At 48.6% G+C, this 57671-nt stretch carries 59 protein-coding genes and 1 other RNA gene (2 of these 60 only partly in view); 22 read left to right on the top strand and 38 right to left on the bottom strand.

Annotated elements, in window-relative coordinates; genetic code table 11:
- From gltB to pilM, 9 genes are all read right to left on the bottom strand, one after another.
- A protein-coding gene (gene gltB, locus PCI15_RS03110; protein ID WP_271272908.1) for a glutamate synthase large subunit crosses the window boundary here: on the bottom strand, positions 1-814 show its 5' portion. The gene continues 3641 nt to the left of window position 1, outside the view; 814 of the gene's 4455 nt are visible here — the first part of the coding sequence; its start codon is at positions 812-814; its stop codon lies off the left edge, out of view.
- A gap of 732 nt (positions 815-1546) precedes the next feature.
- Entirely contained in the window at positions 1547-3334 is a 1788-nt protein-coding gene (locus PCI15_RS03105; RefSeq protein ID WP_271272907.1) for an AAA family ATPase, read from the bottom strand.
- Between the two features lie 21 nt (positions 3335-3355).
- Positions 3356-4441, bottom strand: coding sequence for a 3-dehydroquinate synthase (gene aroB, locus PCI15_RS03100; RefSeq protein WP_271272906.1), 1086 nt, complete (start codon positions 4439-4441; stop codon positions 3356-3358).
- A gap of 13 nt (positions 4442-4454) precedes the next feature.
- Complete coding sequence (gene aroK, locus PCI15_RS03095; RefSeq protein ID WP_271272905.1) at positions 4455-4973, bottom strand: shikimate kinase AroK; 519 nt, start codon at positions 4971-4973, stop codon at positions 4455-4457.
- 57 nt (positions 4974-5030) lie between these two features.
- Positions 5031-7079 (bottom strand): type IV pilus secretin PilQ, encoded by a 2049-nt coding sequence (locus tag PCI15_RS03090; RefSeq protein WP_271272904.1) that lies wholly within the window; start codon positions 7077-7079, stop codon positions 5031-5033.
- A gap of 68 nt (positions 7080-7147) precedes the next feature.
- On the bottom strand, positions 7148-7702 hold the full coding sequence (locus PCI15_RS03085; RefSeq protein WP_271272903.1) for a pilus assembly protein PilP: 555 nt from the start codon (positions 7700-7702) through the stop codon (positions 7148-7150).
- Entirely contained in the window at positions 7686-8288 is a 603-nt protein-coding gene (locus tag PCI15_RS03080; RefSeq protein ID WP_271272902.1) for a type IV pilus inner membrane component PilO, read from the bottom strand. Before PCI15_RS03080 ends, PCI15_RS03085 begins: the two co-directional genes overlap by 17 nt.
- 1 nt (position 8289) lies before the next feature.
- Positions 8290-8838 (bottom strand): PilN domain-containing protein, encoded by a 549-nt coding sequence (locus tag PCI15_RS03075; RefSeq protein ID WP_271272901.1) that lies wholly within the window; start codon positions 8836-8838, stop codon positions 8290-8292.
- A gap of 15 nt (positions 8839-8853) precedes the next feature.
- Entirely contained in the window at positions 8854-9915 is a 1062-nt protein-coding gene (gene pilM / locus PCI15_RS03070; RefSeq protein WP_271272900.1) for a type IV pilus assembly protein PilM, read from the bottom strand.
- A gap of 162 nt (positions 9916-10077) precedes the next feature.
- Between pilM and PCI15_RS03065 the strand changes: the two genes are divergently transcribed.
- Entirely contained in the window at positions 10078-12543 is a 2466-nt protein-coding gene (locus tag PCI15_RS03065) for a penicillin-binding protein 1A (protein ID WP_271272899.1), read from the top strand.
- Here the strand turns inward: PCI15_RS03065 and PCI15_RS03060 are convergent.
- From PCI15_RS03060 to PCI15_RS03045, 4 genes are all read right to left on the bottom strand, one after another.
- Positions 12522-13319 (bottom strand): metallophosphoesterase, encoded by a 798-nt coding sequence (locus PCI15_RS03060; RefSeq protein ID WP_271272898.1) that lies wholly within the window; start codon positions 13317-13319, stop codon positions 12522-12524. The genes PCI15_RS03065 and PCI15_RS03060 overlap by 22 nt on opposite strands.
- The gene (locus PCI15_RS03055) at positions 13312-13752 is read right to left on the bottom strand and encodes a DUF1249 domain-containing protein (RefSeq protein ID WP_271272897.1); all 441 of its coding nucleotides are present in this window, start codon (positions 13750-13752) and stop codon (positions 13312-13314) included. The genes PCI15_RS03060 and PCI15_RS03055 overlap by 8 nt, the downstream gene beginning before the upstream one ends.
- An 81-nt stretch (positions 13753-13833) precedes the next feature.
- Positions 13834-14448: an NUDIX domain-containing protein gene (locus PCI15_RS03050; RefSeq protein WP_271272896.1), complete on the bottom strand. Its 615-nt coding sequence runs from the start codon at positions 14446-14448 to the stop codon at positions 13834-13836.
- A gap of 74 nt (positions 14449-14522) precedes the next feature.
- On the bottom strand, positions 14523-16313 hold the full coding sequence (locus PCI15_RS03045; RefSeq protein WP_271272895.1) for an EAL domain-containing protein: 1791 nt from the start codon (positions 16311-16313) through the stop codon (positions 14523-14525).
- Between the two features lie 243 nt (positions 16314-16556).
- Between PCI15_RS03045 and PCI15_RS03040 the strand changes: the two genes are divergently transcribed.
- Positions 16557-18188 (top strand): methyl-accepting chemotaxis protein, encoded by a 1632-nt coding sequence (locus tag PCI15_RS03040; RefSeq protein ID WP_271272894.1) that lies wholly within the window; start codon positions 16557-16559, stop codon positions 18186-18188.
- Between the two features lie 40 nt (positions 18189-18228).
- Here the strand turns inward: PCI15_RS03040 and PCI15_RS03035 are convergent, their stop codons facing one another.
- From PCI15_RS03035 to xerD, 7 genes are all read right to left on the bottom strand, one after another.
- Positions 18229-18417, bottom strand: coding sequence for a hypothetical protein (locus tag PCI15_RS03035; protein ID WP_271272893.1), 189 nt, complete (start codon positions 18415-18417; stop codon positions 18229-18231).
- A gap of 31 nt (positions 18418-18448) precedes the next feature.
- Positions 18449-20182, bottom strand: coding sequence for a single-stranded-DNA-specific exonuclease RecJ (gene recJ, locus PCI15_RS03030; protein WP_271272892.1), 1734 nt, complete (start codon positions 20180-20182; stop codon positions 18449-18451).
- A gap of 5 nt (positions 20183-20187) precedes the next feature.
- The gene (locus PCI15_RS03025; RefSeq protein WP_271272891.1) at positions 20188-21009 is read right to left on the bottom strand and encodes a YdcF family protein; all 822 of its coding nucleotides are present in this window, start codon (positions 21007-21009) and stop codon (positions 20188-20190) included.
- 298 nt (positions 21010-21307) lie between these two features.
- Complete coding sequence (gene thrC / locus PCI15_RS03020; RefSeq protein WP_271272890.1) at positions 21308-22699, bottom strand: threonine synthase; 1392 nt, start codon at positions 22697-22699, stop codon at positions 21308-21310.
- A gap of 19 nt (positions 22700-22718) precedes the next feature.
- The gene (locus tag PCI15_RS03015) at positions 22719-24020 is read right to left on the bottom strand and encodes a homoserine dehydrogenase (protein ID WP_271272889.1); all 1302 of its coding nucleotides are present in this window, start codon (positions 24018-24020) and stop codon (positions 22719-22721) included.
- Between the two features lie 173 nt (positions 24021-24193).
- A complete protein-coding gene (locus tag PCI15_RS03010) occupies positions 24194-24937 on the bottom strand; it encodes a DsbC family protein (protein WP_271272888.1) in 744 nt (247 codons plus the stop codon).
- 112 nt (positions 24938-25049) lie between these two features.
- Complete coding sequence (xerD, locus tag PCI15_RS03005; RefSeq protein WP_271274574.1) at positions 25050-25967, bottom strand: site-specific tyrosine recombinase XerD; 918 nt, start codon at positions 25965-25967, stop codon at positions 25050-25052.
- Positions 25968-26046: 79 nt separating this feature from the next.
- Between xerD and PCI15_RS03000 the strand changes: the two genes are divergently transcribed.
- The gene (locus PCI15_RS03000; protein ID WP_271272887.1) at positions 26047-26706 is read left to right on the top strand and encodes a DUF1638 domain-containing protein; all 660 of its coding nucleotides are present in this window, start codon (positions 26047-26049) and stop codon (positions 26704-26706) included.
- Between the two features lie 59 nt (positions 26707-26765).
- Here PCI15_RS03000 and rplS read toward each other — a convergent pair whose 3' ends face one another.
- From rplS to ffh, 5 genes are all read right to left on the bottom strand, one after another.
- Positions 26766-27125, bottom strand: a complete 360-nt coding sequence (gene rplS / locus PCI15_RS02995) for a 50S ribosomal protein L19 (protein WP_205659251.1) — start codon at positions 27123-27125, stop codon at positions 26766-26768.
- A 15-nt stretch (positions 27126-27140) separates the two neighbouring features.
- Positions 27141-27896 carry a tRNA (guanosine(37)-N1)-methyltransferase TrmD gene (gene trmD / locus PCI15_RS02990; RefSeq protein WP_271272886.1) on the bottom strand — a complete coding sequence of 252 codons (756 nt, stop codon included), beginning with the start codon at positions 27894-27896 and terminating at the stop codon, positions 27141-27143.
- Positions 27897-27899: 3 nt separating this feature from the next.
- The gene (gene rimM, locus PCI15_RS02985) at positions 27900-28433 is read right to left on the bottom strand and encodes a ribosome maturation factor RimM (protein ID WP_271272885.1); all 534 of its coding nucleotides are present in this window, start codon (positions 28431-28433) and stop codon (positions 27900-27902) included.
- A 28-nt stretch (positions 28434-28461) separates the two neighbouring features.
- Complete coding sequence (gene rpsP / locus PCI15_RS02980; RefSeq protein WP_261843524.1) at positions 28462-28707, bottom strand: 30S ribosomal protein S16; 246 nt, start codon at positions 28705-28707, stop codon at positions 28462-28464.
- A 183-nt stretch (positions 28708-28890) separates the two neighbouring features.
- A complete protein-coding gene (gene ffh, locus PCI15_RS02975) occupies positions 28891-30306 on the bottom strand; it encodes a signal recognition particle protein (RefSeq protein WP_271272884.1) in 1416 nt (471 codons plus the stop codon).
- A gap of 281 nt (positions 30307-30587) precedes the next feature.
- Here ffh and PCI15_RS02970 point away from each other — a divergent pair, with 281 nt between their 5' ends.
- Positions 30588-31373 (top strand): cytochrome C assembly family protein, encoded by a 786-nt coding sequence (locus tag PCI15_RS02970; RefSeq protein WP_271272883.1) that lies wholly within the window; start codon positions 30588-30590, stop codon positions 31371-31373.
- Between the two features lie 91 nt (positions 31374-31464).
- Complete coding sequence (locus PCI15_RS02965) at positions 31465-32748, top strand: HlyC/CorC family transporter (protein ID WP_271272882.1); 1284 nt, start codon at positions 31465-31467, stop codon at positions 32746-32748.
- Positions 32749-32786: 38 nt separating this feature from the next.
- Here PCI15_RS02965 and PCI15_RS02960 read toward each other — a convergent pair whose 3' ends face one another.
- Positions 32787-32984 carry a DUF1289 domain-containing protein gene (locus PCI15_RS02960; RefSeq protein ID WP_271272881.1) on the bottom strand — a complete coding sequence of 66 codons (198 nt, stop codon included), beginning with the start codon at positions 32982-32984 and terminating at the stop codon, positions 32787-32789.
- Between the two features lie 40 nt (positions 32985-33024).
- Positions 33025-33609: a CoA pyrophosphatase gene (locus PCI15_RS02955; protein WP_271272880.1), complete on the bottom strand. Its 585-nt coding sequence runs from the start codon at positions 33607-33609 to the stop codon at positions 33025-33027.
- Between the two features lie 128 nt (positions 33610-33737).
- On the opposite strand from PCI15_RS02955, the gene PCI15_RS02950 reads away from it, so the two are divergent.
- Positions 33738-34301: an NUDIX hydrolase gene (locus tag PCI15_RS02950; protein ID WP_271272879.1), complete on the top strand. Its 564-nt coding sequence runs from the start codon at positions 33738-33740 to the stop codon at positions 34299-34301.
- Here the strand turns inward: PCI15_RS02950 and PCI15_RS02945 are convergent.
- The 7 genes from PCI15_RS02945 to grpE all read right to left on the bottom strand — a co-directional run bounded on the left by PCI15_RS02945 (position 34293) and on the right by grpE (position 41346).
- Positions 34293-34874, bottom strand: coding sequence for a rhomboid family intramembrane serine protease (locus PCI15_RS02945; RefSeq protein WP_271272878.1), 582 nt, complete (start codon positions 34872-34874; stop codon positions 34293-34295). The genes PCI15_RS02950 and PCI15_RS02945 overlap by 9 nt on opposite strands.
- A gap of 307 nt (positions 34875-35181) precedes the next feature.
- Complete coding sequence (locus PCI15_RS02940; protein ID WP_271272877.1) at positions 35182-35493, bottom strand: YqfO family protein; 312 nt, start codon at positions 35491-35493, stop codon at positions 35182-35184.
- Between the two features lie 79 nt (positions 35494-35572).
- Entirely contained in the window at positions 35573-36376 is an 804-nt protein-coding gene (gene dapB / locus PCI15_RS02935; protein ID WP_271272876.1) for a 4-hydroxy-tetrahydrodipicolinate reductase, read from the bottom strand.
- A gap of 65 nt (positions 36377-36441) precedes the next feature.
- Entirely contained in the window at positions 36442-37257 is an 816-nt protein-coding gene (cysE, locus tag PCI15_RS02930; RefSeq protein ID WP_271272875.1) for a serine O-acetyltransferase, read from the bottom strand.
- Between the two features lie 112 nt (positions 37258-37369).
- Positions 37370-38506 (bottom strand): molecular chaperone DnaJ, encoded by a 1137-nt coding sequence (gene dnaJ, locus PCI15_RS02925; RefSeq protein ID WP_271272874.1) that lies wholly within the window; start codon positions 38504-38506, stop codon positions 37370-37372.
- Positions 38507-38648: 142 nt separating this feature from the next.
- Positions 38649-40571, bottom strand: a complete 1923-nt coding sequence (dnaK, locus tag PCI15_RS02920) for a molecular chaperone DnaK (protein WP_271272873.1) — start codon at positions 40569-40571, stop codon at positions 38649-38651.
- A 163-nt stretch (positions 40572-40734) separates the two neighbouring features.
- On the bottom strand, positions 40735-41346 hold the full coding sequence (grpE, locus tag PCI15_RS02915) for a nucleotide exchange factor GrpE (RefSeq protein WP_271272872.1): 612 nt from the start codon (positions 41344-41346) through the stop codon (positions 40735-40737).
- A 342-nt stretch (positions 41347-41688) separates the two neighbouring features.
- On the opposite strand from grpE, the gene recN reads away from it, so the two are divergent.
- The gene (gene recN / locus PCI15_RS02910) at positions 41689-43365 is read left to right on the top strand and encodes a DNA repair protein RecN (protein ID WP_271272871.1); all 1677 of its coding nucleotides are present in this window, start codon (positions 41689-41691) and stop codon (positions 43363-43365) included.
- A 62-nt stretch (positions 43366-43427) separates the two neighbouring features.
- Here recN and fur read toward each other — a convergent pair whose 3' ends face one another.
- Positions 43428-43853 (bottom strand): ferric iron uptake transcriptional regulator, encoded by a 426-nt coding sequence (gene fur, locus PCI15_RS02905; RefSeq protein ID WP_271272870.1) that lies wholly within the window; start codon positions 43851-43853, stop codon positions 43428-43430.
- Positions 43854-44003: 150 nt separating this feature from the next.
- Here fur and PCI15_RS02900 point away from each other — a divergent pair, with 150 nt between their 5' ends.
- A complete protein-coding gene (locus PCI15_RS02900; RefSeq protein WP_271272869.1) occupies positions 44004-44351 on the top strand; it encodes an outer membrane protein assembly factor BamE in 348 nt (115 codons plus the stop codon).
- 75 nt (positions 44352-44426) lie between these two features.
- Here PCI15_RS02900 and PCI15_RS02895 read toward each other — a convergent pair whose 3' ends face one another.
- Entirely contained in the window at positions 44427-44726 is a 300-nt protein-coding gene (locus PCI15_RS02895) for an RnfH family protein (RefSeq protein ID WP_271272868.1), read from the bottom strand.
- 45 nt (positions 44727-44771) lie between these two features.
- Positions 44772-45203, bottom strand: a complete 432-nt coding sequence (locus PCI15_RS02890) for a type II toxin-antitoxin system RatA family toxin (protein ID WP_271272867.1) — start codon at positions 45201-45203, stop codon at positions 44772-44774.
- Positions 45204-45397: 194 nt separating this feature from the next.
- On the opposite strand from PCI15_RS02890, the gene smpB reads away from it, so the two are divergent.
- From smpB to PCI15_RS02850, 8 genes are all read left to right on the top strand, one after another.
- Entirely contained in the window at positions 45398-45871 is a 474-nt protein-coding gene (gene smpB / locus PCI15_RS02885) for an SsrA-binding protein SmpB (RefSeq protein ID WP_271272866.1), read from the top strand.
- A gap of 195 nt (positions 45872-46066) precedes the next feature.
- Positions 46067-46423, top strand: a transfer-messenger RNA (tmRNA) gene (gene ssrA, locus PCI15_RS02880).
- Positions 46424-46612: 189 nt separating this feature from the next.
- Complete coding sequence (locus PCI15_RS02875; RefSeq protein WP_271272865.1) at positions 46613-47836, top strand: tyrosine-type recombinase/integrase; 1224 nt, start codon at positions 46613-46615, stop codon at positions 47834-47836.
- Between the two features lie 92 nt (positions 47837-47928).
- Positions 47929-48885 (top strand): hypothetical protein, encoded by a 957-nt coding sequence (locus PCI15_RS02870; RefSeq protein ID WP_271272864.1) that lies wholly within the window; start codon positions 47929-47931, stop codon positions 48883-48885.
- A gap of 118 nt (positions 48886-49003) precedes the next feature.
- Positions 49004-49198: a helix-turn-helix transcriptional regulator gene (locus tag PCI15_RS02865; protein WP_271272863.1), complete on the top strand. Its 195-nt coding sequence runs from the start codon at positions 49004-49006 to the stop codon at positions 49196-49198.
- Positions 49199-49211: 13 nt separating this feature from the next.
- Entirely contained in the window at positions 49212-49577 is a 366-nt protein-coding gene (locus tag PCI15_RS02860; protein WP_271272862.1) for a hypothetical protein, read from the top strand.
- A 223-nt stretch (positions 49578-49800) separates the two neighbouring features.
- The gene (locus PCI15_RS02855; RefSeq protein ID WP_271272861.1) at positions 49801-50256 is read left to right on the top strand and encodes a hypothetical protein; all 456 of its coding nucleotides are present in this window, start codon (positions 49801-49803) and stop codon (positions 50254-50256) included.
- Positions 50253-50543, top strand: a complete 291-nt coding sequence (locus PCI15_RS02850; protein ID WP_271272860.1) for a hypothetical protein — start codon at positions 50253-50255, stop codon at positions 50541-50543. Before PCI15_RS02855 ends, PCI15_RS02850 begins: the two co-directional genes overlap by 4 nt.
- Before the next feature lie 563 nt (positions 50544-51106).
- Here the strand turns inward: PCI15_RS02850 and PCI15_RS02845 are convergent.
- The gene (locus tag PCI15_RS02845) at positions 51107-52534 is read right to left on the bottom strand and encodes a PIN-like domain-containing protein (RefSeq protein ID WP_271272859.1); all 1428 of its coding nucleotides are present in this window, start codon (positions 52532-52534) and stop codon (positions 51107-51109) included.
- A gap of 644 nt (positions 52535-53178) precedes the next feature.
- Here PCI15_RS02845 and PCI15_RS02840 point away from each other — a divergent pair.
- The 6 genes from PCI15_RS02840 to PCI15_RS02815 form a co-directional block, all read left to right on the top strand.
- Entirely contained in the window at positions 53179-53796 is a 618-nt protein-coding gene (locus PCI15_RS02840) for a hypothetical protein (RefSeq protein ID WP_271272858.1), read from the top strand.
- 58 nt (positions 53797-53854) lie between these two features.
- Complete coding sequence (locus PCI15_RS02835; RefSeq protein ID WP_271272857.1) at positions 53855-54412, top strand: hypothetical protein; 558 nt, start codon at positions 53855-53857, stop codon at positions 54410-54412.
- Positions 54413-54497: 85 nt separating this feature from the next.
- Complete coding sequence (locus PCI15_RS02830; protein ID WP_271272856.1) at positions 54498-54875, top strand: hypothetical protein; 378 nt, start codon at positions 54498-54500, stop codon at positions 54873-54875.
- The gene (locus PCI15_RS02825) at positions 54875-55267 is read left to right on the top strand and encodes a GNAT family N-acetyltransferase (protein WP_271272855.1); all 393 of its coding nucleotides are present in this window, start codon (positions 54875-54877) and stop codon (positions 55265-55267) included. The genes PCI15_RS02830 and PCI15_RS02825 overlap by 1 nt, the downstream gene beginning before the upstream one ends.
- A 209-nt stretch (positions 55268-55476) precedes the next feature.
- A complete protein-coding gene (locus PCI15_RS02820; protein ID WP_271272854.1) occupies positions 55477-56502 on the top strand; it encodes a DUF5677 domain-containing protein in 1026 nt (341 codons plus the stop codon).
- A 237-nt stretch (positions 56503-56739) separates the two neighbouring features.
- A protein-coding gene (locus PCI15_RS02815; RefSeq protein WP_271272853.1) for an nSTAND1 domain-containing NTPase crosses the window boundary here: on the top strand, positions 56740-57671 show its 5' portion. Its footprint extends 322 nt past the window's final position; only the first 932 of its 1254 coding nucleotides appear in the window; it begins with the start codon at positions 56740-56742; the stop codon falls past the right edge of the window.

The raw sequence follows: 57671 nt of genomic DNA, 5'->3' as shown, positions 1-57671 counted from the left end.
GTAATTCGCTGATGTTCGGTAACAGTTCGGTAGCGAACTTATCTGAACGGGCACGGGCCCAGTTACGGTTACCTTCAATGGTGTTGATTTCACCGTTATGTGCCAACAGGCGGAATGGCTGGGCCAGGGGCCAGCGCGGCGCGGTGTTGGTAGAGAAACGCTGATGGTAAGTACAGATAGCTGTCGCCAGCTCCGGATCGCCAAGGTCAGTATAAAACACCGGCAGATCCACCGGCATCATCAGACCTTTATAAGAAATAACTTTATCTGACAGGCTACAGATATAGAAATCTTCATCCGCGCTTAACGCAATTTCAGCTTTACGACGGGCAACGTACAGGCTAACCGCAAACTCACGCTGAGGCTTATCTGTGGTCACAAATACCTGTTCGATCTGAGGCAGGGTATCTTTGGCTATTGTTCCCAGACAGGCATCATCAGTTGGCACGATACGCCAGCCGGCAACACCAAGGCCCTGATCTTCCAGCGCCTTATTCATAATTTTTCGGGCGGCCTGTGCTTTTACCGGATCCCGGGAGAGAAAAATCATCCCGACGGCATACTCTTCAGTTAGCTCTGCTGATAATTCTTTGTGCGCCGCCGCACGTAAAAAGGCATCAGGTTTTTGCATCAGCAAACCACAACCGTCACCGGTCTTACCGTCTGCTGCAATGCCACCACGGTGTGTCATACAGGCAAGGGCCTCAATCGCCTTTTGCAGCAAGTCGTGGCTTGCCTCACCCTGCATGTGGGCCATAAGCCCGAACCCGCAGTTATCTTTAAATTCACCTGGGCGATATAGACTGTTGCTCATAAGTTATCCCACCAAAAATTCTTTCTTATCAATATATTATCGCCGTCCTTCGCACCCAAAAGGTGGCTTCATCCTCTTCAAAGGGAGGGCCATTCTACACACCAAGCCCCGGAAGGACAAATTATACACAATTCAGAGGATATTTTTGTTACAGGTATTTTTATAGATTTTTACTCTGCCATTGAGCATTAAATATACAAATACACTAAAAATACCCAAAAGTTTCCTTTAGGAAACAGGAAAATCTGTAAACCTGCTCAGTTCTGAAAAACACCCTTCAGATAGTGATAAAAAGCACACAAAAACGCACTTTTATCTTCTTTCGTGATGATTTTTCACCCTAAGCATTAGCAGATTTCACCAGTCAGCATAAAAGCATCAACAAAACACAAAAGCCCTCACTGCCTTTACATTTTGCAACCGTATTGTGCGAGCGCACAATACGACACTGGTCATACACGGGTTGAGAATAACAACATCAGTGAAGGCCGCTTTCCTCTTCGCGTCAGACTCGTGAGGATTACAGTTTAGATACGACTGATTTTTCAGTTTGATTTCAGAAGGCGGGGATATATTGGTATTGCAAGTGACCAAGGCCTGAAGTTTAGCAACAGTGATATTCACTGAGATTTCAGTTTACACGAAACACCGGCTAGCCCAGAACGAACGTCAGGCCACACGTCATTTCTCTCCTTGTTTGTCCTTTTCTTCAGGGCTTCACTCAGTGAAGCCCTATTTTTTTATTTCTGACTGAATACCCTGAATGGATCTGGCCCATGGCTGCAACTTACGCAGATCATCAGGAAGTGACTTACTGGCGGCAGATGCGGACTGACGACTCTTATACTGCCCATAGACAACCACATACCACGGATTTCCCTTATAAGTGGTCCGGAAAAGGTAAAACTTCTGTGGTTCTTTCTGGCCCCGGATAAAGTCATCAGCACTTTTCTTCAGGCCCGCCCCTAACACCTGCAGGGTATAGCCTGATGTCGGCCATTCAAGTAAAGCCTGCTCACTGACGGAAAGCCGCTGCACTGAGGATTTTTCAGCAGGCTTAGCTGCGGGCTTTATTGCAGGCTTAGCGACAGGCTTTTCTTTAACTGATGGTTTAGCAGCCGCCACGTTAACCGCAGGTTTAGCCGTTTCCTGAGCTTGTGCTTTCGCCACAGGTTTAGTCACAGCTTTTTCCGGTTTAGCGGTTACCGCAGCGGCTACTTCAGCAGGCTTTGCCGTTGCCGTTACAGCTGCCGGTTTTGGCACAGGTTTCTTTTCAGCAGTTTTCACCACCGCTACCTGAGTATTTTTAACCGCCTGAGACTCGGACTCCAGCTCTGCTTTAGTAACAGTTTTCAGCGACGTTTGTGGCTCAGGTTTTGCCGCAGCCGCCGGTGCTACGCTTTGCCCTTCATCTTTACTTTCGGTAGCTGGATCGTTCTTCGCTTCAGCAACTGCAACCGGTGTCACCGGCTTACTGCCTGAAGCAGCTTCTGCTTTGGCATTTGCTTCTTTCGCCTTTTCGGTCGCCAATTCAGGCTCCAGTGAAGGGATAGGCAATATTTTTCGGGTCGCCGGCTCTTCTGCAATTGCTATCGTCGCCGCTTCCTTCTCCGCCGGCGTCACCGGCAGTTCCAACTGGACCCGTTCACGCACATCATCACTCTGCTGTTCTTCCGGCCAGTACTGCCACAATGAAATTAACAGCACACCGATCAGAACTGCCGCAATACTGACCAGATGCACACGGGGCAGGCCACGGGAGACTTTCTCCTGACTGATTTCTCCGGCGCGAAACAGATTTTCCACCGCCTGATTCAGGCCACCGGGCAAACCGCCGGAAATAATGAATAGCTGACGTAACTGATCTTCAGAAAGCGACTGTGCGGCTTTATACCGCTGAATGATATAACTGCGTGCTTCGTCTTCAGTGAAAGGCTCCAGATTCTGATGATGAGTCTGACCGTCTAACTGATCAATACTGTGATCCTGCTGCAAGCGGGTCATCAGTTCCGGTAAGCCAAAAAGAATCACATGGGGTTTAGCAGATAATGCCGCTGTATCTGTTAACAGATGCAGCAGAAATTCCAGTGCATCTTTGCCCAGCTTTTCAGCATCATCAACCATCACCAGCCATTGCATCCCCTGCGCAGATAACACATTACAGGCTTCATAGATCAGCGCGAGAAGCTTGCGGTTATCTGCCTGTTCAGGAATGTCTACCGGCAGCTGCTTGGCCAGACTGCGCAGCAGCACTGAAACATTAACCGGCTGGTCGCAACGCAGGATACTGGCGCAAAGCGTGGTATCTGTTTCAGGTACTTTTAGCTGCTCCAGCAGCATTGATTTACCGGCGCCCGCTTCCCCCGTCACAACTAGTAAAAAATCACTGAAGCGACTGAGATGCTCAAGTTTATCAACCATTTGCACCCGGGAAGCCGGCTCAAAGTAAAATGACTTACGCTGCTGAGCAGAATCAAAAGCCGCAGCCAGTGCCTGTTGATTTATCGGAGTTTGCGCCATGATCGATGAATGAGCCTTTTATTAACAATAGGTATCGGCGGTTAACGTTTCTTGTAACAGCTCAGCGGGAAAATCTGCTGTTACCACTGCTTCACCCAGAGATTTAAGCAACACCAGGCGCAACTGCCCGTCCAGTACCTTTTTGTCTACCGACATCAGATCAATAAAATCAGCAGCAGACATATCCTGTGGCGGCTTAACCGGTAAGTTCGCAGCCACCAATATATTCTCAACACGCTTCACATCATCTTGGGTCAGCCACCCCATACGACAGGAAAGGTCTGCCGCCATCATTGTGCCGGCAGCCACGGCTTCACCATGTAGCCAGTTGCCGTATCCCTGCTTAGCTTCAATGGCATGACCAAAAGTGTGACCAAGGTTTAATATCGCACGGATACCGCCTTCACGCTCATCCTGTGCAACGACTTCAGCCTTAATCTCACATGAGCGATAAATTGCCTGGCTCAGCTTTGCGCTGTCCCGGGCAACCAGGTCCACCATGTTATCTTCCAACCAGCAAAGAAAGGCTTCATCATAGATAAATCCATACTTAACCACCTCCGCCAGACCGGCAGATAATTCCCGGTCAGGTAATGTTTCCAGTGCATCAACACTGGCTAAAACAACTTGCGGCTGATGGAAAGCACCAATCATGTTCTTGCCCATAGGGTGATTTACACCGGTTTTTCCGCCGACCGAAGAATCAACCTGAGAGAGCAGAGTTGTTGGCACCTGAATAAAATTAACCCCCCGCTGATAGGATGCCGCGGCATAGCCGGTCATATCACCCACAACACCGCCACCAAGCGCAATCAGCGTGGTCGTTCGGTTGTGCTTCTGCAGAAGCAACTCATCATAGATAGCATTCAGATGTGTCAGGCTTTTATATTCCTCACCATCCGGCAAAATCACTTCATTAATCTGAATATCCGGCAATGCCGCTTTCAGTGCTTTCAGATAAAGTGGCGCAACTGTCGTATTACTGACAATCAATACCTGATTGCCACGAATATACGGTTTCAGCATGTGCGGCTGAAATAAATCTTTGCCCACAAAAATCGGATACGAACGGTCACCTAAATCAACATTAAGTGTCTGCTGAGTCATATTTATACAATCACTATTTAAGAATTTTCTGTTGCTGCAAAAGCTCAACAATTTCAGTCACTACAGAGCGGGGATTACGTCGGTCAGTTACAACCGAAAAATCGGCAACCTGTGTATAAAGCGGGTGTCGCTGCGTCATCAGCTTCGTCAGAACGTCTTCCGGATCAGGCTGCTGCAACAGCGGACGGTTTTTATCCCGGGAAGTCCGTTCCAGTTGCTGTTCAATAGATGTCGTCAGGTAAACGACTGTCCCGCGCCCCTGAAGACAGGCCCGGTTCTCTTCTCGAAGAACTACGCCACCACCGGTAGCTAAAACCTGACCATCCTGAGTGGTGAGCTGGTCAATCACATTGACTTCACGCTGCCGAAAGCCTTCTTCACCTTCCACGTCAAAGATCCAGGGAATGTCTGCCCCGGCACGCTCTTCTATCACCCGATCTGAATCAACAAAATCTAACTTCAGTTCCTGAGAAAGCAGGCGACCAATCGTACTCTTACCTGCCCCCATGGGACCGACTAAAAAAATATTCAAATTAACCTATCCATTACAAAAAACACCGCAGTTTGATATCAAACTGCGGCATATATACTACCTGACTGATAAAGATTCCCGGACCAGCTTGGGCGTTATAAAGATCAATAACTCCTGCTTGGTATTTTTAGAATTCTTATTCCTGAACAAGGCACCTACTACCGGAAGGTCCCCTAACAACGGAGTTTTGTTAACCGTATTCTGCTTGGTATTCTCAAAAACACCGCCAAGCACTATCGTTTGCCCATCAGGTACAACCACTGAAGTTTCCAGTTCATTATTAACGATACTGATCTCACCGTTTGGAAGAAGATCACCGATTGAGTCTTTTTTGACGACTAAATCCATTGCAATCCGATCCCCCGGATTTATCCGCGGGGTGACTTCTAAGGATAATACAACATCTTTAAACTCAACCGATATATCACCGTCATCAACCGTCTGGAACGGTATTTCTGAACCGGATTCAATCAATGCCCTTTTTCCATTCGTAGTAACAATCTTTGGCTGCGAAATCACATCCACGCGCTCATCGGATTCCAGTGCAGACAGCTCTAACTGCAGCAAAGAACTTGATCCGGGTTTATATCCGATTGCGATGGTAGAAGCATTGGTCACATTTGCCCCCAGATCCACCAGCAAACCAGAAGGAACCGCGCCTCCCGGGCTGGCCACATCGGCAATGGTACTGCCCAGTGTAAAGTCAGAGCCATTACTGTAGCCTGCACCCCATTTAACACCCAGGTCTTTTGTCACATCAGTATTCGCGGTAACCAGCCGGGCTTCGATTAAGACCTGAGCAACCTCTATATCAAAACGGCTCAGGGTTTTACGCACCTCGGTCAAACCTTTACTGGTTTCACGAATCATCAGCGTATTGGTTTCATCATCCGCCAGAATAAATCCCCGCTCCGAAATCAGACGGGCATCTGTCAGTCTGGCGACCATATCAGACGCTTTACGGAAATCCACCTGAATAAACTCTGTCCGCAAAGGGGCCAGCTCTTCAACCTGCTTGCTACTTTCAAGCTCCAGCCGTTCCCGTTCAGCGATTTCAGCGGCTGTACCGATCAGCAGAACATTACCCAGTTCGCGCTTATCCAGCTTATTGGTACTCAAAATCAGGTCCAGTGCCTGATCCCAGGGCACATTCTTTAACCGCAACGTGATATTCCCTCCAACCTGATCGCTAACCACCAGATTTTTTTCCGCAACTTCAGCGAGAATTTGCAGCACCGAGCGGACTTCCACATTCTGAAAATCAAGGTCAATGCGCTCACCGGAGTATGGAAAACGTTCTTCACGCTCTTCCAGTGCTGCTGCGGTTAAGGGTTTCAGCTCGATCCATAAGTGGTTATTTGTCTGGTACGCCAGATAATCATAAGGCTCAGCGGAGGGTTTCACTAAGATACTGGTATTCTCACCGCTCGCCATAGAATCAATAAACATAACAGGCGTAGCAAAATCCTGAACATCAACCCGTTGTTGCAACGCCTGCGACAGAGCAACGCCCACCAGATTCACAACGATGTTATTGCCTTCTTCAACAATATCCACACCCGCAGTGTTATCAGAAAGGGTGATCACCACCCGGCCACCACCTTCCGGTGTTCGTTCAAAATCTACTCCCTGAACACGGGTACGCTGCTCTTTACTCGGATCAGTGTTACCGGAAGCATCCGTTTCTGTGACAGTACTTTTGCCGTTAGATGCCACTTTAGCATCCTGTTTACTCTGATCACCCACAACGACAAATAAACTGTTACCATCAGCGTAAGTATCGTAAGCAGTGGCTTCATAGAGATTCATCACTACCCTCAAACGCCCAGGCACCTGAGCAAAATTCACACTGCGTACCTTACCGTTCTCTATATCCAGGGTACGTATATCCTGACTGTTCTCCACTCCCCACAGATCCAGCACTAACCGGGCAGGGCTGTTCGTCAGATACGCTTTAGGGACGGCAGGTGGTACATCAAAATCAAACCGCATTTCCAGTTTATCATTTGGCAGGCTAACAAATGATGACTTTAATAACTGCGCATCAGCAGCCAGTGATAACTGCGTAACACATACAAAGAACAATGTACTGATAACTTTAGCCATATAGCAAAATACATTTTTCGAAGCATATAATGCGGCACTGAACCGATAAAACTGCTGCTGTAAAATCATCATTCTTCATCCATTACTATGCTGCGCTGTCGGGTCATCCATCCACCGCGGCCATTCGGCACGATCTCTTTCAGTTCAATAAACCCGTTACTCACTGTCATTACCTGACCGTAATCAAGCCCCATATAATCACCATTACTGACACGGTGGACTTCGCCTTCATTATCTTTAATCAGCGCCCAGCGTTTATTGCTCATACCGATCGTTCCCACCATCTTCAGAGAATCCAGGGAAAACTCTTCCAGATAGGATTTAGGGCGATCAGAATCAGGCCTTAAACCATTATCTACAATAGCAACGTCTTTTGACTCATGACTGGTGTCGTTTATCTGAACCAGACTCTGAAACGGATCACGCAGGCTTGCGCCTTCATATACAAAACTATGGTAAGGCTTAAACTCCGGTAAAGGCTTAATCGGCGGAGCCTTAGCCTGCCGAACCTGCTGAACAAACTGACGCAAATCATCCGGGTCTTCGACCCAGACACAGGCGGTCATCATAAACGTCAGCGCGATAATGAAAACGCCCTTTAAATACTTAATTACTGTCATCATAACGGTAAGTCTTTGCACTGATATTCATTGATAACGAACCATTGCCCGGAACAATTTTGTAATCATGTAAGGTTACGATTCGCGACAGTGCCGCGACACCACTCACGAACTGACCTAACTGGTGATAGGCCCCGGTTACCTGAATATTAATAGGTAATTCAATATAAAACTTACTCTTTTGCTCTGCCGCCAGCTGGATCACCTGTATATCCAGCCCGCTGGAACGGCCTATTTCAGAAATATCCTCAAGTAAGCCCGGCACTTCTTTCTCTGTAGGCAACTGCTTCAGAAGTTCAGTAAACTGCCCCTGAACATCCGCCATCTGTTTTCTCAGCGCAGCCAGATTCGCCACCTGCCCGGCTTTAGCCTGCACCTGCTGTTTCAAGCCTGTTTCAGCAGAAATCTCATTATTCAAACGTTTTTCCGCATCTGAAATATGCAGATAAACACCGCCGGCCACCACCGCAGAAAATACAAGCAGATAACAGATAACCTTGACACCAACCGGCCAGTTCCCCGCCTGACTGAAATCAAGGTTATCCGGATCAAAGCCTTTAAAACTGTTCGCCAGTTTATCCATACTCATATCAGTTCGCCTCACCCAGGGACGGTTTCAAAACAGGCACGGTCAGATTGAACTGTTTCATACTGTCCGCATTTGCAACCTTCGTCAGATTAGGTTCACCAAACCACACACTGGCATAAATCTGGCGCATCAGAGATGAAACATCGGCACTTTTCTGTGCTCTGCCATCAAGAGTAATCTCATCACCACGCCTCGTAAGAGACAAATACAACACACCATCTGGCTGAACTCTGACCAACTCATCAAAATTGCGGACAATCAGTGGTCGGCTGGACTGTAAATCCTGAATGGCTTTTAAACGGTCAGTCAGACGTGCCCGTTTGATATTCAGTTCTTTAATCTCAGCTAGCTGTACATCCAGCTGGGCAATTTCACTGTTCAGATAGTTATTTCTTATCCGTTGACGATCCGTCTGAAAATCAAAATAAAACCCTATCAGCAGCACAACCGCCACGGCCAGAAACGCACTCGACAACACATTCACCATGAACTGTTTCTGTCGCTGGGCAGCTTTTTCTTCCCGCCAGGCCCTGAGGTTTATTTTTGCCATTCGTCGTCCTATTAATCAGTGCTCGAAGCTTCGCAGCGACATACCACAGGCTTTTACCAGTGACGGCGCATCATACGCCAGCCTGGCAGGGTTTATTTTCGAGTCCACATCCATCCCGGCAAACGGATTGGCCAGTTCGGTCGGCACGCCAACCTCCTCTGCAACAATATCAGCCAAACCATCAATTGTTACACCGCCACCCTGTAAACATAGCTTAGTCAACTGGTTATGAGCGCCTGATGAATAAAAAAACTGCAACGCACGGGAAATTTGCTGGCTGATTGTGCTGCGGAACGGCAGCACAACCGTTTCCATCAGTTCATCACTTAACTCACCGTTACGTAACTGATGTTCTATATCCGCAGGTACAAGTCCTGTCTGTTGCTGCAGCAGATGATTCAAATCATTACCGCCAAAAGCCTGCTCCCGGTTATAAACAATCTGATTATTCCTGAACACATTCAGCGTCAGGGTTGCTGCACCAATATCAACAAGACCAACCAGTGCCTGATCATCGGCACCATCCAGTACCAGCAGAGGATACACCCGCTCAATACAGAAACTGTCAACATCAACAACCTGGCAATTCAGGTCAGCTCCGTTAATCGCATCTTCACGTTTTTCAACATCGTTACTTCGGCAGGCAACCAACAACACTTCGTTCAGGCCGGCATTGGAAGGCGACGGGCCCAGGACTTCAAAGTCCAGTGCCACTTCATCGAGGGGGTAAGGAATAAAACGGTCAGCCTCAATCTTAACCTGTTCTTCCAGGTCAAACTCTGTAAAGGAATCACTCAACTCAATGGTTTTAGAAATAACCGCTGAAGAAGGTACTGCAGTCACTGCCTGCTGAAGCGGCTTATTGCAGATTTTCAGGCCGCGTTCAATCACTTCTGAAACAAGGCCGACATCCTGAATACTGTTATCGATAACAGCGGTCGCAGGAAGGGGAGAAATTGCATACGCATCAACCCGCAGGTCGTCTCCCCGTTTAGACAGTGCAACCATTTTCACTGATGATGTCCCTATATCAACACCTACCCAGCCCTTTTCCTGCTTTTTCAGAAAGCTCAACACAATAAGTAATCCTTTAAAACAGCCAGCTTGAGATAAAATATAGTTCTGATCTTAAATATATATAAATTTCAACGTTGTTTCACTAGTGACCATTACTTAGATACAGATATAATAACTCGGCAGCAAGCGAACTTTCTTTAAAATCACAATAAAAAGATATTAATGAAACTTATATTAAAAATCGGCCTGACATTATCTCTTGTAGGAATGATCCTGGGTTTAGCAGTATTTGGCGGTGCCTACTACCATTACGCACCAAAATTGCCGGACGTACAGACCCTGAAAGACGTCAAACTGCAAACGCCGTTACGCATTTACTCGGCAGATGAAAAACTGATCGCTGAGTTTGGCGAAAAACGCCGTACCCCCATCAGTTTTGATCAGGTCCCGCAAACCTTCATAAATGCTCTGCTTGCTGCCGAGGACCGCAATTTCTTCAATCATTTCGGTATTGACGTGAAAGGACTTGCCCGTGCCGCTTACCAACTTGCCAGCAGCGGCAAGATAAAAAGTGGTGGCAGTACGATCACCATGCAGGTTGCCAAAAACTATTTCCTGACCCGGGAACGTTCCTTTGTCCGTAAATTCAATGAGATTCTCCTGTCGCTCCGGATTGAGCAGGAGCTAAGTAAAGAACAGATATTCGAGCTCTATATAAATAAAATCTATCTGGGACACCGGTCTTACGGGATCCAGGCTGCTGCGAATATTTACTACGGCAAAAACATTGATGAACTCAGTGTTGCCCAATACGCCATGATTGCCGGCTTACCCAAAGCCCCTTCAGCCTACAACCCCATTACTAATCCGACCCGGGCACTGGAGCGCCGCAACTGGATTCTGAAGCGCATGCACTCGCTGAGCTTTATCGATGACCAGGCCTATGAAGAAGCAGTTTCGGCTCCGGTCACCGCTGAATATCACGGCACTCAGATCGAACTCTACGCGCCATACGTGGCCGAAATGGTTCGTAACCGCCTGTATGAGCATTTCCAGGATGCACTGTATACCGATGGCCTGAAGGTCTACACAACTTTAGACAGCTCAATGCAGGTCGCCGCCAACAAAGCCCTTGAAAAAGGTCTGCTTGCTTACACTGAACGCCATGGGTATTTCGGACCGGAAGCAACCACCGAAGACCTTACTGAAGAAGGGCTGAAAGCATTCTTCAAGAAACAGACCGTATATGGCAGCCTTTTACCGGCAGTTATTACTGAAGTTGGTGAGCAAAGCGCGACTGCCCGTTTACGGTCCGGTGAAGATATTGCCCTGGACTGGGAAAACTTAAGCTGGGCAAAAGCCTATAAAGGGCCGAACCGAATGGGTGCGGCACCAAAGCAGGCCACCGACATTCTGACTGTTGGTGACATGGTGCGGGTAATACCGGGTGAAGAAGAAAACACCTGGCACCTGACTCAGATCCCCCATGTACAGGGAGCATTTGTAGCACTGGCACCGAAAGACGGTGCACTGAACGCACTGGTTGGCGGCTTTAACTTTGTGCATAACAAGTTTAACCGCGCAACCCAGGCATTACGCCAGCCTGGCTCTAACTTTAAACCGTTTATCTATGCTTCTGCGCTGGAGCAGGGCTTTACGCCCGCGACCACCATCAATGACGCCCCGGTTGTCCTGAACGATAATGACCTCGAAGCCAGCTGGCGTCCGGAAAATTACAGTAAAAAATTCTATGGTCCCACCCGCCTTCGTGAAGCCCTGTATCGCTCACGCAACCTGGTATCCATACGGATTTTACGTTCGATTGGTATCGATACAGCAACGGATTACCTGACCGGCTTCGGTTTTGATAAAACACGTATTCCACAAAACCTGTCTCTGTCACTGGGCAGCGCCGACGTGACTCCACTGGAACTGGTGACCGGTTACGCCGGCCTGGCAAATCAGGGGTACAAAATCACACCTTATTTCATAAACCGGATGGAAAATGCCGCCGGTAAAACCCTCTATCAGGCACAGCCTGCTACAGTCTGCCCGGGCTGCGAATATTCTCAGCCGTCCAGCAGCATTCCGAGCAGTATCGAAGCAATTGATCTGAGCACCGTTCAGGAAGCCGCAACCGCCGCCGGTGACGACACCGATAAGCTACAGCTTTCCGGGAGTAAAATCTCACAATTGCCGATTGCTGCGCAAATTATGGAGCCACAGGCTGCCTATATGATCTATGACATCATGCAGGATGTGATAACCCATGGTACCGGCCGCCGGGCCCTTAGCCTGAAGCGGACGGATCTTGCCGGCAAAACAGGCACCACTAACGATCAGAAAGACGCCTGGTTCTCTGGCTTTAATAAAGACGTAGTTGCCACCGCCTGGGTTGGCTTTGATCAGCCATCCACACTGGGACGCCGGGAGTTCGGTGGCAGTGCAGCACTGCCAATCTGGATCGATTTCATGGAAGTAGCCCTGGCAAACAGCCCTGACGAAGCCGTCACGAAACCGGACGGCATCATTTCCCGTCGCATCGATCCGGAGACAGGCTTACTTGCCTACCCGGGGCAGGAAAATGCGGTGTTTGAAATATTCCCGGCGGATAAAGTACCGACTGAAGTTGCAACCGGCCCTGGCCAGGCTGCAGGTGGTGAAAGTCAGACCGACGATATATTCTGATCATCAGCCAGGTTAAAGCGTTTAACCTGGCTGATAATTTCACCGCGTTCAGATAACTCTAGTAACCGGTAAGCAGGTGCCTGCAACGCGGGCATATCCTCCAGAGTCATCTCATCACAGCGCTTTTTGAACTGTACAGAAGACGCCGGGCAACTCATCACATCCACTCCCTGATACTGCCATCGCCACTCCTGATGGACATGGCCGCAGATGATACCCCGCACCTGCCTGTAATCTTTTAACAGCTCCCAGAACTGATCCGCATCCGCCAGCATTATCGGATCCTGCCAGCCACTCTCAACGGATACAGGATTATGATGCAGAACGATCAGACAGTGCTTATGACTGTATTCATCGAGCGTTTGCCGCAAAAAGGCCAGCTCTGTCTGTCCCAATGCTCCACTGCCCCGCCCATCCGGTTCCGAGGTACTGTTCAGCAGGATCAGACACCAGTCCCGGGCTTGTATTACCCGGCGGTTCAGACGTTCACCGCAGGCTTGCATCAAAGCAGTATCATCATGGTTCCCGGGAATCCAGGCAGTATCAAAAGGCACTGACTCCAGCTTAACCGTCAGACGCCGGTATGCATCAGCCCCACCATGGTGGACGATATCGCCCGTTAGCAACAACAGCGTTTCTTCCGGCAAGGTACTGTTAAGATGAGTAAGCAACTGATCTAACTGAGTTTCGACATCCTGGTGCCGATACAGTTGTGAGGGATCATTCTGCAAATGACAGTCCGTCACCTGCACCAGTTTTACGGTTGGATTAATCAAAAGAAAATACGGCTTCGGTTACATGACCATGATTCAGGCAGTGGTTAAGCCATTCACCAAGGTACTGATTTAATTGTGCTTTTTCATCAGGGTGGCGCATATCCATATTCGGATACTGATAAACACCACGCAACTGCTTCCCCCGGACAATACAGATAACTTCAGCCGCACGGGCGTCATGGTACATTCTTACCAGCAAACAGGGTGCTTTCAGCCAGTCATGCGCAAGCAAATGGCTGACCCGTACCGTGGTTGTATAGGTAAAGCGCTCTTCAACCTGTAAACGGACCGCGCTGTGCTGGTCCTGCCAGTGAATTTCAAACTCACGCTCATCGCAGTTATCAAAATCCGGCAGCAAACGCATGAGACGCACGTAGTTCGCCTCACAATCAGCCATCTGCTTTACAATATCCGGTATATAACGTCTGCGCATAAATTCGCTTATCTGATTGATTGTTCTTCACCGCCAGAAATATCTGACAACATCAGGCATAAAATGCTGAAAGCCACTAAATTACCGCCAGGTTTGCAGCACTTTATCTAAATTCAGCTGCAACCACTGCAATGCAATAATGGTTCCGGCATTATCGATTACCCCTCGCGCAACCAGAGCCCCTGCCTCTTCCAAGGGTATCACATGTACTTTAATATCTTCGCCTTCGTCTTCCAGCCCGTGCAAACCACCAAGCGTGGTAGCATCAACCCGGGCACAAAAGAGATCAACATATTCATCACACCCGCCAACACTCGGGGAGTAACGTGTTATCGGCAGCAGATCCTTGATAATAGCACCTGCTTCCTCAACTGCCTCCCGGATGGCCACATCCTGAGCAGTTTCACCCGGCTCGACCATCCCGGCCACTAACTCAAGCAGCCAGGGGCTGGGCGATTTATCCACCGCGCCGATCCGAAACTGCTCAATCAGCACCACTGCCTTCTGCAGAGGATCAAATAACAGCACACAAACCGCATCACCCCGGTGCAGCAACTCCCGCTGAATACTGATGTTCCCACCGGCAAACCGTGCATGACGGATCTGCAACTCAGATACCTTAAAAAAACCCCGGTATAGGGTTTTACTGGCGATGATTTCAACATCATCACGTGAAAAGCCTGGCTGCCAGGTCATAGGATCACCCCGAATAATTATCAGGAAGTTACTGTAACACAGGATGCCAAACCGATAAGTAAAACCACAATAAGCTAAACGCGGGCCAGCTCACCTTCAGCGCTGCTCAGTCTGCGACGGCGGGACACGAAAACATAACTGCCATCCGCTTTTTTTGCCTGTTTCTTCGCCTGTGCGGCCAACTCTGCAACCTCATGATAACTGAGACATGAGTAAGGATCAGGGTGTACAACACCGACAGACAAACTGAGAACAGGGAAAAAACTTGATTCACCGGACCGACCCTGAGACCAGACACCGCCCTGCTCCAGATCCTGCGGGCTATAGTATTCACGTACAGAAAGATCAAACTCAGCAATGATACTTTGGCAGCGGGACAGCCAGTCTTCACAGCGGAACACCACCACAAAATCATCGCCGCCCACATGCCCTGTAAAATTATCACCGCTGGCAAACCGGGTTAACAGGCTGCCCAGTTGCTGAATCAGCAAGTCACCTTTTACGTATCCGTAAGCATCATTAAACGGTTTGAAATAGTTAATATCAAAATACGCTACCCGAAAATCATCTGTACGCTTCAGCAAGCTGTCAATCTCCCTGCTGATCGGGACGTTACCCGGCAACAGGGTAAGCGGATTAGCATAACGGGCATTGCGGATTTTTAACTCAGTAATTTTTTTCAGCAGATCGCGGACATCTCCCAACCCCAGATATAACCCGTTCCGGGTAATTACCAACCCCTGATTCAGATACACCGCATCCTGCTCGGTGACCATCTGCGACACATTTTCCAGTGACATATCACTTTCAATGATCAACGCATCGTCCATCATAACGGACACTGGCTTCTGCTCGTACAGCGCCCGGCCATACTGTGTCGAAAACAGCTCCAGCAGCTTCGCGCGGGTAATAGTCCCCACAGGTCTGCCATCTTCCAAAACCGCCAAAGCATTATAGGCCGGGTTGTCCCTGAACAGACGGCTGGCCAGTTGTAATTCGTCACTTTGCGCCAGAGATGGTGCCGGCTGAACCAGCACAGAGGCAGTCTCAGCCATATCAGGGTCCAGATCCCCCCTTGGCCGTTTCGGCAACCAGGCATATTCCTGCGGAGCATCCACAGGACGTTGTGTGGGCCGCCCCAGATAAAACCCCTGCCCGATTGTTACACCCAGCTCCTTCAGCGTCAGCAATTCCGACTGGGTTTCAATTCCTTCGGCAATGATTGAGCAACCGATCCCGTTAGCGATGCCGCAGATAGATTTTACAAACTGGCGTTTGATCGGCTCACGGTCAACATTATGGACAAAATGTTTATCAATTTTGACGATATTCGGCTGCAGCTCAGACCACAGTTTCAGGCCCGAATAGCCGCTGCCAAGATCGTCTATGGCGATATTAAATCCCATCCCCCTGTAATGCTGAACCGCCTCAAGTGTCAGACCATACTGATCAAAAGGATGCTGTTCAGATAACTCGATGACGATTGCCTGCTGAGGTATGTCCAGCGCGGCCAGCATATCAGCCGTTAAACCTTTCTGATGCTCCGGCGTCCCCAGTAAGGAAGCACTGATATTCAGGAACAGCTTGCCTCCAATGTTCAGCTCAGCAAAACGCTGCAGTGACAGGCGCCGGCAGCTCAGTTCAAGGGTGTGCAACAGGCCACAGCGAATAGCGGTCTGAAACAGGCTGTCCGGTGAATACAGAACACTGCCTTCCGGCCCGCGGATCAGCGCTTCATGCCCGATTGTTTCCCCGTTTCTCAGATCAACAATCGGCTGAAAATGCGGAAACAGATTATCCCCGGCAATCAGGCTGCGCAGCAATTGCTCTTCATAATCAATATTTAAGGTCGTACTCAGGCCCATAAAAACTACTCTGGCATCTTTGTTTGTCGCACAACTTAAATTTCACAGATGACAAACAGATGACAAATCACATTGCTGTCACCGGATAACTGCCCATTCAGAGCTTCAACTAATGGATAAGATTAACTTTGCCACTTTTTGATTAGGCTCAAGTGATACAACCCGAATTAATGTCACTGTGTTGTTTCCGCCAGACAATATCCTGTGCAACTTAGCCATGAACCAGAACAGGGGATCGTGATCATGCTCTCCCGAATATCCATTTCCACGCGTATATGGCTACTGCCAGCCTTACTCATCCTGATTTTTTCCGGTGTATATATTCAGGATACTTTCCTGCTGAAAGAGAACCTGCTGGCCGCCAAGAAAGACCGCCTTCAGGGGCTGGTGACCACTGCCCACGCAATACTTGGTGACTATTACCAGCGCAGTCAGAACCAGGAAATGACCGAACCCCAGGCACAGCAGGAAGCCAGCCGGATCATCAGCCAGCTACGTTACGATGATAACCAGTACTTCTGGATAAATGATCTCCAGCCACAGATCATCATGCATCCGATCAAACCTGCTCTTAACGGCAAAGACGCCTCCGCAATCAAAGATAAGCAGGGCAAGTTACTCTTTGTAGCCTTTGTGGATGTGGTCCGCAAAGACGGTGCCGGCTTTGTAGATTACTTCTGGGCCGCCCCTGACGGTTCAGAAGATCAGCTACCCAAGCTGTCCTTCGTCAAAGGCTTTGCCCCCTGGGGCTGGATGGTAGGCAGTGGTATCTATGTCGATGACATCGATGAGCAGTTCACCTCAATCCTGAGCCAGCGGCTGATTTTTCTGGCCACCGCACTGGTGATAATCATTGCGCTGTGCCTGCTGATAAGCCGCAGCATTATCAGACCGCTCAACCAGACAACCGCAGCCATGAAGGATATTGCCCAGGGGGAAGGTAACCTCACTGTTCGTTTACCGGTTAAAACATCTGACGAACTGGGCGTACTGGCAGCCACATTCAATACTTTTGTGGAACGCATTCATCAGACCGTCGTACAGGTTAAAGTTTACGGCGATGAACTGGTGACTGCCTCACACTCACTGGCAGATATCACTGAACAGACCAATACCAGCATCACGACCCACCAGCAGGAAACACAGAACATGGCTGAGGCGGTTCGTGAAATGAACCATACCGTTCAGGAAGTCGCCGGTAATGCATCAGAAGCGGCACACTCAGTCAGCGCTGTACGCAACCAGGCAATGGCCGGGCAGGAAGTCGTCAAAGCCAGCATCAGTGCTACTCATAATCTGGCCAAATCAGTGGATAAAGCCGTCACCAGCATCCAGACGCTGGAAAGCGATGTGGAAAATATTGGCGGTATACTCGACGTTATCCGCTCGATTGCCGATCAGACCAACCTTCTTGCCCTGAATGCTGCCATCGAAGCCGCACGGGCCGGGGAACAGGGCCGTGGCTTTGCCGTGGTTGCCGATGAAGTCAGGGTACTGGCCAAACGGACCCAGGAATCAACAGAAGAAATTCAGGCCATGATTGAACAACTTCAAAGCGGGGCTCACAATACAGTTACCGTTATTCAGACCGGCAGAAACCAGGCTGAAATCAGTGTTCAGGAATCAGAACAGGCAGGGGCAACGCTCAGTGCAATTACGCAGGAAATTCTCAGTGTTGCGGACATGAACACCCAGATAGCCAGTGCCACCGAACAGCAAAGCTCAACCGTCAGCACCATCACCCATAATGTGGATACTATGCATCAGGCATTCGGCCAGACCACAAAAGGCGCCAGTAAGGTTACCAGCGCCAGTGAGCAACTCAACCAGTTGGCTGACAATATCCACAAACTGCTGGGGCAGTTCAAAATTTAATGATCAGGCAGTGCTGCCGGCATCTGCTGGCAGCCATGACTCACAACTTACAGGCACCGCCAAGACAATCATCAAAATCCATGTTTTCAATCTCGTCGCGTTCAGCCTGGGCATGCTGAAGACGCACCAGCAAATCCAGCTCTTCGGGGCTGGCAGCCTGTTCCTGAATACCGGCTTTGGCAAAAACGCCCAGCAATGTATTTAATTCCTGCAAACTGAAATCATTCATCCGGATATTCCCTGTTGTATGTTTGTAGACATCAGGCCAGCGGCAACAGATGATCAATCATCAGCTGTACATTACGCTGCCCCCGGAACTCATTCACATCCAGGCGGTATACTGCCCGCACTTTCTGAATACTCTGATCCGGCCAGCATTTAGTATCAGCATTAAAGTGGATGCCGTCCACCGCAATGCCGCTCTCAGGATCCATTAACACCACTTTAAGGTGCCGCTGTCCGACAATACGCTGCTGAATTAATGAAAACTCACCATCAAACAATGGCTCCGGAAAGTGCTGCCCCCAGGGCCCGCCTTCCCTCAGAAGCTCAGCTGTCTGAAGCGTAAAATCCTGACCGCTCAGCGCCCCGTCAGTCAGGACGGAATGCTGTAACTGTTCGGCGCTCATTTGCCGGCGCACCTCAGCATCAAAGGCGGCCTGAAATGCATCCAGCTGATCCGCGACGATCGTCATTCCCGCCGCCATTGCATGACCACCAAACTTTTTCAGTAACTGGGGATGCTTAGCGGCGACAGCATCCAGTCCGTCCCGGATATGAAACCCGGCCACAGAACGGGCTGAACCTTTCAGCTCACCGTCATCACCGGCGGCGAAAGCAACCACCGGGCGATTGAGCTTCTCTTTAATTCTGGAAGCTAAGATACCTATCACCCCCTGATGCCAGTCTTCCTGAAACAGGCAGACGCCAAACGGCAACTCAGCATCATCAAGCTCCAGTTTATCCAGTAACGTCAGCGCCTGTTGCTGCATCTCCTGCTCAATACCACGGCGTTCCTGGTTTAGCTCATCCAGCTGCACCGCCAGCGCCCGGGCCCGGTCGGGGTCGTTGCACAGCAAGCATTCAATTCCAACCGACATATCATCCAGCCGGCCGGCAGCATTCAGGCGGGGCGCCAGCGCAAATCCCAGATCCGATGCCACCAGGTTATGCCGGGACCGCCCACTGATATCCAGCAAGGCCAAAATGCCTGGGCGGGCCTGGCCTGCCCGGATTCGCTGCAAACCCTGATGCACCAAAATGCGGTTATTCTCTTCCAGCGGCACCACATCTGCCACGGTCCCCAGAGCTACCAGGTCCAGTAAACTGCCAAGATTTGGCATGGGGATATTCTGTCCCGCGAACCAGCCCTGCTGTTGCAATAACCGGCGCAATGCCGCCATGACATAAAAGATTACGCCGACACCGCAGGTAGACTTTTCAGAAAAATCACAGCCTGGCTGGTTAGGATTAACAATCGCACAGGCATCCGGAAGGACTGCGCCGGGTAAATGATGATCGGTGATGATGACATCAATTCCGGCCTCATTGGCAGCCGTCACCCCGGTAACACTGGAAATACCATTATCCACGGTAACAATCAGATCCGGCGCGCGCTGCGCCGCAACCGCCACAATCTCCGGACTGAGCCCATAACCGTATTCAAACCGGTTAGGCACCAGATAATCCACACGCCGGGCACCCATCATCCCCAGCGCCAGCATGCCTAACGCTGTGCTCGTGGCACCGTCACAGTCAAAATCCCCAACAATGAGAATACTCTGCTGATGCATAACGGCCTGTGCCAAACGCTGAGCAGCATCATCAAGGCCCCGAATGTTCTGACCATTCTGTAACTGATTAAGCTGCCGCCCTAACCGGTCAGCATCGAACAGACCACGGCTGGCATAAATCCGTGCCAGCAGAGGATGTACCTGATTAAAGACAGCGCCATCCGCGTTCACATCACGGCGACGGATTAATAATTCTGACATAACACCTAAATACTCAACGCTTGCGTTTGCCCGCTCATAACATCTTCTGCGGGAAACCATTCTTCGGTTTTACCCGTTGCATAATAAGCCAGCAAGCCAATCCATTCACGCACTGCCGTTCCCAGGTTACCAAGGTTATCCGCCAAGTCGAACCTGACGCTGTCAAACTCGAACGGTTGAGAATAATAATCCACCGGATAAGGAATGACCTTCCAGCCCTGCTGGCGGTATATACCGACAGAACGCGGCATATGGAAAGCAGAGGTCACTAACAGCCAGCCATCCCCCTGATCTATACTGCTTGCCTGAGGCAGTACTTGTCCGGAATAGAGCGCATTTTCATACGTATTGCGTGACTGTCGCTCATAAATAATATTTTCAGACAAACTGAACTCTTCCAGCCATGCCTTAACTGTATCAGCTCCACGGTATTCCGGCTTCAGCACCGAACTGGAACCGCCGGTAAAAATAATAGGTTTATCCGGAAAACGCTTCAGCATGCCCGGTAACGTCATCACCCGGTCTGCGCCTTCTGAAAACTGCGGCTGCCCCCAGATACTGCTCAGTTCAGCATTTTCACCGCCCCCGAGCACAATCACGCCGGCAATATTATCAGGTATTTTCCCGGGCTGGCTGAAACGGTTTTCCAACGGCTGCAATAATAAATTTCCCACCGGATAGACGGTCAGAACAATCAGACTCAGCACCGTCAGGAAAGTAATTTTTTTCCAGCTAAACAACATTGAAACAACAAGAAGCAAAACAATAAAATTCCCCGGGTTAGCCAATGCCCAGAAAATTTTTGAAAGATTAAAAAACGTATCCAAAGCCCCATCTCCACCAACAGCAAATCCCTGACAATTTTCCTTTTTCGGTTAGTCTACCTGCTCCCAGATACAGTGACATCCTGATGATCAGCCGCGCCGGCATGCTCCCTTCCGGTTCCCACAGATAACTGATCCTGCCTGCTTATTTAATACACCACTCACGAAAGAAACACGAATGTTTTCAAATAATTAATAGTAATTCAGCAACATTTACCGAAGCACCGGGATACAGCGGATAAAAACGCACAAAAAAACCCGTAACAGTTGCCTGTTACGGGTTTGAATAACACTTCAGAATTTATGCAGTGACCTTCTTCGCCACAAATTCCTGAACGGTTGTCAGTTCATTCGGCAGCACCGTCATGCGTTCTTCACGCTCAAACAGGTCCGCCATATGTTCTGGCAATTCCGGCGCCTGCAAACCGGCTTTTAACACGGCTTCCGGGAACTTAACCGGGTGCGCTGTCGACAGTACAATCATTGGCACACTTTCATCGCGGCGACACTTACGGGCAGCTGCAACACCGATAGCCGTATGCGGGTCCAGCAGATAACCGGTATCAGCATGCACCTCGGTGATCAGTTGACAGGTTGAATCATCGTCACAGGCATGGCTGTCAAACAGCTCACGGACAGCTTCCCAGCGGGACGCATCCAGCTGAACAGATTCTGTTTTAAAACGGTCCATGAGATCACTAATAGCAGCACCGTCACGGCCATAGACATCAAACAGCAACCGTTCGAAGTTAGACGAGACCATGATATCCATCGACGGAGACAGGGTATGAACCAGCTCGCCCTTGCTCATGTCGTTATCAGCAATTACCCGGTGCAGAATGTCATTACGGTTCGTTGCCACAACCAACTGGCTGATTGGCAGTCCCATCTGCTTGGCAATATAACCGGCAAAAATATCACCGAAGTTACCGGTTGGGACTGAGAACGCAACTTCACGGTGCGGACCGCCCACAGCCAGTGCAGCCGAGAAGTAGTAAACGATCTGCGCCATGATGCGCGCCCAGTTAATGGAGTTAACCGCGCCCAGCTTACGGCCGTTCAGGAATCCCTGATCCGCAAAGCTGTCTTTAACCATCTGCTGGCAATCATCAAAGTTACCTTCCAGGGCGATGTTGTGCACATTGTCCGTCAGAATACTGGTCATCTGCTTACGCTGAACTTCTGAAACCCGGTTGTAAGGGTGCAGAATGAAAATATCCAGATTATTGCTGTGACGGCAGCCTTCAATGGCAGCAGAACCGGTATCACCGGAGGTCGCCCCCATAATCACCAGACGCTCATTACGCTGCTGCAGGACAAAGTCCATCAGACGTCCCAGCAACTGCAGAGCAAAATCTTTAAATGCCAGGGTCGGGCCATGGAAAAGCTCCAGCACCCACTCATTAGTATTCAGCTCTTTCAGCGGCGCAACCGCTGTATGGTTAAAACCTGCATAGGTTTCATCAACCATGCGTTTAAAGTCGGCATCATCAATGCACCCGGCCACAAACGGCTGCACAACCTTATAAGCCAGATCCGCATAAGACAGGCCCGCCCAGGAAGCAATCTCTTCCTTCGAGAAGGTCGGCAGTTTTTCAGGCACATACAAACCGCCATCACTGGCCAGACCTGCAAGTAACACATCAGCAAAATCCAGTGCCGGTGCTTGTCCACGTGTTGAGATATATTTCACGGTTATGACTTCCTAAAACTTAAGCTTCGAAGTGTTCAACACGGATACGGGTCACCGTACCGTCGATGTCAGCAGAGGCTTCGATCTTAGCAATGGCCTCATTCATCTGCTGTTCCTTCACTTCCTGAGTCAGGATAATGATAGGCACCAGTTGCTCATGGGTTTCTTTCTGCAGAATCGCGTCAATGCTGATACCCGACTCACTCAGGATACCGGTCACCATCGCCAGCACACCCGGCTTCTCAACCGCATGCAGGCGCAGGTAGTAAGCACTTACAACTTCTTCAATCGGCAGGATAGGCTCATCAGACAGTTCACCCGGCTGGAATGCCAGATGAGGTACGCGGTTATCACGGTCAGCCGTCAGGGTACGGACAACGTCGATCACATCAGCAACAACAGCAGAGGCCGTCGGCTCTGCACCGGCACCGGCACCGTAATACATGGTCTGGCCAACCGCATCGCCGTCAACCAGCACAGCATTCATTACGCCATGCACGTTAGCAATCAGTGCCTTTTCAGGGATCATGGTTGGATGAACACGCAGCTCAACACCGGCCTCATTGCGACGGCTGATACCCAGGTGCTTAATCCGGTAGCCCAGCTCTTCAGCATACTGCACGTCTTCCGCAGTGATCTTACTGATCCCTTCGGTATACGCCTTGGAGAACTGCAGCGGAATACCAAATGACAGAGACGCCAGAATCGTCAGCTTATGCGCCGCATCGATGCCTTCAACGTCAAAAGTAGGATCAGCTTCGGCATATCCCAGCGCCTGAGCTTCCGCCAGCACATCAGCAAAATCACGGCCTTTATCCCGCATTTCAGTCAGGATGAAGTTACCGGTACCGTTAATGATACCCGCCAGCCAGTTGATCCGGTTAGCGGACAAACCTTCACGGATCGCTTTAATGACCGGAATACCGCCAGCAACACCTGCTTCAAATGCCACCATGACATTCTTCTGCTGTGCCGCTTCAAAGATTTCATTGCCGTGCTCCGCGATCAGCGCTTTGTTCGCTGTCACTACGTGCTTACCATGCTCAATCGCAGTCATCACCAGCTCCCGCGCGGTGTCATAACCACCGATCAGCTCAATGACGATATCAATTTCAGGATTACGGGCAACGGCAAAAATATCCGCGGTAATCTGGGTGCCTTTAGTATCGCAATCAGGATTAGGACGACGCGCACCCACTTCCTCGATAATAATCTTACGGCCGGCGCGACGCGCAATTTCTTCAGCATTGCGCTTCAATACGTTATAAGTGCCGCCACCCACGGTGCCGAGTCCACAGATACCCACTTTTACTGGTTTCAAACCGTTACCTCGCTTGTCATGTCAGGGAATGCCAAAGGGCACGCCCGGGCCGAGTCAAAATAGCTTCGCATTATATATAAGTCAGCCGTGATGCACTACGCAGCAGGTCGCTTTGAAACTAAAAAAGGGAGCATTTTGCTCCCTTATTGATGAATAGTTTTTAATCTGCAGGATTAATTCAGCTGAAGCATCTCAGCCAGACGCGCTGCAGGCACATAACCCGGCACCAAACTGCCGTCTTCCAGCACCAGTGCAGGTGTACCGGTCACGCCGGCCTTACGACCAACATTCATCTGCGCCAGTACCGGGCTGTCACAGCTGCTGCTGGCCTGCGGCAGGCTTTCACCTTTCTTAGCCCGGGTCATCAGCTCTTTACGGGTTTCTTCGTTTTCAGCACACCAGACAGAGTCCATCGTCAGATGAGCAGGCGACCCCGCACCTGCACGCGGGAACGCCAGATAACGTACTTCAATTCCCAGTGCATTGATATCCGCAATTTCTTTGTGCAGCTTACGGCAATAGAAGCAATCCACATCCGTAAACACAGTCACACTGGCCTTCTTCTCACCTTTAGCTGCAAAATTGATTGTATCGCTGGCATCGCTGCTCGCCAGCAGCTCAAGGCGATCACCCTTCTTGGCTTCTTCTGTCAGATTAACCAGAGCACCGCTTTCACTGACCTTAAACATATCCCCGACAACAAAGTGACTACCTTTGTCATTGGTATACAGGGTTTCACCGCTCTTCAGCGTCACCTGATATAAGCCGGGAAACGCCGCCGGCTTTACCTCAACGATAGGCACCATCGCATTCAGGCCTCGCAAGGCATTACGAATGTCGGCTTCCTTATCCCCTTCCGCCTGAACGGTTGCAGCAAATGCAAATAATGCCGCTGCCATCATCAAAAATTTACGCATGAAATCCTCTACCTTAATCACTGCAAATCGTCACCGGCCGAAAACCGGTATATTTGTGGTCTGAAACTTGAGACGACAGGATACCCTTAAAGTTCAGAGCCTTAAGCATTTTTTATCCCCGCGGATGATGCTCCCGGTGCAAAGAATGCAACCGGTGCTGCGCCACATGGGTATAAATCTGCGTGGTGGATAAATCACTGTGCCCAAGCAACAGCTGAACAACCCGCAGATCGGCGCCATGATTCAGCAAATGCGTCGCAAAAGCATGCCTCAGGACGTGAGGCGACGGCAATTGGGTTAATCCGGCCGCCAGTCCGTGACGCTTAATCCGGTACCAGAATGTTTGCCGGGTCATTTGTGTGCCCCTCCTACTGGGAAACACAACCTCATTACGTGAATCCCCCATCAGCAATGGCCTCACATTCTGCACATATTCCTGCAACCAGCGGGCAGCCTCATCACCCAATGGTACCAGCCGCTCTTTATCCCCCTTACCCACGACCCGGATAATCCCTTGCCGGGGGTTGATCTGGCCCAACTGTAACGACACAAGTTCGGTGACCCGCAAACCTGCCGCGTACAGCATCTCCAGCATTGTCCGGTCACGGAAATCCAGCGGATCATCCGTATTTGGTGCCTCCAGCAGGGCCACAACGTCTGCTTCCGTCATGGTTTTCGGCAATTGTCGCCCCTGCTTCGGGCTTTCAATATCCAGTGTCGGGTCAGCGCTGATCACCGCTTCACGGACGTAATACCGGTAAAACCCTCTCAAACACGACAACATTCTCGAGGTCGATGCCGGCTTCAGTCGCTGCGTCACCCGCCAGCTCAGATAGGCAAGCAGCTCAATCCGCTCCAGCTGTAACAGACGATAGCCCCGGTCCTGCAACCATAAGGCAAACTGACGCAGGTCCCGCCGGTAAGACTGTAGTGAATTATCACTCAAGCCTTTTTCCAGCCAGCAAGCATCCAGGTATGTATCAATAGTCTGCGAGTTATCCTGTGAAAGCTGTTCTGTGTCTGATTTCAGCTCTGGCACATTGCCTCCCTGGTTATTCTGTTTCCGGCGCAGTGTAACCAACAACGACCGGCCTGTTCGCTATTTTATAATGACGAAACTAAGATCACAGCAATCCAAATCAATAAAAGTCACCACCATGCAGCCACCCGCAGAACAGACTCCCCAGGCAAGCACCCTGCTTCTTACATGTGGTGCGCTGGCTAAAGAAGTGGTTACCCTGATCTCACATAACCACCTGCAACATATTGATGTTCAGTGCCTGCCTGCTAATCTGCATCACCGCCCCGTACTGATACCGGACGCCATTCGTAAAGCGATTGAGAAATTCCGGCACCGCTATCACAATATATTCGTCATCTACGGTGACTGCGGTACAGCAGGCGCGCTGGATGAAGTCCTGCAGGAATATAATATTGAACGCATTCCCGGCCCACATTGCTTTTCTTTCTTTGAAGGCAACGAACGCTTTGCAGATAATGAGGATGACGTCACTTCATTTTTCCTGACGGATTTCTTCTGCCGGCACTTTGATACATTCATGTGGCAGCAATACGGCCTCGACAAAAGTCCCAGCATGCTGTCTTTTATGTTTGGCAACTATAAAAAGCTGGTCTATGTCGCCCAGACCCGGGACGAAAAACTCTATGAAAAGGCCCGTGAAATTGCCCGTCGTCTCGGGCTGAAGTTTGAATACCGCTACCGGGGCTATAGTGATCTGGGCATCTATATACACAATATTGACGCATAAAACCCGGGCACAAAAAAAGGTGGCCTGAGCCACCTTTTTTCTTCCCGCAGGACAGTTGCTTACTTAGCCAACTTTTCCTTGATACGTGCAGACTTACCGCTACGCTCACGCAGGTAGTACAGTTTCGCCTGACGAACGTCACCGCGACGCTTAACAGCAATGCTGTCAACGCTGGTAGCGAAAGTCTGGAAAGTACGCTCAACACCCACACCGTGAGAGATCTTACGTACGGTGAAAGCAGAGTTAACGCCACGGTTACGCTTACCGATAACAACGCCTTCGAAAGCCTGCAGACGCTTACGCTCGCCTTCTACAACTTTAACCTGAACAACAACGGTATCACCCGGTGCAAATTCAGGAACGTCTTTAGTCATCTGTTCAGCTTCAATCTGCTGAATGATTGGATTTTTGCTGCTCATCGCTCGCTCCTAATACTAACCCTGAGACCCTCGGGCCTCCTGGATAAATTCGTTTAACAATGTTTGCTGCTCTTTATCTAACTCAAGGTCTTCCAGCAAATCAGGACGTCTCTGAGAGGTTCTGCCTAACTGCTGTTTCAGACGCCAGCGTCTGATCGCCTCGTGGTTACCGCTGAGCAACACATCAGGTACGGACATTTCGTCGAGTTTTTCCGGCCGCGTATAATGCGGGCAATCCAGCAAACCGTCGCTGAAAGAATCTTCTGCCGCTGAATCCGCATGTCCGAGAACACCCGGAAGCAACCTGGAGACCGCATCGATCATTACCATTGCCGGTAATTCGCCACCGCTGAGAACAAAATCCCCCAGCGACCACTCTTCATCGATTTCCGTTTCCAGCAGACGCTCATCAATACCTTCGTAGCGTCCGGCAACCAACACCAGTTTTTTATGACCGGCTAACTCTTTCGCGCCGGCATGATCGAATCGGCGGCCCTGCGGAGACAGATAAATAACTGTAACGTTTTCATCTGCACCGGCAGCGTCTTTAGCTGCATGGATTGCATCCCGCAGCGGCTGCACCTTCATCAACATGCCGGGACCACCACCATAAGGGCGGTCGTCAACGGTACGGTGTTTGTCTTTCGTGAAATCTCTCGGATTCCAGCACTGCACATCCAACAGGTTATTGCGCACTGCCCTTCCTGTCACACCGTGGCAGGTAACTGCCTCGAACATTTCAGGAAAAAGACTAACAACACCGATCCACACCGGTTAAAACTCCGGATCCCAATCGACCCGAATCGTACCTTCATCAAGGTTTATTTCTTTGATCACCTGATCTGGCAGGTAGGGAATTAACCGTTCACGACGATCAACACTCTGACCATTACCTTTTACAACCAGAACATCATTCGATCCGGTGGCAATCAGGTGACTTACCTTGCCCAGCTTCTCGCCGGACTCGGTGATAACATCTAACTTTTCCAGCTGGCTCCAGTAAAACTCACCGTCACCCAGTTCTGGTAACAGGCTGGTTTCAATCGCGATATCCAGGCCACAATAGTCCCGGGCAACATCACGGTCATCCACACCTGCTAATTTAGCAATCAGCCCTTTGCCATGTTTCTTGCCGTCAGCAATTTTGACCGGCAACCACTGACCATTTCTGTTCAGTAGCCATGGCGAGTAATTCAGAATGCTTTCCATCGGCTCGGTGTGTGAATAAATTTTCACCCAGCCTTTAACACCGTAGATGGTTGTAATGCGCCCAACAATCGTCGTTTGCTCAGACGTTAAACCATTCATTCAAAAAACCCGACTGATAACTAATTAATTATGCGCTTTTTGCTTCTTTCAGAAGCGTAGCAACACGGTCAGATACCTGAGCACCTTTAGATACCCAGTGTTCAACGCGCTCAAGATTGACACGCAGACGCTCTTCCTGACCTTTCGCCAGCGGGTTGAAGAAGCCAACACGCTCAATAAAACGACCGTCACGAGGATTACGAGAATCTGCAACAGAAAGGTGATAGAAAGGACGCTTCTTAGCGCCGCTGCGAGCTAAACGAATAGTTACCATGCGTTCGGTCCCTTTATTAAGTGAGCTTTGACATCACTCACAGTTCATTGTTTGCAATCCCGCTCAAGTCACGGAACCCGTAATCCCGCGTGGACTGCACCTAACATAAAAAACGAGGCGGCATTTTACGTGAAAATGCCGCCGTTTGAAAGCTTATTATCTGATCGCGTTTCAGCCGGTCATTTACAGCTTGGGGAAGCCGCCCGGGCCACCCATTCCGCCGCCCATGCCACCACCCATTCCAGGAGGTAACATACCTTTCATACCGCGCATCATTTTCGCCATGCCACCTTTAGTGGAGAACTTCTTCATCATCTTCTGCATCTGCTTATGCTGTTTAAGCAAACGGTTGATATCCTGAATCTGAGTACCGGAACCGGCAGCAATACGCTTTTTACGCGAACCGCTAATGACATCCGGACGACGGCGCTCACGGGGGGTCATCGAATTAATGATGGCTTCCATCTGCATGAAATTCTTTTCGGCCCCGGCCATATTACCGCCCTGCATCATCTGGCCCATCTGCCCCATGCCCGGCAGTTTATCCATCAGCGAAGACATACCGCCCATATTTTTCATCTGCTGCAACTGGTCACGGAAGTCTTCCAGATCAAAGCCTTTACCCTTCTGAACTTTCTTCGCCAGCTTTTCCGCTTTGGCTTTGTCGACCTTCTGCTCAACTTCTTCGATCAGGGACAGGACATCGCCCATGCCCAGAATACGGGAAGCAACACGGTCGGGATGGAACGGCTCCAGCGCATCGACTTTTTCGCCAACACCCAGGAACTTGATCGGCTTACCGGTGATATGACGAACAGATAAAGCGGCACCGCCACGGGCATCGCCGTCTGTTTTGGTCAGTACAACACCGGTGAGCGGCAGGACGTCATTAAATGCTTTCGCCGTATTGGCCGCATCCTGACCGGTCATGGCATCTACCACAAACAGTGTTTCAACCGGATTGATCGCCGCATGCAGATCTTTGATCTCATCCATCATGTCACTGTCGACGTGCAAACGGCCCGCCGTATCGACAATCAGCACATCAAAGTGTTTCACTTTGGCATGGTTGATAGCGGCGTTAACAATATCAACCGGCTTCTGCTCAGCCGTAGACGGGAAGAAATCCACTTCCACTTCGCTCGCCAGGGTTTCCAGCTGCTTAATCGCTGCCGGGCGATACACGTCGGCAGACACAACCAGCACTTTCTTTTTCTTACGCTCACGCAGAAAACGGGACAGCTTGGCGACAGAAGTGGTTTTACCTGCACCCTGCAGACCGGCCATCATAATGACTGCCGGTGGCTGAGCCGCCAGGTTCAGCTCTTCATTCGCCGCGCCCATAACCGCTTCCAGCTCCTGCTGGACGATCTTTACAAAAACCTGCCCGGGGCTCAGACTCTTGCTGACTTCCTGACCAACGGCACGCTCTTTGACGCGCTCGATAAATGCTTTAACAACCGGCAGCGCAACGTCCGCTTCCAGCAAAGCCATACGCACTTCACGTAAAGTGCCTTTAATGTTGTCTTCGGTCAGCTTGGCTTGACCGGTCACCGCCTTTAACGTTTTCGACAGGCGATCCGTCAGATTCTCAAACATATTACTCTTGCCCTGATGGCTGATATCGGTTCGCCGCAATAATGACTGGCAGCGCAACCTTAAATAAAGGATGGCGGCATTATACAGCACCCCGGTTTATAAACCCAATACACAAACTTATCTGCTCAGCCAGCCCAGACTTTGATCTGCACCAATGGAAATTATTTCATCACCCTGATATTTATGACAAACTTGACGCTGAGTATTTTCAATTAATTCATTCTCTGTTTAAAAGTTCTGTGCCGTGTGTCCTCCGGCACCTGAAAGAGCACCCTATACACATGCTGACTCTATTCACCGCAAGTGCAATTATCTTTTATCTGGCCGCCGCTGTTATGCAGGCCAAAAATCTCCAGCAGGCGGACCGGTTTGCGCCAGCCAGAGTAAAAGGCATCGCACTTATCGCCTTCGCTGCGCACAGCTACGCTGTTTTCCTGGATTTACACCGCCCGATGGGGATCCACCTGGACTTTTTCAGCGTCGGTTCCCTGATCGCCTGGCTGGTTGTCGCACTGGTACTGCTCAGCAGCCTGCGGCAAAAAATTGATAACCTGTTCATCGGGGTATTCCCGATGGCCTCCATCTCGCTGATCTTTGCACTGCTGGCACCGGACACAAACATCGCCAAAGACTTTGCCACCGGGCTGGTCATTCATATCCTGCTGTCCATCATGGCTTACAGCATTTTTACCCTGTCCGTTTTCCAGGCAGTCCTGCTGGCTAAACAGGAGTATATGCTCAAGCACCACCGCACCCGCGGCCTGATCCGTTCGCTACCGCCGCTACAGATCATGGAAAAACTGTTGTTTGAGATGATCTGGACCGGCTTCATTCTGTTAACCGCGTCACTGATTACCGGGATGCTGGTCTTTGATGACTTATTTGCCCAGCATCTGGTACACAAAACGGCCCTTTCAATTATCGCCTGGCTGCTATACGTCGCATTACTGGTTGGCCGCCACGTCATGGGCTGGCGCAGCCAGAAAGCGGTCCGCTGGACCGTCGGCAGCTTTACCCTTTTGATGCTGGCGTTTTTCGGCAGCAAGTTCGTCATCGAACTGCTGTAATCCTGTGCGCACGGGCAGCCATCAAAGCTTGACTTAAAATCAGCTTGTATTGAAAATGGCTGCTCAATAATTAAGCGAAGGTTTCTGCATCTTGGACGACGCATCGATCGGCTCCCTTTTGGGAGTTCTGTTGTTTCTTATCTTTTGTTCCGCATTCTTCTCCAGCTCTGAAACGGGCATGATGTCACTCAACCGCTATCGCCTGCGGCATATGGTGAAGAACAAACACCGGGCGGCCACCAAAGCCAGTAAATTACTGCAGCGTCCTGACCGCCTGATCGGCGTTATCCTGATCGGCAATAACTTCGTCAACATTCTGGCTTCTGCAATTGCCACAATTGTCGCCGTTCGCCTCTGGGGTGAGGCCGGTATTGCGATTGCGACGGCCTTGCTGACGCTGGTGATTCTGATTTTTGCCGAAGTGACCCCAAAAACCGTTGCAGCCCTTCATCCGGATAAAATTGCCTTTCCAGCCTCCTATATTCTGCAGCCTTTACTGCTGGTACTGTACCCGTTCGTCTGGATTGTGAACGGCATCACCAACGGCCTGCTTAAGCTGTTCGGCATTAAAGTAACCGAAGGTAACCACCATCACCTGAGTACGGAAGAGTTACGTACACTGGTGAACGAATCAGGGGCGGTACTGCAGCAGCGCAACCAGTCGATGTTGCTGGGTGTACTGGAGCTGGATGATGTTGCTGTAAATGACATCATGATTCCGCGAAATGAAGTCATCGGTATCGACCTTGAAGATGACATTGAAGTCATTATCGAACAGCTCAGCACCACCAATCACACCCGCCTGCCGGTTTACCGGGGCGAGGTAAACAAGGTGGTAGGCATGCTCCACATGCGTAACCTTGCGCAGGTTTTCCAGCAAGGCTCTGTCACCAAGGCTGCTATCCTTCAGGTCATTCATGAACCCTACTTTGTGCCTGAGAGCACCCCGCTGCAAACGCAGCTGCTGAACTTTCAGAAAGCCGGTCAGCGTATCGCACTGGTTGTGGATGAGTACGGTGATATTCAGGGTGTGGTCACCCTGGAAGATATCCTTGAACAGATTGTGGGAGAAATGTCCGGCAACACCAAGGAAGAAGATCAGGACATCCACCGTCAGGAAGACGGTAGCTACTTTATCGACGGCACCGCAAACATCCGGGACGTAAACAAATCGCTGGACTGGGACTTACCAACCGACGGCCCCAAAACCATCAATGGCCTGATGACAGAAGTACTGGAATCCATTCCGGATGCCAACGTCTGCCTGACGATTGGCCGCTACCGCATTGAAACCCTGCAGGTAACCGCCAACCTTATTAAAACCATCCGCATTATTGAGCTGGAAGGTAAAGATGAAGAAGATGAAGACGACTAAGCATTTAGCCGTTTTCTGATCAGCACAGCAAGCGCTCCTTAACCGGAGCGTTTTTGTTTGTCCGCCAGTTCCCGCTGTCGGATCAGGCTGTAAACTTCCCGCTTTTGCGCATCACTCATCACGCCCCATTCGGCAATTTCCATTCCACTGCGGCGGCAGGCAATACACAGATCCTGCTCATCCAGCGCACATACACCGGTACAGGGTGAACGGACAGGGGTCAGTTGTTCAGTCATATGTTACAGCTCTTATCTCATGCAGCTATCTTGCTGCTTATCATTGATGTTCCGGACGCGGCCTGACGGGTATACCGGCATCCAGACCGATATTTAACAGCTCAACCAAAATGCAGGCGGTCAGCCCCCAGATGATATTACCCTGATATTCATACGCCGGCACATAATGGGTTTTACCACGGTACTTAAATGCATCGGTACGGTGGCGTTTATCTTCCAGAAAAAACCGCAGCGGTACAGTAAAGATTTCATCCAGCTCAGCCGGATTCGGAATTAAATCTGTATCCGGTTCAATCAGTCCCACGTAAGGCGTCACCCGCAGCCCGTGTTTAGACATTGACTGGCTGAGCGCACCCAGCACTTCCACCCGCTCCGGGGGCAACCCCACTTCTTCATGGGCCTCGCGAAGCGCGGTCGTCAGTAAATCCGCATCTTCAAAATCTTTTTTCCCCCCGGGAAACGCCACCTCGCCCCCATGGGAGGATAAATGCATTGTCCGGCGGGTCAGCACCACCTGAGGATCATCACTCTTGGTCAGCGCCACCAGAACAGCCGCCTCAGCCCCTTCATGCTCAAGTACCCTTGGTGAACTGGCATGTAACCGACGCGCTAAATCCTGAATCATATATCCTCCACGTATTAACTCCTTTCCATCATACCCGGCGTAACAGGTAAAGTTTAGTCGCGCCACCCTCGCCGAACGGGAAAAAATTGCGGTACACTTTGATCCCAATACGATTATCAGGAGCCAGTATGAAATTTTGCAGCAGCTGTGGGGCACAGGTTCGCACTGAAGTCCCTGCCGGTGACAACCGGCCACGTCATGTCTGTATCAGTTGCGCTGAAATCCATTACTCCAATCCTAAAATCATTGCCGGCTGCCTGCCGGTTTTCGAAGATAAGGTGCTACTCTGCAAACGGGCCATTGAACCAAGAATCGGCTACTGGACGCTTCCCGCCGGCTTCATGGAAAACAACGAATCCACAGAACAGGCTGCACGCAGAGAAACACTCGAGGAAGCTAACGCCAGAGTCAGTAACCTTGAGCTATACAGTCTTACTTCCATGACGCACATCAACCACGTTCAGATGATCTATCTCGCGACACTGGATGATCTGAATTTCTCAGCCGGTGAAGAGAGCCTTGAGGTTGCCCTGTTCAGCGAAGCTGAGGTGCCCTGGGAAGACATTGCCTTTCAGAGCATTACCAATGCACTGCGTTGCTATTTTGATGACAGACACAACCAGAAATTCCCTCTGCGGCACTTTGAAATACACGCGCCATCAAAGCGCCCGCTCAACAAGGCTTCAGTCTGAAGCCTTATCCGTACGCTTTTTACGCCGGATCAGCGGTCTGAATTTTGCCAGCCACCAGGCACAGAGAATACCGCTGATAAACCCGGCGATATGGGCTTCAAAACTCACCTGCCGGCTAAAATCCAGCAGAGTATAGACCAGCCCGCCATACAGCAGGATAGTCAGCAGACTGAAAGCAACAGCCTTGAAAGAGCGGGTAAACACGCCATAGCTCAGTAAAAAACCCCAGTACCCCATGACCACACCGGAAGCACCGATGTGAATGCTCATCCTGCCAAAGATCCACACCAGCAAACCACTGACCAGAATTACAAAACAGGTTACAAAGGCCAGCGGCCGCAGCTGAATGATTAAGACGCCCAGCAGCACCAGTGGCACAGTGTTGCCAAGTAAGTGCTCAACACTGCCGTGTAAAAACGGTGCTGTTACTACTCCATACATCAGCTCTGTATGTCTGGGAATTAATCCATATATACGTAATCCGCCACCGGTTAGCTGATTAACGCCTTCAACAATCCATAACAGCGCAATGAAAGCTGCCAGCCATTTCAGCTGCGCTGATCTTTTTATCACCAATTCTCAGCTCCTCCGCCATTACTGGGCTACAGCCTTTATCTGCAAGTCATAAAGATGTTATTCACATGCTAATCCACAGAAAAACTGGATAAATTTATGTTTAACCACCGCCTCTTCACATATACTGACCATTATTGGAACAAGTTAATATTAACGTTTAAAAACATAAACTTAATGCGCTTATCAGAACCTTATGCAAATCTATTGCACAGGCTTATGCACAGAATACGTGCATAACTCCTCAATTTTTATAAACAACTGCCAGAATGCCCGGCAAACTGCCTAACGATCCTCTGCCCCCTGATCAGAATTCGGCCAGCTTATACACCTCATAAGCCACTTCTTCATAGGGATGAGTGTGCTTAAGCTCAGCAACCACCTGCCGGATCAGGCTGTCTTCACACACCATTTCGACCTTCCACTCCGCCAGCCGTTCCACTTGGTTCATACTGCCAATGTGCGGATTACTGCCCGCCAGCGGCCGAAACTGCCCCTGGCCCAACACCTGCCAGCAGCAACTGTCATAATCCCCAATGCGGCCTGCACCTGTTGCAAACAGCGCTTCTTTAACGTTTTCCAGATTCTCTTCAGGTACAAAAAAACATAATTTATACACAAACTTACTCCTTTAACCGTTTCCGCAAACAAAAAAGCCCCGGTTATACCGGGGCTTTTTAAAGGCACAATGCGCAGCATTAATTCAGATCCAGCACATCCTGCATGCTGTACACACCCTTCGGCTGTTCACTTAACCAGCTTACTGCCCGTACGGCACCTTTTGCAAAAGTCATACGGGAGCTGGCTTTGTGGGTAATTTCAAAACGTTCGCCTTCATTGGCAAACATGACCGTATGATCACCGACCACATCACCGGCACGGACAGTCGCAAAACCAATTTCTTTTTGGGTTCTCGCCCCCACCTGGCCTTCACGGCCATAGACAGCACATTCACGCAAATCACGCCCCAGTGCACCGGCAACAGCTTCACCCATGCTCAGCGCAGTGCCAGAAGGAGAATCCACCTTATGATGATGATGGGTTTCGATGATCTCAACATCATAGTCATCGCCCAGAACCTTAGCCGCCATCGCCAACAGTTTAAAGCTCAGGTTAACGCCGACACTCATATTCGAGGCAAAGACCACCGGCATTTTATCGGCGTAGCTGTCCAGCCCGGCACGTTCCTCAGGAGTCAGGCCGGTTGTACCAATCACAATGCGCTTGCCGTTTTCAGCACAAAGCGCCATGTTCTGCAGCGTCACCTGAGGAGAGGTAAAATCGATCAGCACGTCAAAGTCATTGATAACACTTTCCAGCGAACCGGACAGGGCAACTCCCAGCTTACCAACGCCAGCCAGCTCGCCGGCATCTGCACCGATCAGGCTGCTTTGCGGACTGACAATCGCCGCACCTAACTGCATTCCTTCAGCGGCTTCAACCGCCTGGATATTCGCTTTTCCCATCCGGCCTGCGGCACCGGCAACTGCTACTCGAATCATGGTTTAATCCTGATAAACGGCCCGCAGAGAGCAGGCCGGTATAAATGTATTATTCAGCTCTGTGTTTATTCCGGTGCGCACGGCTGTTCGCAAGGAACATTCTGGTCCATATCCAGTGCCGGCTTGGCAACATCCGGACGGCCAACAACCTTTGCGGGCACGCCAACGACAGTCGTGTGGGCCGGCACTTCATCCAGCACAACCGAACCACCCCCGACTTTAGCCCCCTTACCCACTTCGATATTACCGAAAATTTTTGCCCCGGCGGCGATCAGCACGCCTTCACGGATCTTAGGGTGGCGGTCACCGCTTTCTTTACCGGTACCTCCCAGCGTAACCCCCTGCAGGATAGATACATCATTCTCAATGACACAGGTCTCACCCACCACAATGCCGGTAGCATGATCGAACATCACCCCGTGGCCAATCCGGGCTGCCGGATGGATATCCACCTGAAACACCGAACTGACACGGCTCTGAATATACAGTGCCATTGAATAGCGCCCCTGGCTCCACATCCAGTGTGAAATCCGGTAAGACTGCAGGGCATGGAAGCCCTTCAGGTATAACAGCACGATGGTAAAACGCTCAATCGCCGGATCACGGGTTCGCACCGCTACAATATCCTGACAGATAGACTCAAGAATACCCGGATCTGCCCGCAGCGCCTCATCAATCAGTTCGCGCAGGGCAACAGCTGGCATCACATCATCTGACAGTTTACTCGCCAGCAAGTAGCTGACCGCCGCGCACAGGCTCTTGTGACCAATAATGCTGGCATGGAAAAAACTGGAAAGGAAAGGTTCACGCTCAATTTCTTTACGCGCTTCTTGCTGGATCAGTTGCCATAAGGCATCCGGTTCCACTGGCCATTCACTCATAACAGGCTCTCTATCTGACGGCTACAGACACCCCTGCCGGGCTAGGATACTCGCAGGAGCCTTCAATCTCTTGCAAAACAGGGCCTGCACTGCTGCAGACCCTGTTTATATTTTAGGTCATATCTTCGAAGAACTTCTTCACACTGTCGAAGAAACCGGTCTTCTTAGGGGCATGATGCTGCTGGCTGTCGTCCATCGCGGACTCAAACTCACGCAGCAGTTCTTTCTGGCGGCTACTCAGGTTAACCGGCGTTTCTACGATTGCCCGTACTAACAGGTCACCCACAGCACCACCGCGAACCGGCTTGATACCTTTACCCCGCAGGCGGAACAGTTTGCCCGTCTGCGTTTCAGCCGGAATCTTCAGCTTCACACGGGACTCAAGCGTTGGTACTTCCAGCTCACCGCCTAATGCCGCGTCGATAAAGCTGATCGGCACTTCGCAGAAAAGGTGTTTCCCGTCACGCTCAAAAATAGCATGATCGCGAACATTCATCTGCACGAACAAATCACCGGACGGTCCGCCGTGAGTACCGGCTTCACCTTCACCCGCCAGACGGATACGGTCACCGGTATCAACACCTGCCGGAATTTTCACCGACAGTTTCTTGGTTTCTTCAATACGGCCCTGACCGTGACAGTCGTTACACGGATCAGAGACCACCTGACCTTCGCCATGACAGGTCGGACAGGTTTGCTGTACTGAGAAGAAACCCTGCTGCATCCGCACCTGGCCTACACCGCCACAGGTACCGCAGGATTTAGCACTGGTACCCGGTTTGGCACCGCTGCCATCACAGGTATTACAGCCTACAAGAGTCGGTACAGTAATGGTTTTTTCACAGCCCTTAACCGCCTCTTCCAGTGTAAGGTCCATGGTGTAACGCAGATCCGCACCGCGCTGCACATGACTGCGACGGCGTCCGCCACCCGCACCACCGAAAATATCACCGAACACGTCGCCGAATACATCGCTGAAACCACCGGCACCGCCGCCGAAGCCACCGCCACCCATGCCGTTCGGATCAACACCCGCATGGCCGTACTGATCGTACGCGGCTTTTTTCTGCTGATCAGACAGTATTTCGTAAGCTTCGTTAACTTCCTTGAAAGCTTCCTCTGCTTCTTTGTCGTCCGGGTTACGGTCCGGGTGATACTTCATCGCCATCCGGCGAAAGGCTTTCTTGATATCCCGGTCTGAGGCGTCTTTGGCAACCCCCAGTACTTCGTAAAAATCTCTTTTCGACATAATCTGTTTCGCTTGTCGTCGGTGCTCAGGTGGCACGTATTAAAAACGCGACAACGCGGGACCGGCCCGCGCTGTATAAAGACGGACTCAGGCTGCCAGGCAACCCGAGTCTGTTTAGCATCATCTGTTCAGATGAAACGACTTACTTCTTGTCGTCTTTCACTTCTTCAAACTCTGCATCAACGGCATCATCAGCCGGCTCAGCCTGTGCCTGTTCAGCACCGCCTTCAGCACCTTCTGCAGCCTGCGCTTCAGCATACATCTTCTGAGCCAGACCGGAGATAGCTTCTGTCAGAGCAGCTGTCTTGGTGTCGATCGCTTCTTTATCTTCACCTTTCAGCGCTTCTTCCAGCGTTTCTACAGCAGCGTTGATTGCAGTTTTCTCTTCTTCAGTTGCCTTATCGCCGGCTTCTTCCAAAGTTTTCTTGGCAGAGTGAACCATGGCATCACCCTGGTTACGCGCCTGCGCCAGCTCTTCGAACTTCTTATCTTCCTCAGCATTCGCCTCGGCATCATTGACCATTTGATCGATTTCATCATCGCTCAGACCGGAAGATGCTTTAATAACGATAGACTGTTCTTTGCCTGTCGCTTTATCTTTCGCTGATACGTTCAGAATACCGTTGGCATCGATGTCAAAAGTTACTTCAACCTGTGGAACACCGCGTGGTGCCGGCGGAATATCTGCCAGGTCAAAACGGCCCAGTGATTTGTTAGAGCTCGCCTGCTTGCGCTCACCCTGTACCACGTGAATGGTAACAGCAGTTTGGTTGTCATCTGCAGTTGAGAACACCTGAGACTTCTTGGTCGGGATAGTGGTGTTTTTGTCGATCACCGGAGTAGCAACGCCACCCATGGTTTCGATACCCAGAGACAGTGGCGTTACGTCCAGCAGCAGAACGTCTTTAACGTCACCGGCCAGAACCGCACCCTGGATTGCAGCACCCATTGCTACCGCTTCATCCGGGTTAACATCTTTACGCGGAGACTTACCGAAGAACGCAGAGACTTTCTCCTGAACCATTGGCATACGGGTCTGACCGCCAACCAGGATAACTTCATCGATTTCAGACGCAGACAGATCGGAATCTTTCAGCGCGATACGGCAAGGTTCCAGTGAACGTTCAACCAGCTCTTCAACCAGAGATTCCAGCTTAGCGCGGGTAATCTTAACGTTAAGGTGCTTAGGACCGGTTGCATCTGCAGTGATGTACGGCAGGTTAACGTCAGTCTGCTGAGCAGAAGACAGTTCAACTTTTGCTTTCTCAGCACCTTCTTTCAGACGCTGCAGTGCCAGCGGATCATTGTGCAGATCAATGCCGGACTCTTTCTTGAACTCATCTGCCAAGTATTCGATCAGACGCAGGTCAAAATCTTCACCACCCAGGAAAGTATCACCGTTAGTTGCCAGTACTTCGAACTGGTGCTCGCCGTCTACTTCAGCAATTTCGATAACAGAGATATCGAACGTACCGCCACCCAGGTCGTAAACAGCAATGGTCTTATCGCCTTTAGACTTATCCATGCCGTACGCCAGTGCAGCTGCAGTTGGCTCGTTGATAATACGCTTAACTTCCAGACCGGCAATCTTACCGGCATCTTTAGTGGCCTGACGCTGCGCATCGTTGAAGTAAGCAGGTACCGTGATGACAGCAGCATCAACAGACTCACCCAGGTAGTCTTCTGCAGTCTTCTTCATTTTCTTCAGAACTTCTGCAGAAACCTGTGGTGCAGCCATCTTGTTATCATTGACCTGAACCCAGGCGTCACCGTTATCGGCTTCAACAATCTTGTATGGCACCATGCTGATGTCTTTCTGAACAACATCATCTTTAAAACGACGGCCAATCAGACGCTTAATCGCAAACAGGGTGTTGTCCGGGTTAGTCACCGCCTGACGCTTTGCCGGCTGACCAACCAATGTTTCACCTTCGCCAGTGTAAGCGATGATAGAAGGCGTCGTGCGATCGCCTTCAGCGTTCTCGATAACCTTCGTGTTTTCACCGTCCAGTACAGCAACGCATGAGTTAGTGGTACCTAAGTCGATCCCGATGATTTTACCCATTGTAAAACTCCAATCTTTCTGAGCCCGGTATGACGGGCGAAAATTCTGTAATAAAGCCTTTGCTTGCTATATATGTCCGCTTTTCATGCTTTCAAGCCAAAACCGGATCTTTTTTGCGGCTTTTATATCTTTTCCTGCGGTCCGTTACCGCAGCAGGACAGGTTTAGCCCTGAGAAACAATCACCATTGCCGGACGAATAAGACGCCCATGCAGGGTGTAACCTTTCTGCATCACAGCCATCACATGATTAGCCGGTACTTCAGGATTTGGCACCATAGACATCGCCTGGTGAAGTTCCGGATTAAACGCATCACCCACAGGGTTTACCTGCTCAACCTTGAACTTCTCAAGGCCGGATACAAACATGTTCAGTGTCATATCAACACCTTCACGCAATGCTTTAACCGCTTCATCATCAGACTGGCTGGCTTCAATTGCACGCTCCAGGCTGTCGATAACCGGCAACAGTTCATTGGTGAACTTTTCCAGCGCAAACTTATGCGCTTTCTCAACATCCATTTCCGCGCGGCGACGTACATTTTGCATGTCCGCCTGGGTGCGTAATTCCTGATCTTTCAGCGCATTAACCTGTGCTTCCAGTGTCGCTACAGATGCCTGCAGAGCAGTGATGTCTGCATCCCCCTGAGCAGCAGTGTCCAGCAGCTCGTCTTCATCCGCCAGAACACCTTCTACCGTTTCAAGAACGTCTTCTGCACCACCGGCCGGATTTTCCTGCTGTGCTGCATCTGCCTGAACTTTGTCTTCACCTGCCATCTGAGTCTCCAAGTATTTCTGCCTGCAACGTATATCTGGCCGTTGCTTCACAAAAGAAATCTTTACCCCTGACAACTTTAGCGACAGGGGCAAATCGCGTTGCTGACATATATGGGGCTGTACAGGCAGGATTCAAGTTTTCGAAACGCATTTTTTTAATCAGAAACACGAAAACATATTGCGCTCAAATCATGAATGGCTTATAAATTAGAAAAACACTGTACAAAAACACAGCCTGTACAGTAAAACAGTATACGAACAAATACCCTGCCGCCAGAAACGGCACCTGATTAAACACAGCAGTACGTAAAGAAAGCGCTACCTTTGACCGAGGCCAGACACATGCTGACACAGTTAAATATTCGTAATTACGCAATTGTTGAACAACTTGATTTAGAGCTGCACAACGGCATGACCGTTGTCAGCGGCGAAACAGGTGCCGGTAAATCCATCATGCTGGATGCATTAGGGCTGGCACTGGGCAAACGAGCCGACAGTGGCACTGTACGCAACGGTGCAGAACGGGCAGAAATCACCGCAGACTTCGACATCAGTAAGATTGCGGCTGCCCGGGACTGGCTGATAACCGAAGAACTCAACCAGGACGATCAGTGCATTCTGCGCCGGGTCGTAACCGCTGAAGGCCGCTCCCGCTGCTATATAAACGGTACCGCCTGCCCAATCGCCAAAGTACGCCAGTTGGGTGAGTTTTTAATTGAAATCCACGGCCAGCACGAACATCAGCGGTTACTGAAAAAGGATCATCACAGACACCTGCTTGATGCATTCTCAGGAGAGGCCCGGCTGGTACAGCAAGTCCGTCAGCAACATAAAAAATGGCGCGCACTTGACCAGAAACACAAAGCATTATCGCAGCAAAGTGAAGAACAGGCCGCCCGGGTACAACTGCTCAGCTATCAGGTTGAAGAACTGGAAACCCTGCAAATCGAAGCAGGTGAATTCGAGTCACTGGTAAAAGAACAGCAAACACTGGCCAATGCCGGCGAAATTATCCAGACTGGCCAACAAATACTGCAGATTACCCAGGACAGCGACAGCGGCAATTGCCTGAACTTACTGAACCAGTGTCAGCACTTACTCAGCAACATGAAGGCACCCTCGCCCTCAATTCGCCAGACCATGGAAATGCTGACCAACGCTCAGATTCAGATTGAAGAAGCCAGCCAGGAAATGAATCAGTATCTTGGCCGGGTTGAACTTAACCCTGAACGCCAGCAAATCGTGGAAGAACGCCTCAGCAAACTCTTTGACCTGGCCCGAAAACACCGCATTGCCCCGGAAGATCTGACTGATCACCTTGCCGCTCAGCAACAGGAGCTTGCAGAGCTCTCCATGTCTGATCAGGAACTGGATGCACTGGCTGAACAGGTCAGCGCCGCCTATCAGGATTTTTTACAGCTGGCACAGCGTCTCAGCGATATCCGGGCACGCACTGCGCGGAAACTGGCCAAACAGGTGAACCAACAACTGCATGACCTGGGTATGCCTGCAGCAAACCTCGATGTTCAGCTCACGGCCTATGAAAGCGGGCAGCCCAACCCCAACGGCCTGGAAGAAATTGAATTTCTTATTTCCACTAACAAGGGACAGCCGGCGCGCTCACTGCACAAAATAGCATCCGGCGGTGAACTCTCCCGTATCAGCCTGGCCATTCAGGTGATTACCGCAAAATCCTCCAGCACACCTTCGCTGATATTTGACGAAGTAGATGTAGGTATCGGCGGTGCTATCGCAGAAGTCGTCGGCAGGCTGTTACGTCAGCTTGGCGGCCACAGCCAGGTACTGTGTGTAACACACCAGCCGCAGGTTGCTTCTCAGGGACATCAGCATCTGTTTGTCAGTAAGCGGGCAGGGAAGAAACACACCCATACACAGATCAACACACTTAGCTGTGACGAACGGATCGAAGAAGTTGCCCGTATGCTGGGAGGGATCGATGTAACGAACACCTCCCGCGAACATGCAAGGGAAATGCTCGGTGTCCAACGCCCGCACTAAGCCCCTGAACAGGCACAAAAAAACCGGCTATCAGCCGGTTTTTTTTTATCAGAAAGTAATGCTTACTTTGCTTCACAACCTTCTTTACACACACCGTACAGATACAGCGTACGGTCAGTCACGGTGAATCCCAGACTTTCTGCAATTTCGTCCTGACGCTGGGTCAGGTTAGTGTCGGTGAACTCACGGACTTTGCCACATTTCACACATACAATGTGATCATGCGCTTCATCTTTTGTCAGCTCAAAGACAGAATGTCCGCCTTCAAAGTGGTGACGGCTTACCAGACCTGCTGCTTCAAACTGAGTCAGTACCCGGTATACAGTAGCCAAACCAACATCTTCACTCTGATCTAACAGAATTTTGTAGATATCTTCAGCACTGAAATGATCGCTTTCACCCGCTTTCTCAAGGATCTGATAAATTTTAATCCGGGGCAGAGTAACTTTAAGACCTGCTTTTCTTAATTCTTGATTTTCAAGTGCCATAATCTTTCTCTATGATGTTGACCGCAACGGATGATAGACTTATTTTTCCGAACTTTTGAATAAGCCCAGTCTCATAACAACAACTGAACTCATTCAGAAGTTCTAGACTGATTATCTGATTTTATGCCCGAAAGTGGAAGTCATTTACCTATGCAAAAACTATATATTGCTCTTCTGACCGCAATTTTCCTCAGCGGCTGCTCTGAATTTCCCGGTGTTTACAAGATTGATATCCCTCAGGGTAACATCGTCACCCAGGAAATGGTTGATCAGTTACGCCCGGGCATGACCATCAATCAGGTACGTTACGTCATGGGTACCCCTCTTCTTACCGACCCGTTTAACAAATACCGCTGGGACTACATCTACAACAACAAGCATCCGGACGGCTCTGTCACTAATGAACGCATGACTCTGGAATTCGATAAAGAAACCGGCACCCTGAAAGGCCTGGCCGGTAACTTCAGACCCGGTGGCGATAAACAGACCACACAGTAAGTCTGACCCGTTTCATCAAAAAAGCCAGCATTGGAAACAATGCTGGCTTTTTAGTGGATCATGCCTTCAGCCGGCTTATTCCGCTTCTTTCTCTGCCTTAGCCTTGGCTGCCCGCTTCGCCCGTGCTTCTTTAGGATCCGCAATCAGTGGCCGGTAAACCTCGACCCGTTGCCCTTCTTTAAGAATGACATCCTTCGGATTACGGATGGACTTACCAAAAATCCCCATCGGATCGTTATCAATATCGATCTGAGGATACATTTCCACAATCCGAGACTGCACCACCGCCTCATATGCGGAACAGTCATCCTGCACCTGTAAGCTGACTATTTTTTGCTCATGGGGCAGGGCATATGCAACTTCTACACTGATCATAACGCTTAAAACCTGATACCTGACGCCGCGCACAGCAGCAATAAATTAAACATAAACCTGATCGGCACGGCTGACAAACGCATCAACCATGGTTGCCGCCATCTGATTAAACACCTTACTCATCGCCATACTTGCCAGCTTACCGGAAAAATCAAACTCCAGATTCAGACTGACTTTACATGCTTCTTCACTCAATGGAGTAAATACCCACACACCGGCCAGCTTTGAAAAAGGCCCTTCAACCAGCGACATACGTATTTCACCCGGTCGCTGTAACTCATTCCGGGTCGTAAAGCTGTACTTCAGCCCCGCTTTCGCCACATGCAGACTGGCCTGCATTATATCTTCCGAGGATTCATGAACTGTTGTGCCGGTACACCAGGGCAAAAATTCCGGATAACCCGCCACATCATTCACCAGATCAAACATCTGCTCAGCGGTGTGCAAAACCAAAGCGCTACGGTCTACCTTTGTCATTCTCTCTCCGAACATCCTCTGCGTGGCCAAACTCAAAACATCCCACACACAGAGCAATTGAAACAGGGGGGACGCTATTTTCTGAGGTTCGCTCCCTAATTACAACTTTAACCATACTTTCGCCACGAAAAGCTTACCCGCAACAGCGCTTCGTCAGATTGCTTTTCCCACATACCCCTATATAATCGCGCCCCATGGCAAAGAAGAAATCAAAACCCAGCGGCAATACCATCTGCCAAAACAAAAAAGCCCGTCACGAATATCATATTGATGAAAAAATCGAGGCAGGCCTGGCATTAACAGGATGGGAAGTAAAAAGCCTTCGCGACGGACGCGCACAATTGGTTGAGTCCTATGTCATTTTTGACAAAGGCGAAGCCTGGCTTATTGGCGCCCACTTTACCCCGTTAAAAACAGCATGCGCTCACGTCATTGCAGACCCCACCCGGGCCCGTAAACTGCTGATGCACGCCAAACAAATATCTAAGCTGTTCGCCGCCACCCAGGCAAAAGGCTACACCTGTGTTGCTCTGAGCCTGTACTGGAAGAACAACAAAGTTAAATGTGAAGTCGCATTAGCCCGCGGTAAAAAGCTGCACGACAAACGTGATACAGAAAAGAATCGCGACTGGGACCGCCAGAAACAGCGGCTGATGGCAGCGAAATAAACACATCTGATAAAGGGCTGAATACACAGCCCTTTATTTTATTCCCGTAACGCTCACAATCTCTCCTTACAACACCTTCATTCTGATTTCTCAGGCTTCATTATCACTTAGCAGCTCAAGCAACTGTAAATAAACACTAAAAGCGCCAACTATTTGCTGCTTATTAAAAAAAAATCATTATAATTGCCCACCTCAGGGGGTGACTTGGCTTCGACGCTGATTGCGAACCCTTTGGTGCATGTCGTGAGTGTAGTGAATCACGTAAATCCCTTACTACATTGTTATAGTTGCAAACGACGATAACTACGCTCTAGCGGCATAAGCCCGCTAGCGCTGCGCTTAAGGTGTCTATAACTTAAGATTTTGCAGTGTCATTTGAGATAGAATCGCCCGGATGCTTTGTCTCAAGCTGAACGGTTAAAACTAAAGAGGCTCGCCCTAAACGCCCTGACCTTCGGGCCGTGACGGGTTAATCTAATAGAAGCGTCTAAACATGTAGATCTGAAGGCAGAGGATTGGCGGACGCGGGTTCGAAACCCGCCACCTCCACCAAACACACTACTTATCACTGCCGATAAGTACCCTGAGCCCCGCGTAATGCGGGGTTTTTTGTGTATACTCACTTCTTAGCAGTTCCTAACATATCCCTAGGAAGCCCCCACCCAAATGGGGCTATACAGGGGGCCTTTCAAATATTCAGAAATTGCAGGCCCCCAAATTGCGCTGAAATGAGGTGATGATATGCCCTTAACAGATCGTGCGATTAAGGCAGCGAAAGCTAAAGAGAAGGACTACAAGGTATCCGATGAGAAAGGTCTTTTCTTGTTGGTAACCAAATCCGGATCAAAGCTATTCAAGATGAAGTACCGCTTTAACGGTAAAGAGAAGAAGCTCTCTTTCGGTGCCTACCCTGATATCAACCTCAAGGAAGCCAGGGAAAAGCGTGATGAAGCCAGAAAGCTATTAGCTCATGACATTGACCCTTCCGCTCATAAAAAAGCTATCAAAGCAGCACAACGCCTTAACAGCGAGAACAGCTTTAACGCCATAGCCCTTGAATGGTTTGATACAAAACTGGCCGACAAGACTGATGGCCACCAGCGGCGAGTTAAACGGGCATTAGAGATTCACCTTTTCCCAACGCTGGGCAACCACCCGATCAAAGACATAACCGCGCCGGTTTTGCTTGAAGCGTTACGAGTTATCGAAGGTAAAGGCTCAGTTGAGACCGCTCACCGGGTTAAGCAAATCACCGGTCAGGTGTTCCGCTACGCTATTGCCACAGGTAGAGCTGAACGCGATCCTACCCCAGACTTGAAAGGCGCGTTACGACCATCAATACCTAAACACTTCTCAGCTTTAACCGATCCCAGAGACGTGGGCCGACTACTCATTGCTATTGATGAGTTTCAGGGTACTCCAACTGTAAAGGCTGCACTCAAGCTATCCGCCCTATTCTTCTGCCGGCCAGGTGAGCTACGGAACCTCAAGTGGTCCGATATAAATCATGAAGAAAGCCGCATAGAGCTAGTGGCAGAGAAAACCCACCAGCAACATATCATCCCGCTGTGTACACAAGCTAAAGAGATTCTGAATGAGCTCCACCCGCATACAGGCAATGGAGACTTTATATTCCCTTCAGCCCGTGGCCGAAGCCGCTGTATGTCTGAAAACGCAGTCAGGGTAGCGCTCAGAACAATGGGATATGACAACGACACAATGACCCCTCACGGCTTCAGGGCTATGGCTAGAACACTCCTTGATGAAGTACTTGGTTTCCGTGTGGAATGGATAGAACAACAGCTGGCACATGCTGTTAAAGATGCTAACGGCAGAGCATACAACCGCACTAAGCACTTAACACAACGTACAGAAATGATGCAGAAGTGGGCCGATTACCTCGACGGGCTTAAACAGCAGGCTCTCTCAGGGAATGTCGTTTCAGTAAATTTTAAGCAAGCATAGCAGAGGTTTTGCCAGTCTAGGGTAGCTCCCGAAAAAGCGGCTCCTTACCGCTCTGACTGGCAATCATAATAAGGACACATGAAGGGTGTGTTATGGGTAGCATTAGTTTTGGCTCATTAAGACAAGGATTTACATCTGAAGAAGCTGCAATGCTCATACTTGGTATCGATGAGTTAACTATCCGGATGTTTAAGCAAGCAGATCCTAGCTATCAAACAGTTGGGGAACCTCTGCTCCTTGGTGAAATAGATACGAGTCAGCTGATTGCATTCAAAGAGATTACTGCAGCGTTAGAGCAAGAGCTAGAAAGCAAAGCATATAGAGGCCAAAGTAGCTGTCTTGAATTTTATGAAATAGTTGAGTGGGATACTTATGAAGAGCAAAGAATTAATTTTCAAGGCTCTACAATTTCCAAACAAAGCCTGGCCGCCTGGTGTTTCCAAAGAGGTATAGAAACAGACGCCTTTGGATCCCTCCCCATCATTAATCCTCCTGAATCACTATCAGACTCATCTCAATCAGAAGTAATAGAGGAGCTTCAAAATCGGATTCGGAGTTTTGAAGATACATATGAAACAGAAATGGCAGCATGGATCGATTTTTTTACTGCTATGGAGGAGGCCGAATCCTATATTAAAGACGTGCGACACTCGGCACACCCTGTCAACATTGAATCACTTAACGCTGTCCTGAGCTTCTTTACAAAGCTTGAAGTCGGTGCCGAATCGACAAAGCGAGTGATAAAAGACATTAAAAAACTGGATGAAATTCAACAAGAACTGACAGCTGTAACTCAAGAAAATTATGACTTGAAATCAGATCTGGCCAACAGCCTATCTCAATCTGAGAAGCTGACATCTAGAGAAAAAACAACTCTACTAAACACTATCGGTGGATTGTTGGAAATTATTAAGAGTCGAACAAGACTGAATCAAGAAGCTGTAATCAGAGAACTAACTAGCTCTTATCCCACAGTGCCCGGTCTTAAAGAAAGCACACTAAAACAAAAATTCTCAGAAGCAAAAAAAATCTTAAAAAACCATATTTAACAATAGGTTGTTTCCAATTTTAGTCTAGCTATACTTTTTTCCAGTCTAGCTAGACTGCATTACTCCTAGGCTATTCATATCTTGCGGATACCGAACAGAACTTAACAGGTACTCGCATATGTCTAATCGCATTCTCCGCCGTCCAGAAGTAGAGAAACTTACCGGCCTATCTCGCAGCACAATCTATCTGCGTATGCAGAAAGGAACCTTTCCACAGGCTTCACCTATCGGTGGCCGTCTTGTTGGCTGGAAAGAATCAGATATTCAGAAATGGATTGATGATTGCTTTGCTGGCGCAAACCAAGCGGCATAAGGAAGGAGCTCTCATGAAAACCAAACCGATGACCGCCACCACAACGGCCACCAGCACTGCTGATCTTATCAAGCCTCCCTTCAAGATAGAAAGGGTTTTGCTCCACCTGGTAACAAAGGGCTCTATTAATCGTTTAGAGGCTGAAAAGGCCCCTGTCTTTGATCATGCGCTTAACTCAACCATGAGCAATGAAGTAAAGCAAAGACTTGGCCTGAGCTTTACGAGCTTACCAGAGAGGCATTCAGGCTATCAGGGTCTATCTGTTATCTATCACCGCTACCAGTTAACAGACGAGAGCGCGGACCGCGCTAAAGTATTGATCAATGAATATCGCCTCAAGCGCGGAGCAGATCCGGTGAATTGGGAGAATGCCGCATGAGAAAATTAAGCTCATTAGTCGAGCCAATTGTACTTCTGATCATCTGGCTCGAAAGGGCCAAGGATAGCGCTCACAAAAAGGCCAAGCACAGCTCAGGCAGCATCGCACTTACACCGTGGGTAACGGCCAAGCTTTGCTTTAACAAAAGGGCCAACCCTAAAGGGAGCATTCTTAACTGTTTATTTGGGGCTATTCACGACTGTGGTAATCAGGAGGGCGTAGCATGATCTTATCCAGTACAAAGGCTGGTATTCGCCCCAGTTACCCGAAGCAAATCATTACGCCAGTGTTGACAGCTCTTAACCAGCGGCGCTATGTTAATAGGGCGTCTGCAAAATCAGATGCCGAGGTTGGTCCCTCGAATATTCCGAGCGCACAGGCGCTCATTACATGCGCTTTTTTTGTGTCCAAAATTCGTGTTTATGGCGGATTGTGTGGAGGCGCTTCGGCGCGCCGTTTCTCGGAATACGGTAGGACCAACTCTGCACAATCTGCCTCCCTCTTGGTTGGTCCCAATGGCGGCAGTTCCCTTAATTATTCCGAGGATGCCACTATGTTTGGTGACACGTCACAGTTTCGTCTGCTGAAAGACGATAGAGCTATTTCAACTCCCTTCCATTCTAAATTTGCGTGTATAGCTATCACTTCCTGGCCAAACGTTCAGGAGGTGCTGTCATGAATTATTACTCACCTGCTGCCACCGTTGTTGAGAAGCTGACGAATACACTCACCAGCCACCAGCATCATGAGCTGTTAAATGAAGCGCAATGCGCCACTGAAAGCTGTGTACTGGTATCCCAGTATATCAATGAGATTGCGCTTGAATGTGATTTCAGCGAAGTGAGCAACCCGGGACAGAAGCTAGCTGAAATAAACCTCAGCATGGCCGAGCTTACTAGAGCGTTTTCCAGTTTAGCTACCCGTCTTGAAAATGCTGAGTTGCTGGCTAATCAAAAAGCAGCTTAAAGCACTCAATAAAGAACCTGATTCTCATGATGTAGAAGCTGCACTTCGCAGCTTCTAGGAGGGTTGTAATGGCTGCTACTGTTCAGCATATACAGAGCCAGAAGCGAAAGAATAAAGGCAAGAAGTCCTTATCAATTACATATAAAGGGTACTTTCACTTGCCAGCAGCAATGCTAGTACATGAAGACTTTTTAGCTTTGTCAGGCAATGCTGTAAAGCTCCTGACTCACATTGGAATTCAGTACAACGGAAGGAACAACGGTGATCTGCATTGCGCCAGGTCAGTTATGCAATCGCTGGGTTGGTCTTCAAAGAACGGACTGGCCCGAGCGCGTGATGAGTTAATCGCACGAGGATGGCTCATCCAGACTCGTCAGGGAGGCTTGAACTGTGGTCCGAGCCTTTATGCACTTACCTGGCAGCCCATCCATGACTGCGATGGAAAATTAGATCTGCCGGCTACAGTCATACCAATTAGAAGGCTATCTTCATAGATAGCCTTGACTTAATATGACATTGCTGCAATTTATTTAAAATCTTAAAGAATCAAAATTACGAGAACTTCACATACCTTCATTATAAAAATGAGAATTAGGGATATAAAGCTCAACAACAAAGCTTTTCTCAGATGTGACAGTATTTAAATCAATGCCTTCATTTGCCATAGAATTACGAGCACTAGAAAGCCCAAAACCCCGAGTAAGCGCTGTCGTTACTAGATTAGAGTCGTTGATTTTAGTTTCATCAGGTAGAGCGTCGGGGCTAATTCGATTCTTGAACCTAAGCAAGGTAATTTCATCACGGCGCTTAGCTTGCACCCCGATGTAATTACCAACCCCATGCTCCACTGCATTATAGAAGATTTCCATCAAAAAATTATAAAGTGAATATCTGCCAATTTTTAATGGAGGTAAGTTTTTAACTGATCTGCCGATTCCAACCCTAAAATTAGTCATATCTTGTGCTGCCGAAATAATTTCTTCAGGTAAATAATAAAGACCTTCTTCCAGAACAGTCCTGTTCAACCGACTCCGTTCAATAAGATCTTTTGCTTGACTAATTGATGAATCCCTTATATCTAATCTTAGTTCTTTTTTTGCATGCCTCAAAAAGCTAGAAGTATCATACAAATAAAATGACTTGAGATTTGGAGCTTCAGAATATATTTCATTTAACAACTCTCTTCGTGGACCTAATTTCTTCCCACGCTTTTCCAACCACCAATCTTCTTTAACATCTCCTGTCACAAGCACGATGTAGGAAATATCTTCTGACTTTGCCTTTTTTAAAACTTCCTTCCAAAGAATTAAATCGCCATACTTTCGTACAAACTCTCTATCATTGACCGTATAAGAGCCTGACTTAGATTTATCCTTATACCCAGGAGGTATTTTATTTTCATACCGCCTTTCGCCAGTCTTATATATTTCTTCTAACTCTTTTTTACTAAGACTATCTCCTATTCTTCCTTCAAATATACTCAATACTGTATTCTTAATTGTATCCTTATCATTAACATCTGATTGTTGACTTTCTAGGTTCGAAAGCTCTTCAATGAAGCTCTCAAGAAAAGCTTTACCTGAGTCAATATTATCCTGAGTTATGAATTCATCAGGATTTATTAGTGAATGCCGCTGCTTTAGCTTTAGTTTTGAGAGTTCAGAAGAAAGGCTACCAAATACTTCATCATATTTAGAGATTGCATCATCAACCAAACTTCTGACAGTATTAAATTTATTTTTTTGATCGCTTATAATTTCATGTCTATTGTTTAGAAACTCAAGAGCAACTTGAAATGCTATCCAAATCTTATTATTAAAGTCTTGACTTCTAAGAACATTAATCAAATCATTACTTGCTTCCTCAGGAAGACGATATAGATCAAGCAAAACATTTGAATCAAAGATAAACAATCCACTTTCCCAAATAGACTTAAAATCTATATCATCTTTATCAGCATGAGTTTTTAATAAAGTATTCAACATATCCATATATACGTACCCAAATATCCCAAAACTTAACACAGAAAAATCACAAAACTTAGATTCTAAAAACTAGACAGACATCAAAAAATAGAAAAATCATTTACCATATAATCTAAAAATCCATTCACACAAGATACGACAACAGCCATCAGTTGCAAGAAAACTATAATTGTAACCATGGCACTAGTCTTCATTACAACCTGACAACAACACTTTTGATAACACTTCCATGCCTATTAAATGAAGCCATAGCGATCTCATTACACCTACTAATAGGTCATTAAGCAAGCAAAGCTCTAACGCAGAACAAGACCTGCCTAAAAATATGACTGCCCCACTATATGGGCCTGGCTGCCCCACTATGTGGGCCTGATTTTGATTTCACTGCCCCACTATTTGGGCCTGACTGCCCCACTATGTGGGCCTGTAAACGGCTTTTTTGGCCCCTCACTGCCCCACTATTTGGCCACCTTTATATATTTACCATACGTAAGGGCTGTTTAAGCGAAGCCCAGCTCTGAAGAAAATAGCAATGGTGATGGAAGTTAAGGCGGTAAAGATGAGACCTGTTTACTTGCTTAAGAGCAGTTATCAAAGTATGTAACAACGACTATCTGGATAGAATCGTATATCAGAGCAATGGAGTAAAAATGCATCAGTATTTGAGCGATACCGAATACGCGGTAAAGAACCTGATTGAGCTTGCTAGCAACGAGGAGACTGAACTACAAGCAAAGCAAAGTGAGTTATCTACACTCCAAAAAAAAGTAAGCATGCTGCAATGGGACTATCAAACAAGCGATCTTAACGATGACTTCTCTGACCTTTATGCACTGAATGCATTCAATAGAATGGCAACTGCAGATAAAGAAATGAAGCTTGTACAGAAAGAGGTAGTCTCTCTTACTAGTTCACTCGAATCTAAAGAGTCAGCATTACAAGCTATATCAGGTGGAATACTTCAGATAGCGAAACAAGGCATCTCCGCCTCACATGGTCAAAAACACAAAGCCCCAAGGGGTAGACCTATAGGAGATACTTGCTTACGAGACGTCATCTGGGAGTCACGTAATCAAGCAATGCACTATGAAGAGGGCCGTTACAAAAAAGGAGTAAAGGCTGTGTTCTTATCCCTAAAAAATGAGTTTGGAGATTCATTTTGCTTAGAAACCAATCACGGTAAAAGCTGCGCAAAGCAAATCCTAAAGCTACTTGGTTGGTATGATTACGAAGCCTATCTGGCAGACATGAATCACTTTTTACAATGAGTGCAAAATCAACGTCCTGAATCAGGCACCTGGTATAAAAAAAGAAAGGAATCATCTGGTGACAGAGAAAGAATGGTTGTTATCTCTAAAGGAAGAATCGATCCAATTTAATGCTGATAAGCCGAGGTGGCTAGCTATTTGTCAAAAGCTATATGCTGCCAATATACAGATTACCCGATCTATAGCTCTTTATTTCGACCAGCAAGACTACCTCTGCTCAATTACCTTAGCAGGTGCAGCTAATAGCTTGATCAGAGAAATGTTAAGAGAAGAGTATCAGTCGGACCCTCTTGGCTGTACTGCAGCTATGGCGGCAGCGCTTGGATCTCAAAGAGAAGGGGGCAATAAACAATCAATAATCAGAGCTGAACTGCACCCTGTGAACTGGTTGAAACATTACCGCCATAATCGTAATAGCCCACCAATTCAAAAGTGTTTTGATGATAATGAAGCGGCTTTTATAACTATAGAAAATGCTCTTTGTAGCTATGGAGCTTTCGTGGATATGTTTGCAGAACAGCTACCAAGGAATGCTTGTGAAAAAATATTTGTTTCTACCCAAATGCGTGATTGGGAGAAGTATTGGAAAAATGACACAAGCTATTTCTCATGGTAAGAACTTATCTAGAGAACCTGCAATTTTCTCAGACTATTTGAAGAGTTTTAAGAGGCTCTAAGTGATTCATAAAGGAATGTGGATTATGAATAAATTCTATGCGTTCATGTGGGAAATAGACGATCCGGAAAGTAGCCACAATGTTGCCATTGATGAAGAGTATGGTTTTATCGTGGTTGCTGAGGATATGTGGGAAGTCTCTGCGCTTTTAGACGATAAAGGCTGGGATTTGCCTAGCTGGATTGATCAGTTCGTTACAGGCGCTCTGGAGCTGGGAGAAGCAGATCAGGATATTGCCGGAATACTAGAAGGCCCCATTCACATGCGACCCGCTGAAGTAGATCGGCTTGATATACCTTACTGGCGGCGTGACTTCAGAAAGGATCACTGGGTTGAATATTCCAAGTACCAGCAGACCGGGGACTATTGGGGTGCGGTACTGGATAAGAAGGAGCCTGGTTAATGCTACATCAACTATGGATTCGGAATAAAACTTTCAGAATTGAGCTACCAGAAGACTCGCAGTTCTGTTTCGCGCTAACTCCTTATATCGGCCAACTTCCTATTGGCTACGCCAGGCTAACAAACAATGACGGCCAAGTAACGCTGGGAGATATTCTGATTTACGACAAGGCCGGTTTCTACTGGCCCTGTCAGCCCTTCAGAGTGCGTTTCAACTTTCGTAGCCAAGGTTATGGGTCAAAACTTTTAAAGGCTGTAATACAGCACTGTAGAAGCATTGGAGCAATATCTATCGAAGGAAAGATGGTTGGCGATCCAGAAATACTGAGACCTTGGTATCAAAAGCATGGTTTTAGCATTGATGAACAGACAAACCTGCTCTTGAAGCTGTGAACAAGCCTACCCCCCCTATCCTTAATATAGGGAATACACGCTCAAATATGGGGAAATATCCCCGCTTACAGAAAGTAGTGAGGCCTCCCTTGCCCAAAAAAACTGGCTGTATAGTCCTGCTTAAACCCAAAGCTTTTGGGACTATATCTAGGGACTACAATTTCTCGGCACCACGCTAAATTTAATTTCTTCTTCCACAGGGAAGCAGCATGTTTGAAGAGACGTTTACATACATCAACAGCCAACTAAATGATACTGAATCACATGAGCTCAACGGCCTATTAGAAAAGCTCAGTGTTAATCTTTATCAAATAGTTAGTAACTCCGAAAAAGATTGCCTGAAGGAGCTAACTGATGCTTCCGAAGCATTTAAAGAAGCAAACTATAAAAGATGGAAGATCGGTTTCCAAAAGCTGGAAATGCTTCGCTATATTTCGATTGAAGCAGGCAAAGACTTTCAAAAAACCTTCTTAGCTTTACCTCAATACGAATCAGATCCTTTGCTTGGAGTTTTAATGCGTCAACATGCTCATGCTTGCCGTATTACAGGAGAAATTATTTTGCTCTTAAAGGGAGGCTATCCATCTGGCGCCCTTGCTCGTTGGCGAACATTATTTGAAATTTCTGTTAACTGCTTAGTCATCCACAAATATGGCAGCAATGCAGCTATTGACTTCATTAAGTATGGAAAAGTGAAAGCTGCTGAAGGAATGGCTGAATATCAAAAAACAGCAAGAGAGATGAATGTCCAACCATATACTGAGGCGGAAATATCAGAAGCTATGACTTCAAAGGAAAAATTAACAAATGGAGAGCCACACTTTCATTGGGCAAGAAAATATACAGGATATTCAAAACTTGAAAAGTTACGTGAACATATAGGGTTAGGAAAATGGTCTCATAACTATAAACTAGCTAGTAAATATGTTCATGCGGACCATTGCGAAATGCAATCGTTACACGGAATACCTGAAGGGAGCAGAGAAGTGCTGCTGGTCGGACCATCAGGCTCTGGAATGGTTGAGCCAGCCCACATGACAGCCATCACTCTAGCACAAATCACAGGAGCTTTTTTAACAGCACGTGTAAATGATGACGAGCTTAATCATACAAATTCAACATTGTTCCAATTACTTATTGAACAATATATTGATGCTGTAGGAAATTCATTTTTACAGTGCTCTGAAACACCGGAACCAAAACAAGAAAGCCCTGGCCGAAGCCAAGGCTCTTGATGGATACTCCATGGAGCAACGATTGCTCAGAGCGGAGTCAGATCCGAAAAAAGCAGGTCGCCACAGAGGAGCAACAATCACTCATGCAAAGCCAACTACTCATGGTCAGAAGCTACTTATAAAGATACTATTGCCCTATAACTCGATCAAAATGTGCTTGTCGTACAAATTACTTACCAGTCCATCCTCTATATTTACCATAGTAAGGATAGTTAGTAATAGCATAAGGATATCATCTTGAAAAACCCGTTTACACCATCTGATATAGCTAGTCTCCCAGAAGATTTCTTTGGCCGAGATAAAGAAATACGCCTTCTAGCAAGAGCTATAAACCAAGGCTCAGTCTGTATCGAAGGCTCTTTTGGTATTGGAAAATCATCTTTCATGTCAAGGACACTTCTTCATATGGATGGTTTTGCATCGAATGAAAAATGTGTTTTCGTTATGGCTGTTGGGCATGGAGATATAAAGACTGTCGATGACGCTGCACTATTAGTTCTCGATAAGTTGGTTGAAGTTGACAATACTCAGCAGAAAATAAAAATTGGAATACCGAAGCTAATTTCTTATGAGTCTACTGAAGCATATACCTTCTTTAATGAGGGTAGGCACCTTTCTGCCCTATCAAAGATCGTAGCTGATCAATCTTTCAAATCACAAATTAACAATGCAGAAAACTTCATAATTGCTATTGATGAATGTGAAAAATGCTCACCCGCGATTGCCAGATTGATGAGAACCTTGTGTACAGAAGTTCAACTACAGGGCATCAAAAATCTGAGATTCGTTCTTGCTGGAGTTAGCCCTTTTTACCAACAAATGGCTGATGTCGATAGAGGTGTAACACGATTCATATATAAATCAATTAATCTTGAGCCACTTGATCAAGATTCCGCACTCACACTACTCGATGACAAGTTCAAAGTTGTAGCCACCTCTGCAGAAAGAGACGGAGAATCACTCAATATTGATCCTGAAGTGATAGATCGAATTGCTGCGATCTCAGGAGGTCACCCTCACCTACTGCAACTATTAGGTTCGCATGTCATAGAACATGAATTTGAAGACCCTGATGGATGTATAGATATAAAGGACTTAGTCGATTCGTTACGAACTATTTGCTATGAATCAAGAGGCCGAGATTATGATCTATTAATCCACACAATGAA

The sequence above is a fragment of the Aliamphritea hakodatensis genome, assembly GCF_024347195.1.
Lineage (GTDB): Bacteria > Pseudomonadota > Gammaproteobacteria > Pseudomonadales > Balneatricaceae > Amphritea > Amphritea hakodatensis.
The sequence above is the reverse complement of the archived record's forward strand: the minus strand, read 5'-3'. Positions and strand labels throughout refer to the sequence as shown.

Coding starts and splice junctions, on each gene's coding strand:
- PCI15_RS03105 (WP_271272907.1), bottom strand. CDS start 3,334: ATGGCGCAAACTCCGATAAATCAACAGGCACTGGCTGCGGCTTTTGAT.
- aroB (WP_271272906.1), bottom strand. CDS start 4,441: ATGACTCAGCAGACACTTAATGTTGATTTAGGTGACCGTTCGTATCCG.
- PCI15_RS03090 (WP_271272904.1), bottom strand. CDS start 7,079: ATGGCTAAAGTTATCAGTACATTGTTCTTTGTATGTGTTACGCAGTTA.
- PCI15_RS03085 (WP_271272903.1), bottom strand. CDS start 7,702: ATGATGACAGTAATTAAGTATTTAAAGGGCGTTTTCATTATCGCGCTG.
- PCI15_RS03080 (WP_271272902.1), bottom strand. CDS start 8,288: ATGAGTATGGATAAACTGGCGAACAGTTTTAAAGGCTTTGATCCGGAT.
- PCI15_RS03075 (WP_271272901.1), bottom strand. CDS start 8,838: ATGGCAAAAATAAACCTCAGGGCCTGGCGGGAAGAAAAAGCTGCCCAG.
- PCI15_RS03065 (WP_271272899.1), top strand. CDS start 10,078: ATGAAACTTATATTAAAAATCGGCCTGACATTATCTCTTGTAGGAATG.
- PCI15_RS03055 (WP_271272897.1), bottom strand. CDS start 13,752: ATGCGCAGACGTTATATACCGGATATTGTAAAGCAGATGGCTGATTGT.
- PCI15_RS03050 (WP_271272896.1), bottom strand. CDS start 14,448: ATGACCTGGCAGCCAGGCTTTTCACGTGATGATGTTGAAATCATCGCC.
- PCI15_RS03045 (WP_271272895.1), bottom strand. CDS start 16,313: ATGGGCCTGAGTACGACCTTAAATATTGATTATGAAGAGCAATTGCTG.
- PCI15_RS03040 (WP_271272894.1), top strand. CDS start 16,557: ATGCTCTCCCGAATATCCATTTCCACGCGTATATGGCTACTGCCAGCC.
- PCI15_RS03035 (WP_271272893.1), bottom strand. CDS start 18,417: ATGAATGATTTCAGTTTGCAGGAATTAAATACATTGCTGGGCGTTTTT.
- recJ (WP_271272892.1), bottom strand. CDS start 20,182: ATGTCAGAATTATTAATCCGTCGCCGTGATGTGAACGCGGATGGCGCT.
- PCI15_RS03010 (WP_271272888.1), bottom strand. CDS start 24,937: ATGCGTAAATTTTTGATGATGGCAGCGGCATTATTTGCATTTGCTGCA.
- PCI15_RS03000 (WP_271272887.1), top strand. CDS start 26,047: ATGACGAAACTAAGATCACAGCAATCCAAATCAATAAAAGTCACCACC.
- rplS (WP_205659251.1), bottom strand. CDS start 27,125: ATGAGCAGCAAAAATCCAATCATTCAGCAGATTGAAGCTGAACAGATG.
- rimM (WP_271272885.1), bottom strand. CDS start 28,433: ATGAATGGTTTAACGTCTGAGCAAACGACGATTGTTGGGCGCATTACA.
- rpsP (WP_261843524.1), bottom strand. CDS start 28,707: ATGGTAACTATTCGTTTAGCTCGCAGCGGCGCTAAGAAGCGTCCTTTC.
- ffh (WP_271272884.1), bottom strand. CDS start 30,306: ATGTTTGAGAATCTGACGGATCGCCTGTCGAAAACGTTAAAGGCGGTG.
- PCI15_RS02970 (WP_271272883.1), top strand. CDS start 30,588: ATGCTGACTCTATTCACCGCAAGTGCAATTATCTTTTATCTGGCCGCC.
- PCI15_RS02960 (WP_271272881.1), bottom strand. CDS start 32,984: ATGACTGAACAACTGACCCCTGTCCGTTCACCCTGTACCGGTGTATGT.
- PCI15_RS02955 (WP_271272880.1), bottom strand. CDS start 33,609: ATGATTCAGGATTTAGCGCGTCGGTTACATGCCAGTTCACCAAGGGTA.
- PCI15_RS02950 (WP_271272879.1), top strand. CDS start 33,738: ATGAAATTTTGCAGCAGCTGTGGGGCACAGGTTCGCACTGAAGTCCCT.
- dapB (WP_271272876.1), bottom strand. CDS start 36,376: ATGATTCGAGTAGCAGTTGCCGGTGCCGCAGGCCGGATGGGAAAAGCG.
- cysE (WP_271272875.1), bottom strand. CDS start 37,257: ATGAGTGAATGGCCAGTGGAACCGGATGCCTTATGGCAACTGATCCAG.
- dnaJ (WP_271272874.1), bottom strand. CDS start 38,506: ATGTCGAAAAGAGATTTTTACGAAGTACTGGGGGTTGCCAAAGACGCC.
- dnaK (WP_271272873.1), bottom strand. CDS start 40,571: ATGGGTAAAATCATCGGGATCGACTTAGGTACCACTAACTCATGCGTT.
- grpE (WP_271272872.1), bottom strand. CDS start 41,346: ATGGCAGGTGAAGACAAAGTTCAGGCAGATGCAGCACAGCAGGAAAAT.
- recN (WP_271272871.1), top strand. CDS start 41,689: ATGCTGACACAGTTAAATATTCGTAATTACGCAATTGTTGAACAACTT.
- fur (WP_271272870.1), bottom strand. CDS start 43,853: ATGGCACTTGAAAATCAAGAATTAAGAAAAGCAGGTCTTAAAGTTACT.
- PCI15_RS02900 (WP_271272869.1), top strand. CDS start 44,004: ATGCAAAAACTATATATTGCTCTTCTGACCGCAATTTTCCTCAGCGGC.
- PCI15_RS02895 (WP_271272868.1), bottom strand. CDS start 44,726: ATGATCAGTGTAGAAGTTGCATATGCCCTGCCCCATGAGCAAAAAATA.
- PCI15_RS02890 (WP_271272867.1), bottom strand. CDS start 45,203: ATGACAAAGGTAGACCGTAGCGCTTTGGTTTTGCACACCGCTGAGCAG.
- smpB (WP_271272866.1), top strand. CDS start 45,398: ATGGCAAAGAAGAAATCAAAACCCAGCGGCAATACCATCTGCCAAAAC.
- PCI15_RS02875 (WP_271272865.1), top strand. CDS start 46,613: ATGCCCTTAACAGATCGTGCGATTAAGGCAGCGAAAGCTAAAGAGAAG.
- PCI15_RS02870 (WP_271272864.1), top strand. CDS start 47,929: ATGGGTAGCATTAGTTTTGGCTCATTAAGACAAGGATTTACATCTGAA.
- PCI15_RS02865 (WP_271272863.1), top strand. CDS start 49,004: ATGTCTAATCGCATTCTCCGCCGTCCAGAAGTAGAGAAACTTACCGGC.
- PCI15_RS02860 (WP_271272862.1), top strand. CDS start 49,212: ATGAAAACCAAACCGATGACCGCCACCACAACGGCCACCAGCACTGCT.
- PCI15_RS02855 (WP_271272861.1), top strand. CDS start 49,801: ATGATCTTATCCAGTACAAAGGCTGGTATTCGCCCCAGTTACCCGAAG.
- PCI15_RS02850 (WP_271272860.1), top strand. CDS start 50,253: ATGAATTATTACTCACCTGCTGCCACCGTTGTTGAGAAGCTGACGAAT.
- PCI15_RS02845 (WP_271272859.1), bottom strand. CDS start 52,534: ATGGATATGTTGAATACTTTATTAAAAACTCATGCTGATAAAGATGAT.
- PCI15_RS02840 (WP_271272858.1), top strand. CDS start 53,179: ATGCATCAGTATTTGAGCGATACCGAATACGCGGTAAAGAACCTGATT.
- PCI15_RS02830 (WP_271272856.1), top strand. CDS start 54,498: ATGAATAAATTCTATGCGTTCATGTGGGAAATAGACGATCCGGAAAGT.
- PCI15_RS02825 (WP_271272855.1), top strand. CDS start 54,875: ATGCTACATCAACTATGGATTCGGAATAAAACTTTCAGAATTGAGCTA.
- PCI15_RS02820 (WP_271272854.1), top strand. CDS start 55,477: ATGTTTGAAGAGACGTTTACATACATCAACAGCCAACTAAATGATACT.